We start from the raw sequence: 45,300 nt of genomic DNA, 5'->3' as shown, positions 1-45,300 counted from the left end.
CTATCTATCCAAAACTTATGACTATCACTAGAGGTCCCTCGGACCATGCGAACGGCGGCTTTGCCGCCGTGAGCAGAGACCGCAGCGAGGCCCTCGACCGGAGCCAGGGCGAGAGCGAAGCTCTCGCGGGCAATCGGACGCTTCGCGTCCGATGACAGCCGGGGCTTTCTGGCTGTTCGTGTCTAAATCCACGGAACCAACCCCGACTGCTAGTGGCGACGCAACCCTGAACTGTCCCCCTGCCCTACACAGTCGTATGTCCGAGCGGCTGGAACTTCCGAACGGCGACCTCGTGGGGCCCGACGACGTCTTCCTCTACAACGGCTATCCCTACCGGCTCGTCTGGCTGGATCACGAGAAGTACGACTTCGAACTCTCACCGCTGTACTGGGGCGACAGCGGGATGGACATCCCCTTCCAGGACCGCGAGGCGCTGGTCGACCAGTGGGGGACCGACTCGCGCGGACTGCTGACAGACGAGGAGTGGGCGGCCTGGATCGAGGACGCCAGCGAGGACGAGCGCTTCGGCGACCAGGAGATCGCGGAACTGGCACGGACACTCCCCGGCGACGCCGAGATCGACCCGTCGTCCGAAGAGAGCGACAGCGGCGGCCTGCGTGATGTCCTGGGGCTGTAGCCGCCGACCGCAACGCGCTTACAGCGTGACGACCAACCCCCGACCATGCAGCCGCCGGAAGACGGGCTCTCGCGCCGTCGCTTCTGCAAGGCAGCGGTCGCCGTCGGCGGGGCCAGCGCCCTCTCGGCGTGTCTCGACCGCGAGCGAACCGACCCGGTCCCGACCGGCGACCGCGATGCCAAACCCGCCAGCCAGCACGCCTGGCGCGAGCACATCCGTCACGACGAACACGGCAACTCCGAACTCCCGAAGCACCAGCTCCTCCTGTACGTCGACCTCGACACCGACGGGCCACCGGGGGAAGACGACCGCGAGAGCGTCTCGACCGCCCTCGCGACGCTCGACCGTGCCTACGAGTGGAGCAACGAGGGGCTGCTGTTCAGCGTCGCGTACTCGCCGGCGTACTTCGACCGGTTCGAGCAGTCCCTCCCGGCCGATCTGGACCTCCACGAACCACGGGCACTGTCCGGGTTCGAGACGCCCACCTTCGACACCCAGGACGCCGTGGTCCATCTGGCCAGCGACAGCCCGGATGTCGTCCTGGAAGCGGAGGAGGCCCTGACCGGCGAGCGGGAGTCCGCCAACGGCGAGGACGTCACCGCTCGACTGACCGACGTCATGAGCGTCGACTCCCGGCGGACCGGGTTCGTCGGTGCCGGCCTGCCCGCACAGAACCAGGATGTCGAGGGTATCCCGGACAGCAAGCCGGTCCCGGAGGCATCGCCGCTGTTCATGGGGTTCAAGGCCGGCTTCGTCGGGAACCAGGCGACCGAGGAGTACGTCACGCTCGATTCGGGCCCCTTCGCCGGCGGGACGACGAAGGCCATCTCGAACCTCCGGCAGCGACTCGGTGACTGGTACGAGGAGCAGGACTATCGCGAGCAGGTCATGGAGATGTTCAGCCCCGGCCACGCCGAGGAGGGACTCGTCGAGGGTATCGGCGCGAACCTCGGCGACAACAGTCAGGTCGACCAGTTCGTCGACGACCTGCTGGACGACGCCCGCGAGTTCGGTCGCGTCGGCCACGCACAGAAGGCAGCCCGCGCCAACCGTGACGACGACGGCAACGTCCGCCTGCTGCGCCGGCACTTCGAGTCGACCGACGACATCGGCTCCGACCAGAAAGTGGCGAGCCTCCACTTCCCGTCGCTCCAGGAAGGCGTCTCCGAATTCGAGGCGGTCCGTCAGGCGATGAACGGCAGCGACGTGCCCGCAGAGACTCCAGCGGTCCGCCAGCGGGTCAACAACGGCATCCTGGAGTACATCTTCGTCCGCCGTCGCGGCTACTTCCTCGTCCCACCGCGGCGCCACCGCTCGCTGCCGACACCGCGTCCGGAGTGATCGCCGGGTTTTCGACGCCGTGACCCGTGGTCGTGATGTGACCTTCAGCATCTGCGTCCGCGAACCGTACACGGACGACGACGGCGTCGAACAGACCCGCTACGGCGTGGCCGTCACCACCCGGTTGGCCGCCGTCGGGGCGCTCTGCCCGTTCGCCACCGCGGACGGTGCCGTCGCCACGCAAGCGCACGTCAACGTCGACCTCGGTCGAAAGGGTGTCACATATCTCGGCGACGGTCTCGCCATCGAGGACGCGCTGGGCGCGCTGCTGGCCGCCGACGAGGAGAGTGCGACCAGACAGCTCCACGGGGTCGACGGCCACGGCACCTACGCGTTCTCAGGCGACGACTGCGGCGAGTGGTTCGGCCACCGTGAGCGCGAATCGTTCACCGTCGCCGGGAACCTGCTGACCGGGCCCGAAGTCCTCGACTCCACCGCCGCGGCCTACGCCGAGAGCGACCGCTCGGCGCCGCTCTCGAAGCGTCTCGTCGACGCGCTGGCGGCCGGCCACGCCGAGGGTGGCGACAAGCGAACGGATCTGGAGGTCCAGTCGGCCGCGCTCCAGATCGCCACCACCGAGGCCCGCGACCTCGAACCCTACGACGAGGACCTCCGGGTGGACGCGACGCGAACGCCAATCGAGGACCTCCGTGAGACGCGTTCGTTGGCCGTCGAGAGCTTCGAGGCAGCCATCGAGAAGTACGAGGACGAAGACTCGACCGACGACACCTGACACTGGACCTAAGGGGCTCGCCCCCGACCGTCCAGCATGGAACTTCTCATCCTCGCAGCCGCTGCCGGCGGCGCCATCGGTCTCGGCGGGACCTACGCGGTCATGCGGTGGCGCTCGTCCGGGAAACGGGCGTCAAAGCGGGCCCACGAGGCCGCACAGGAGCGCGACCCACCGGTCGAACTCGGGTCGAGCTACGAGTTCGGCGTCACCGATTTCTCCGACCACCACTCAGGCGAGCGTGTCGCCGTCGGCAAGGTCGAGGGGTTCGTCCTCTTCGTCGAGGACATCCCGGACGATCTCTCGAACGGCGACGTCATCCGGGCGAAGGTCCTCTCGTTCAACGAGGGTCGGACATCGGCCGACGCGACGTTCGTCGAGTCAGTGTGAGTGAACTGCTGTGCTCTCGTTCGTCGGTGTGAGAGGTGGAATGGGGCGTCCTGCGCGATAGCGCAGGGTTCGGTGTCGCCCTCCCGGCAGATTCTCACCGACGGAAGACGTGCTCGCTCCGCTGCGCGCGACTTCCAGTGTTCGAACCGCCCGGGCCATTTCGATTTCACAGACGACTCGCTGCGCTCGTCGTTGCGAGAAATCAGAAATGGGTTGGGGCGGATTCGAACCGCCGACATCCTCCGTGTGAAGGAGGTATCATAACCGGACTAGATCACCAACCCGCATGCTGTGCTTCCCTACGGCTGGACTTAAGCGTTATCTTCTCCGGAACTCCGGGCGGAATCGGGCAGGTACTCTAGGCGAAGGTTCATGTACCGTGACACAATTGTGTACAGTGAACGATACCCAAGCAAGCTGGGTGGGGACCCTCGATGCCACGACAACAGGTGACAGCCGATCCGATAGCCTCGTACCTCCAGGCGGAGACCGAGCAGTATCGACTCGTCAGCGACGGTGATGCCGTAGAGCGCGACGTCGAGGGATCGGTATCGACACTCGCTCCGACGAACGGCCACGGGTCGGTCCTGGTCGTCACGAACAGCCGACTCCTCTTCGTGGTCGGGGGAGGTGAACGCGCCGGGGAAGACGCGCTCGTCTCTATCCCCTACGCGGACCTCCGAGACGCGACCGTGACCAACGGGTTCCTGCGTTCGAAGGTCGCCATCGAAACCACCGACGAGGAGACGTACACGCTCTCGCCGGACGACGGCGACATGGACGCCGTGGGCGAGTTCCTCGACCGGCTCTGCAAGAAGTGCGACCGGGTGCGGACCCTGCTCGACAAGGCGGATATGAACAGCCAGAGCGTGGACACCGCCCCCGAAACGCCGGTCGACGCGGTCGAGAGCACGACCACGGAGAGTACGCTGACCAGGGCTCACGGCGTGTTACAGGACATCGAAACCGAGCACGACGTCGACCCCGGAGTGCTACAGGAGCGACTCGAAACGGTGTGGTTACAGAACTATCGGGAGCGTGGGGACCGCCTCGAAGCCCGTGCGGACGAACTTCTCGGTTCGGATCCAGAGCGGGCACGGCGCTGTCTCGCAGCCGCTCGCGACAGTTACGACGAGGCCCTCTCGATTGCAACGGATCGGTCGTTCGACAGTGCCGCCGAGCTACAGGCTCGGTGTGACGAACTCGCCGAGCGCGTCGACGAACTCGAACTCAGTCAGTGGGAGTGGGGTGGCGGCGACTGACCGTTCCGGCGGACCCGTGCCTACGCTTCGGGCTGCTCGCTCTGTCGGTAGTCACCGATCTTCTCGCGGGCGTCCTTGATCGCCTGCTCGGCGTCACCCTCCGCTCGCTTCTGGAGGTCCTTCAGATCGGACTTGACCTTGTCGAGTCGGTTCGGTTCGGGTTCTTCCTCCTTGCCGGTGAGTTCGCGGAACCGCTCTTCGACCGGTTCGAGTTCCTCTTTGACGCCCTTCGTGGCCGTCTCGCCGGCGCGCTTGAGGTAGTACCGTGCGTCTTCGAAGTGTTTGTTCATATCTGTCCCTACGGAGACAACGAATAAATCCTTTGTGCCCGATTCGGGGTTCCCGGTTCCGGGGGACGAACCGTTATCCGCTGTCGGGCGTAACGGCGGTATATGTTCACACGCATCTCGATCCCGACCCCCTTTCAGGTCGGTGCGGTCAACGCCTACATCGCCGGCCGGACTATCGTCGACCCCGGCCCGGACAGCGAGGAGGCGTGGTCACGCCTGCTGGAGGCGCTGGAAGCGCGTGGTCTTGCTCCCGGCGACGTCGAGCAGGTCCTGGTGACTCATCCCCACCCCGACCACTTCGGGCTGGCCAAACGGCTCAGCCGGGCCGGTGCCAGCGTCCTCGCGAGCGTCGACGCCGAGCCGATCATGGCCGACTTCGCCGCGCGGCTGGACGCCGAACAGACGTACTTCGTCGACTTCTTCGAACGCTGTGGGACCTCCAGGGAGACCGCCGAGACGGTCACCCAGCTCCCGGAGGCGTTCCTGGCGTACGCACAGAGCGTCGAGACCGACCGGACGCTCGAGGCCGGCGACACCGTCACGGTCGACGACGAGCCGCTGACCGTCGATACCGTGGCAGGCCACTCCGCCGGCGAGATCATCTTCTCCTACGACCACACGGGCCGGCGGGAGGCGATCGTCGGCGACAACGTCCTGGCCGACATCACGCCAAACCCCTTTCTTCAGCCCCCCGACGAACCGGATGGGCCGCGCCCGCGGGTCCTCCCGGCGTTCAACGACTCGCTCCGCTGGCTCCGCGAACAGGGCCACGATCGGTTCCTCACCGGGCATCGGGAACCCGTCGAGTCACCACAGGAACGGATCGACGCGATCCTCGACGAACACGAACAGCGGACCGACGAAGTGGCCGACATCGTCAGCGAGGGCGTGACCACGCCGGTCGAAGTGATGACGGCGCTCTTTGGTGACCTGCCCGCCACCGAGTACTTCTCGGGGATGAGCGAGGCTGTCGGACATCTGGACGTGCTGGAAGCGCGCAATCGCGTCGAGAAACGGGAGAACGGCGGCGTGTTCGTCTACGAACGCCGTTAGATCAGTGCGACGGCCTGGGAGGCCAGGTCCGAGACGGCCGTGAAACCGGGCAGCAGGAGCACCGTCACGACGGCCGCGGCGATGATGGCAGTGTACAGCCCCGTCGGGTACGACTCGATGCTGCGCTCGCCCGTGGGTTCCTCGATCCACATCGCCTTGACGACCCGCGAGTAGTAGAACAGCGACAGCGCGCTGTTGACGATGAGCGCGAACGCCAGCGAGTAGGCGCCGACGTTGACCGTCGCCTCCAGCAGGTAGAACTTCGAGAAGAACCCGCCGCCGATCGGCAGGCCGGCCAGGCTGAACAGGAAGATCGTCATCGCCGCACAGGCGAGCGGCGCCTGCTGTCCCAGACCGTTGTAGTCCTCGAAGCGCCGACCGATGCCCCAGTACTCCGCCAGCGCGATGAACAGGAACGCGCCGGTGTTCATGAAGCCGTAGACGAGCAGGTGTGCCATCCCGGCGCTCATGCTGAACGCCAGGCCCTCACCGGACGAGGACAGCGCTGCCAGCCCGATGAGCACGTAGCCGGCGTGCCCGACGCTGGAGTAGGCCATCATCCGCTTGACCGTCTCCTGGGTCGCCGCGGCGAAGTTCCCGATGAACATCGTCGCGATGGCCAGGATCTGGAAGGCGACGACCCAGTTGATCGCCTCGACCGGCCCACCGAGCAGCGACTCGATGGGGAAGGCGACGGCGAACGCTCGGAACGCCAGCACGAAGCCGGCGGCCTTCGACGCCGAGGAGAGGAACGCCGAGACAGGGGCGGGTGCGCCTTCGTAGGCTTCGGGCGCCCAGAAGTGGAACGGTACCGCAGCGGTCTTGAACGCGACCCCGCCGATGATCATCAGGATGCCGACGCCGAGGATCGACATCGGCACCTCGGGGCTCCCGCTCTGTGCCTGGACGGTGCCCTCGACGACGGTCTGGACGACGCCACTGTCGATAGCCGCCGCGACGCCGTCGAAGCGGAACACACCGGTCGCGGCGTACACCAGCGAGATGCCGTACGCGAGGACCGCCGACGAGACCGCACCGATGAGGAAGTACTTCAGGCTGGCCTCGACGCTCCCCTTGTTCTTCTTCAGGAACGCGACGAGTGCGTACGAGGGCAGCGAGATGAGTTCGAGTGCGACGAAGGCCGTGGCCAGGCTGTTGGCCGCACTCAGCACCGACATACCGGTCGCGGCCAGCAGGACGAGCGCGTAGAACTCGGCCTGGTAGCTGTGGTCCGCGATGTAGTCGTAGCTCGCGAGCGCCACGAGCGCAGTGACGCTGGCCACGATCACCATGAAGAACAGCGCCATCTGGTCGACGACAAGCTGGCCGTTGAACAGTACCGGCGTCCCCTGGCCACCCTGGCTCTCGGGGATACCGGTGCCGCCGACGATGAACCAGACGGCCAGCGCCAGCGACGACAGCCCGCCGAGCACGGAGATCCCAGCCAGCAGTTCGCTGTTGGTCGTATCGGGGTCGACGCTGTCGACCAGGAACAGGAGCAGTGCCGCGACACCGAGCGCGAGCGCTGGTGCCATACCTGCCCACGACGGCAGCTGGTGGACCATCTATGCACCACCTCCGACGAGAGAGACGAGCGAGTTTTGGATCATCTGGTACGAGAGGTCGGGTGCGACACCCAGGACGATGACCAGCAGTAACAGCACCACGAGCGGTGCGACGTCGTGGAGCGGCGCCGGGGTCACGTCGTAGTCGGTGCCGAGTTCGAACTCACCGAACAGCGTGCGCTGCATCGCCCACAGCAGGTAGCCGGCGACGACGACGATACCGAACATGGCCGCGCTGGTCAGGATCGGTGCCGCACCGCCCAGGGTCGGCGCGTCGAAGGCACCCTGGAAGATCAGGAACTCGGCGGCGAAGCCGGCCATCAGCGGCAGGCCCATGTAGCCGAAGGCCGCCGCGACGAAGACAGCGATGGTCCGGGGCATCCGATCCGCGAGCCCGGACATATCGCCGACCATGCGCGTGTGGGTCGTGTTGTAGATGACGCCGACGGACATGAACATCAGCCCGGAGATGAGGCCGTGGGCGACCATCTGGAAGGTCGCACCGCCCATCCCGTGGGGCGTGAAGGCCACGAGTCCCAGGATGACGTAGCCCATCGACGAGATCGAGGAGTACGCGACGATGCGTTTGAGGTCCCGCTGTGCGAGCGCGAGCATCGCCCCGTAGATGACGCTGACGACACCGACGATCGCAAGCGGGATTGCCAGCGTTCTGGCGGTGTCGGCGAGCATCGTGAAGTTGAACCGCAGCAGTGCGTAGGTCCCCATCTTCAAGAGTACACCGGCCAGCATCACCGACACCGGCGTCGGCGCCTCGACGTGAGCGTCGGGGAGCCACGTGTGCAGTGGGAAGACGGGCACCTTCACCGCAAAGCCGAAGAACATCAGGAGGAACGAGATCGTCGCCAGGCTGAAGCCGGCGATCTCGGGCAGTCCCGACGCCGTCCGGAAGGCCTCGGCCATCGCCGGCAGGGCCAGCGACGTCAGGTCCGTGTTGAACACCAGCGCGAACAGGCCGGTGAACATGATCAGCGAGGCCACGTTCGTGTAGACGAAGAACTTGATCGCGGCGTACTTGCGCCGGGGGCCGCCCCAGACACCGATCAGCAGGTACATCGGGATGAGCACGCCCTCCCAGAAGACGAACCAGAGGAAGAAATCGAGCGCGGTGAACACGCCGATCAGGCTCGTCTCCATGAACAGCATCAGCCCGTAGAACTGGGACTGCCGTTCGTCGATTGGCGTCCACGCCGAGACGATCGCCAGCGTGGTCAGGATGGTCGTCAGCGCGAGCAGCGGCATACTGACGCCGTCCAGACCGACGTAGTACGCGATCTGGAAGCCGCCCAGTTCCATCCACGGAATCTGCTGACTGAAGGCGACATCACCGGGCGAGAGCAGTGCGTTGCCCGCCCCCTGGTGCTGGGTCAGGTAGACCCAGTACATGTAGACGGTCACGAGGACCGGGACAGCGCTGATACCGGCCGCGAGTTTGCCGGCGTAGCGGTCCGGCGAGAGCAGGACGAGGCCGGTTCCGAGCAGTGTCAGAGCCAGTAGTACAGCGACCAGCATTCAGAACCACCCCCCCACGACGCCGAAGAAGCCAAGCAGCAGTACGAGGCCGAGCGTCAGGAGCGCGGCGTAGTTGCTGACGACACCGGACTGGATACGCCGGATGCGGCTGCCGCCGAACAGACTGACGCTGGAGATGCCGTTGACGACACCGTCGACGACGCCCTGGTCGAACTTGTCCATCGCGCGAGCCAACGGATAGGTGAGCCCGGTCGCGAGCCACACCTGGTACTCGTCCTGGTAGTAGTTGTGCATGAGTAGCGTCTTCAGACCGCCCAACTTGTCCGTGTGCTCGACCGGGTCCGGGCCACGATAGAGCGCGGTCGCGGCGCCGGCGCCGGCGAGCGCGAGACCAAGCGAGACGCCGGCCGACGCCAGCAGCGTCGGTGTCTCACCCAGCGGGTAGCCGGCCGCAACGTGTGAAACATCGTGCAGCAGCACCTCGTAGTGGTGGAGGCCGGTGTTCAGTGCCGCCGGCCAACCGCCCTCCTCGGGGCCGAGGAGCCACTTGTGCAGATAGTCGATGTGGAGCCCGGTCAGTTCCGCGACGGGCTTCATGTTGATGAACCCGACCGTCGCGGCCAGCACGCCCAGCACCGCGAGTGGCCCCTTCACGTTCCAGTGGACCGGTTCGGGATCACGTGCGGTGTCGGTCCGTGCGTTGCCGTGGAAGGTCAGGTAGACCATCCGGAAAGTGTAGAAGCCGGTGAAGAAGACGGCCAGGAGCCCCATCGCGTACGCGAGAAGGTAGGCCGTCCCGAGACCGCCCTCGCTGCCGAAGCCGTGGATGAGTGCCTCGTACAGCACCTCGTCTTTCGACCAGAAGCCGGCGAAGGGGACGATACCGGCCAGTGCCAGCGACCCGGAGAGGAACGTCCAGTAGGTCACTGGCATCCGGTCTTTCAGACCGCCCATGTCCCACATGTTCTCGTTGTGGTGCATGGCGATGATGACCGATCCGGCGCCCAGGAACAGCAGCGCCTTGAAGACGGCGTGGGTGGTCAGGTGGAAGACCGCCGCGATGTAACCACCCGAGCCCAGCGCAAGCATCATATAACCGTACTGGGAGATGGTGGAGTACGCGAGCACCTGCTTGATCTCCTGTTTGACCAGGCCCATCGTCGCCGCGAACAGCGCCGTGAAGCCACCGATCAGCGCGATGACCGCGAGCGCGGTCGGCGAGATGGCGTAGAAGCCGTACATGCGCGCGACGAGGTAGACACCGGCCGCGACCATCGTCGCCGCGTGGATGAGCGCCGAGACCGGCGTCGGACCTTCCATCGCGTCGGGGAGCCACGTGTGCAGCGGGAACTGCGCGGACTTCCCGATGACGCCGCCGAGCACGAGCAGTCCCAACACCGTGAACCAGGCCTGCGCGCCCAGTCCGACGGTATCGAGCATCGCGATGGGGCCCGTCTCGCCGTCGACGACGGCGTGTTCGGCCAGCACCGGGAACGACTGTGCGACGACCTCGCCGTTCTGCGTGATCGGGGCGAAGAGGCCGGTCCCGAAGGTCGCGAAGATGCCCACGACGCCGATGAGGAAGAAGTAGTCACCGAAGCGGGTGACCAGGAACGCCTTCTTCGCGGCGCTGGGCGGGCCGTCCTCGCGGAACCAGAAGCCGATGAGCAGATACGAACACAGGCCCACCAGCTCGAAGAACATGAACGCCATCAGCAGATTGTTCGCGACGACGAACCCGAGCATACTCGCCGTGAACAGGCCGAGGCCGGCGTAGTAGCGCGGCAGGCCCGTCTCGCCCTCGTCGTTCATGTAGCCGAGCGAGAAGACGTGGACGAGGAACGCGATCAGACAGACGATCAACAGCATGAGCGCGGATAGCGGGTCGATGAGCAGTCCGAAGCGGAGCTGGACCGACTCGACGCCCGCGACCCACGTGTAGATGAACTCGTTGTAGGACGTACTGCTCCCGGTGAACCCGGCGACGGTCAGCGCGACCCAGATCGAGAGCAGCAGCGAGCCACCCGTCGCGGTGATGCCGGCCAGCGCGCCGCCCTTGGGCATCCGGTCGCCGGCAAACAGCGCGACGAGGAACGATACGAACGGCAACAGGACGATCGCCGGAGCGTATGTGAATGCAGCCATTGTTACCACCTCATCGTCGTCGCCTTCGTCACGTCGATATCACTGAAGTTGCGGTACAGGACCAGGATGATACCGATCCCGACGGCCACCTCGGCCGCAGCGATCGCCATCGTGAACAGCGAGAACACCTGTCCCGAGATGTTGCCGTGCTGGAGCGAGAACGCGACGAAGTTGATGTTCGCCGCGTTCAGCATCAGCTCGACGGACATCAGGAAGATGAGCGCGTTCTTCCGGGTCAGGATACCGAACAGGCCGATACAGAACACGGCCGCGGACAGCAGGAGGTACGCCTGGACCGGGATCATTCGGCGTCACCCCCCGATGGCTCGCCACCGTCGGCGGCGACGGCAGTTGGCTCGTCCGTCTGGGTACCGAGGCTCACGTTCTCGCCCTCGTCCTCACGCTTTGCGAGCATCACCGCGCCGTCCAGCGCAGCGTCGAGGAGCACACCGATGAGGAGGAACGCGACGATGAAGCCCTCACCGTTGACGGCCGCCTGGTCCTCTCCCATGATCGCACCCGGTGCGATGTCGAACATCGCCGCACCGAGACTCTTGGTGACGGCCGCACTCTCGGGGAACCCGGTCGGCGTCGGGAACGACGCCGTCAGGAACACACCACCGAGCACGAGGAACAGCGCGATCGCGGCCAGTCCGGCCGTGAGACTCCCCTCGGTGCTGAGTTCGGGTTTCGTTGTCATGGTGCCACCTCGATGACTGACTCGTCCTCGCGGGTCAACATCACCGCGAAGGTGATGAGGATGAGGACGCCACCGACGTACACCAGAATCTGCATCGTTGCGACGAATGCGGCCTGGTTCATGACGTAGAACACGGCGACGCTGAGCAGTGACACACCCAGTAACAACGCCGAGTGCCAGACGTCGCGCACTAACACGACGCCTGACGCGCTGCCCACCGTGACCACGGCGAACAACGCGAACGCGATTGACTCGTACAGTCCCATCTTGTCTTGAACCTCTTGCCGGCGCCCCTTTGAAGATTCCTCTTTCGCCTCGCCACCTTTTTCCCGCTCGGGTGGCCGCTGGCCACCACTCGCGGCAACAACGTGGTTCTCGTGAGCGAAGCGAACGAGAGCTCGAAAGACGAGCGAAAGCGAGTCTTTCGGTGGCGAAAACGGCGCCCCCTCACTCTGTTCGGGGCCGAGAACCGCGCTCGCTCCGCTCGCGCGGACAGAACAGCTAGTCAGCACATCACAGACTGTTGCTGTAGCGACAGAAAGAGAAGGAAGGTCCGTTCGAGTCCGCGCTGAACTACTGGTAGTCCACTTCGCCTTCGCCTTCCCCGATCCAGGCGCCCCGGTCGGGTTCACGCGACTCCAGCGGATCACTATCCTCCACCTTTTTCTGCGTCGGGTAGCCTCGCGTCGCTCGGCTACCGCTCCTCGAAAAACGTGGGCGAAAAAACGGGCACTCACTGCGTTCGAGCCCGCAAACAGGTGGATCGCCGCCGGATGCGGGATTACTGGTAGTCCACTTCGCCTTCGCCTTCCCCGATCCAGGCGCCCCGGTCGGGTTCACGCGACTCCAGCGGGTCGATGTCCTTGTACCACGGGACGTTCTTCAGTTGCTCCTTGTCGTAGGCGAACTCGTCTTTCGTGTCCGCCGTGAACTCGAAGTTCTGGGTCAGCAGGATGGCGTCGGTCGGGCAGACCTCCTCACAGAGCCGGCAGTAGATACACTGGCCGATGTGGAGGTTGTACTGCTCGCCGTTGCGCTGGTCGTCCATCACGATCTGGATGGTGTTGTTCGGACAGACGTTCTCACACTGTCGACACCAGATACACCGCTCCTGGCTCCACTTGTGGACGCCACGGAAGCGGGGGCTCACCTCGGGGGCGACGTCAGGGTACTCGACCGTGAACGTCTCCCCGTCGAGGGCGTGTTTCATCGTCGTCGCCATGGATTTCAGGATGCCGATCATTGTGAATCACCGCCGTTGTCGTACGCCGTCGTCGTCATACGTTGACCACCCCGACGATGGCGGCCGTCAGCACGAGATTGGCCAGCGAGAGCACGAGCATGCCCTTCCAGCCGATCTCGATGAGCTGGTCGATCCGGACACGGGGGACCGCCGACCGCGCCCACTGCGTGAACAGGAACACGGCCCACATCTTGATGATGAACCAGACGATGCCGGGCAGGACCGGCCCGGCCGGGCCACCGAGGAAGATGGTCGCGACAATCGCGCCACCGAGGAAGATGTGGATGAACTCACCGAGGTACATCAGCACGAAGTACACCGACGAGTACTCCGTCTGGTATCCGGCGACAATTTCAGTCGGCGCCTCGGGGATGTCGAACGGGTTCCGCCCGACCTCCGCCAGGTTCGCGATCATGAACAGGACGAACGCGAACGGGTTGACGAACGCGTACCAGGCCGGCAGCGGGCCGATCAGGGACTGCTGCTGGGCCATGACGATCTCGCTCATCTGGAGCGAGCCCGCGAAGATGACCACGGACGCCCCTGTGAGGATCAGCGGGATCTCGTAGGCGATGTTCTGTGCCACTGCGCGCAGTCCGCCAAGGAACGAGTACTTGTTGTTCGAGGCGTAGCCGGCCATCACCAGACCGACCGACGCGATGGAAGCCGTCGCGAAGACGTAGGCGAGTCCGACCTCGGGATCGGCGATCTGGATGTTGTACTGCATGTCCATCGGGATGACCGCGAACCCGAGGAGTGCAGACCCGGACAGTACGAGCGGCGCGAGGTCCCAGGCCGGGCGGTCGACGCCGTCGGGAACGACGAGTTCCTTCGAGAGCAGGCGGACGGCGTCGGCCACGATGATGAGTAGCCCCAGCGGCCCGACACGGTTGATCGCGATTCGGTCCGTGAACGCCGCCGTGATCTTCCGTTTCGCCCAGATGACGATCGCCGTGTTCGTCAGGACGAACGACCCGACAGCCGCCGAGGCGATCAGCGCCATCACCAGGATGACGCCAGGGTTCGTCGGGTCCAGCCCGAGCAGTTCCGCGAGCATCTCGGGCAGTGGTGCGCCACCGCTCTGCATCAGCGATCGACCTCCCCGAGGACGATGTCGAGGCTGCCCAGCGAGGCGATCATGTCCGGAATGTACTCACCCTGGGACATCTCCGGCAACGTCTGGAGGTTCGAGAAGCACGGGCTCCGGATCTTGAACCGGGCCGGCTTGTCCGTGCCGTCAGAGCGGATGTAGATGCCGAGTTCGCCCTTGGCGCCCTCGACGGCGCGGTAGACCTCCTTGTCCGGGTCCGGGCGCAGCGTCCGCGGGACGTTGGCCTGGATGGTGCGATCGTCTTCGGGCCACTGTTCGAGCAGGTCGACACACTGCTCGATGATCTTCGCTGACTCCTCGACCTCGCGCATGCGGACGAGGACGCGGCTGAAGTTGTCCCCACCTTGCTCGGTGACGACGTTCCAGTCGAGTTCGTCGTAGTAGCCGTACGGGTCGTCCCGCCGGAGGTCGTACTCGACGCCGGACCCGCGTGCGACCGGGCCGGTGGCGCCGTACTGCTTGACCTGGTCCGGCGAGAGGACGCCGGTGTCGACACACCGCATCTGGAAGATCTCGTTGCCCGTGACCAGATCGTGGTACTCTTCGAGCTTGTGTGGGAGGCCGTCGAGGAACTCCCGGACCTTCTCGAAGTACTCCTCGCGGGGCTCCGGGAGGTCCCAGGCAACCCCACCGAGTCGGAGGTAGTTGAACATCAGGCGCTGGCCGGTCAGATCCTCCAGTAGGTTCTGGACGATCTCGCGGTCGCGGATACCGTACTGGAAGACGGCCGTGAAGTCGCCGAAGACGTCCAGCGCGAACGTCGCCAGCGCGAGCATGTGCGAGGCGATCCGGCACATCTCCGCGGACATGGTGCGGATGACCTGTGCGTACTCGGGTACCTCGATGTCCGCCAGGTCCTCTGCCGCGCGGGCGTAGGCCCACTCGTTGAGGATGCCGGCCGAGATGTAGTCCCACCGGTCCGGGTAGGGCATGATCTGGTGACGGTAGGTGCCGTTCTGACACATCTGCTCCTCACAGCGGTGCAGGTAGCCGATGTCGGATTCGAGGTCGGCGATCTGCTCGCCGTCCAGCACCGTCTTGACGTGGAGGACACCGTGGGTCGCCGGGTGGTGCGGACCGATGTTGACGAACATCGTGTCCGAGTCGTTCTCACTCCGGTGGTCCTCCTGGAGCGGGTTGGCGTTCTCGCGCAGCGTGACGATCTGTGGCTGGTTCTGGTTGTAGTCCTGACTGAGCGGGTGGCCAACCCAGGTGTCCGGCAGGAGGATCCGCTTGAGATCCGGATGGTCGTCGTACTCCAGTCCGACCAGGTCGTAGGCCTCACGCTCGTGCCAGTCCGCCGTCGAGTAGACGCGCGCGGCAGACTCGTTACCAGGGTCGTCCTTGGGCGAGGGGACGACGATCGACAGCTCCTGGGTCGGATCCTCGTACTTCTTGAGGTGGTAGATCGTCTCGTAGCGGTCGTCGTACTCCTGGCCGGTGACACAGGAGAGGTGGTCGAAACCGGCCTCCGTCCGCAGCGTCGAGAGGACGTCCTGTACCTCGTCGGGACGGATGACGAAGCCCTCGGCGTTGACGTGCTGTTCGCGCTCGAGGACGTGTCCGTCGAGCAGGGCGGCCAGCGCGTCGTAGTCGAGCCCGTCGTCGGTGACCCCGACGTCGACCGTCGTGTCCGGTGTTGGTTCTTCGAGACTCATTGGTGATCAGGGGGAGTCGTCCCAGTTGTACCGCATCACGAGGTCGTCCTCGTCGATCTCGTCGGCGAGTTTCTGGACGAGTTCGTCCTGTTCGAGGTCGCCGAACTGTTCGAGCTCGTAGGGTTTGACCGTCACCGGCGAGGACTCGCCGTTGGCGATGCGTTCCTGGAGCTTCGCGACGCCGTAGATGAGTGCCTCGGGGCGGGGCGGGCAGCCGGGGACGTGGATGTCGACCGGGATGACCTCCTCGGCGCCCTTGACGACGTTGTACCCCTCCTGGAACGGACCGCCGGAGACGGTACAGGAACCCATCGAGACGACGAACTTCGGCTCGGGCATCTGGTCGTAGACCCGCTTCATCCGCGGGGCGAACTTCGAGACGATGGTCCCGGGGACGATGATGACGTCCGCCTGGCGGGGCGACGCACGCGGGACCCCGGCGCCGAAGCGGTCGAGGTCGTGTTTGATCGCATACGTGTGGATCATCTCGATGCTACAGCAGGCGATCCCGAACTGTAGCATGAACATCGAGGAGCCGCGCACCCAGTTCATGAACTGGTCGAACTTGGTGAGGATGAACGGCGTCGAACCGAACGCTTCGCGGAGTTTGGAGTTGAAGCGGTCGTCCGCGCCGTCGCCCATCCGGGCTTCTCGTGTCGATACGTCCGTCGGCGGTGTCTGGTCACTACTCATATGTATCTGCCCCCTTCGTTACCGTCGGGTTCCGCACCCAGCGCACTGCGCCGTTGCGCCACGCCCAGGCGAGTCCGACGACGAGGATGCCGAGGAACGCCGCCATCGGTAGCAGAACCCTGCTGAGGCCGACGGCCGACACCGCGTCGCTGTAGATGAGGGTCCACGGGAAGATGAGGACCGTCTCGATGTCGAAGACGACGAACAGCAGCGCGACCATGTAGTACTGGATGTTGAAACGAATGTGCCGGCTGCTTCCCGTCGGCACCTCACCGGACTCGTAGGTGGTGCTTTTGCCCTGTTCGGGAACACTCGGCCGCAGGAGACTCGACGCTGCCATCATCCCGAGCGGGATGGCGAGCCCCACGACCGCGAGTGCCCCGATGGCGATCCATGCATTACTCATTCCGGAATCTCCTATCGTTCGCCGGTTAGAAGTACTCGCATATAAGGGTTCATTGTTCGGGTTTCTGGCCCGTCACGCCCCGTCGGCCGAGGTCGTGAGACGGGTCGGTTCCGTCCGCTCTCCCGGCGATAATGGTTCGGTATCCGTCACGTCAGGGCCGAAGCGGATGCGCGCGCGTCACTCGTCCCAGTATTCGGCTTTGAATCCGGGCGTTCCGAGTTCGTGGAGGTCGCGCGAGACCTCGCCCACCTCCTCCTGGAGGCCCCGGTGGTAGTCGACGAGTCGGTCACGGAGGTCGTCGTGCTCGCGCGCGAGAATCTGGGTGGCGCTCAGCGCCGCGTTGAAGGACTTGCCCGCGTCGACGGCCGTGATGGGAGCCCCCTGTGGCATCCCGATGACCGAATCGACCGACTTCTCCTGGACCGGGACACCGATGACCGGGAGCGGGTAGGCAATGGAGGCGGTCATGTTCGGCAGGTCCGCGGACTTGCCACCCGCACCGGCGATGATGACGTCGATACCCCGGTCGGCGGCGGTCTCCGCGTACGCGTACATCAGTTCCGGCGTTCGGTGGGCCGAGACGACGAACGTCTCGAAGGTGAACCGGGCATCGGGCGCATCGGTGTAGTCGGTCTGTTCCTCGAAGCCGAGTTCGTCGGCGAGTGCGGCGGTCGCGCCGGGCCGTTTCCCCTGCCCGCCGGCCATCGTCGCCAGATCCGAGTCCGAACCCATGATGATTCCCACGTCAGGCGTCGCGGCGTCGGGCCGGTCCATCGCCGCTTCCTCGTGCAACTGGTCGATGAGCGACTGTACGCTGTCGGCTGTCATAGCGGGACCTGCGAGCCGTTGCTCCTAAGGGTATGCGGTTTCCCCGCCGACGGCCGACAGGGACGGGTGACCCAGAAAGGAAACGCTCTTGGCCCGTACCGACACACCGTCGTACATGAGCAACGGGGACGACGAGACAGAAGCCGACGCCGACGCGGCCGACACCGACACGGCCGACAACGGTGGCGGCGACGTGACCGCCGACGCACTCGAATCGCGGCTCGACGAGGCCGGCAACGCCCTCGAAGCCGCAGAGACGGAGGCCGACCTGGACGAGATCGAAGCGACGCTGGACGACATCGAGAGCGCGCTTGAGTCCGCCGCCCTCCCGGAACCGGACGAGGACGACGAAGACGCGGCGGACCCGCGCGAGGAACTGGAGTCTCAGCTCTCGGACCTCCGAGAGGACCTCGAAGAACAGCGCGGTCCGTACGCCGAGGACGTCGTCGATATCGTCGAGACGGCACAGTCCACCGTCGACGACAGCGAGTGGACCGAAGACGGTGAGGACGAGGCCCTCGAAGCGGTACAGACGTTCCTCGACGCCGCCGGCGAACACGTCACCCACGGTGCCGGGACCGACACGGACCTCGTCAGCGCCGCCGCTGCGCTGGAGACCGTCGCCGACGCCATCGCCGACGCCGGACTGGATGCCGACGAGGACGCCGAGACCATCGCCGCACTGCTCGAGGTCGCCGAAACCCTCGAGGACGACCTGGAGGCAGCCGAGGTCTGGAGCGACCTCACCGTCCAGGAACAACTGGACGCCCGCGGCTTCTACGACGTCCTGACCAACGAAAACCGCAAGGACTTCCCGCCGGAGTGGAACGCAGCCAAGATCCACGCCAAGGAAGGCAACATCGAGGACGTCCTGTTCGCGTTCGACAACCTGGGGTCGGAGTTCATGGAGGAGTACATCATCGACATCTTCTACCACCTCGGGAGCGACGCCGAGCCAGCCTTCGACGCGATGCACCAGAAGGCCCAGCGACGGGACAAGGGGCCGATCAAGGTGCTCGGCAAGATCGGTGACGACCGTGCCTGCGAGACACTCCACGACTTCATCGACGGGGACGGCGACCCGGCGCTCCAGAAGGTGACATTGCGTGCGCTAGGCGCCATCGGCAGTCCGGAGTCGGTCCAGCCGGTCGCCAACCGCCTCGACGCCGACAACGAGGACATCCGGTCGGTCGCGGCCCGAACCCTCGGCTTGCTCGGCGACACCCGTGCCGTCGAACCGCTGGCCGACGTGCTGGAGAGCGACGACAGCGACCAGGCCCGCGCGTCCGCCGCCTGGGCGCTCCGACAGATCGGAACCGAGCGCGCCCTCGACGAGGCCGCCCAGTACGTCGACGACCGCGCATACCTGGTCCAGGCCGAGGCCGAGAAGGCCGCCAGCGCTTGATACTGTCGGCTGTACGTCGTTCGGGAATTTCGCCACCCCGAATATCCCCTCTCAGTTACGGCCGACAGTATGAGCCGAACCTTCATGTAGTGGGGGGCGACCAGACCCCCCGATGCGGTCACTCGTCGCCCTCGTCATCGTCTGTCTGCTCACAGTCCCAACAGCTGCTGGCGGTGTCGCGACAGAGGCACAGACGGCACAGCCAGCGGCCACCATCCACGCCGTCTATCCGAACCCCGTCGCCGGCGGCGACACCGGCGAGTTCGTCGTGCTCGACGTCCCGAACGACAGTTCGCTTGGCCGCTATTCGCTCTCCGACGGGCAGTCGACCGTCCCGCTCCCGAACGGGACTACCGCCGGTCGCGTCGCAGTCACGACGGCGCCGGCGCAGGTCCGGAACCTGACCGAACACAGCGTGTACGCGCTCGACGGACACCTGGAACTGGCCAACGGCGGCGAGCGCGTCCGGTTGCTGGCGAACGGGACCGCGGTCGACAGCGTCCGGTACACCGACGCCGGCGAAGGCGAGATCGGTCGCGTCGAGGGGTCGACGATCACCTGGGAACCGCTTGGCCGGACCGACAGACCGGTCGTCACCGGCCAGCGCGGCACCGTCCGCGCGTTCACGCTCCCCGACGCGCCGGGTGCACCGCTGGCGCCGCTCCGGTCGGCCGACGACCGGATCCTGCTGGCGGGCTACACGCTGAGTTCGTCACGAGTCGCTGACGCACTGGTGGCGGCAAAACAACGAGGCGCGACCGTCCGCGTCCTGCTGGAGGGCGAACCGGTCGGTGAGCGGACCCGCGAAGAGGCCCGGACGCTGGATCGCCTCGTCGACGCCGGCGTCGAGGTCGGGTTGCTCGCGGGGCCGCGGGCCCGATATCGCTACCACCACGCCAAGTACGCCGTCGCCGACGACCGGGCAGTCGTCCTCACCGAGAACTGGAAGCCCGCCGGGACGGGCGGCAACAGCAGTCGCGGCTGGGGCGTCGTGACCGGTCAGCCCCGCATTGTCGAGGGGCTGGCAGCCACGTTCCGGGCGGATGCCAACTGGCGCGACGCCGTACCCTGGGGACACTACCGTGAGGGACGGACGTTCCAGCGCGGTGAGCCGACGACCGGGAGCTACCCGTCGAATTTCGAAGCCGAGACGGTCGCGGTGAACCGCACCGACCTCCTGGTCACGCCGGACAACGCACAGCGACACCTCGTGGCGACGCTGGACGGCGCCGACGAGCGCATCGCGGTGATACAGCCGACGGTCGGTAGCTGGGACGAACCACTCCTGCGGGCGCTCCGCCGGGCTGCCGCTCGCGGCGTCCAGGTTCGCCTGCTCCTGAGCGACGCCTGGTACGTCCGCGAGGAGAACCACCGAACTGTAAAGCGGTTCACGGACTGGGCCGACCGCACCGACGCCCCGCTCGCGGCACGGGTCGCCGACCCCGGCGGCCGATACGAGAAGATCCACGCCAAAGGAGCACTGATCGACGAGGACCAGGTCGTCCTCGGCAGTCTCAACTGGAACGAACAGGCCGCTACGTCGAACCGCGAGGTCGTCCTCGTGCTACACGGCGAGGCGGTCGCCGCGTACTACGATCGCGTCTTCGACGCGGACTGGCAGGGCGGCAGCCGGGACCTCCCGGAGGGGTTGCTGGGCATCGTCGCCGGGGTCGTCGTCCTGGCCGTCCTCGCCGCTCGGCGGGTCACGTTCGCGAACAAAACGGGGTGTCGGTGAGCGCACATACTACCGGCTGTACGCACGTGAAGATTTTTGCCACCCCGGGATGGCAAAATCCGTCACGAAGGTATAGCCAGCAGTATCAGACGTCGACGTCTTCGGGGAGCGCCGTCGAGCTACCCAGTTCCTCGTCGATCTCGGCTTCCGCCATCTTCTCGACCAGGGCGTCGAGCACCTCGGTCCGTCGCCCCGAGACGAACTTGATCGAGCCCACGACGAGGTGGCCACCGCCGGAGACGCCGCCGCCGTCGACCTCCTCGGTCAGTTCGTTGACCATCCGCGGGATGTCCAGGCGCACGCCGTCGCTGCGCAGGACGGCGAAATCCGGCCCGTAGCCGATGGTGATGACCGGATCGCCCGTCTCCGCGACCTTCCGGTCGTGGATCTCGCCGGTGGTCTTGCCCGGCGCGGGATAGGTGAATCGGTGGGCGTGGTTCTCGACGTCGATGCGGTAGAGGTGGGCGCCGTTGTCCAAGCGTTCGTGGTCGACGTGGTGCATGGCGGCGTCGAGTTGCTCGTCGACGTCGCGCTCCGCTCGGTCGGCCAGGAACTCGACGATCTCCGCGTGGCGCTCGCGGTCGTCACAGTCGACGTTGAGCACGTCGGTCACGAGCTGTTCGCCGGAGCTGTAGCGCAGCCAGTGGGTGGCGTAGTCCAGCGCCTCGCCGATGTCCCGCAGGTCGCTCTCGTCGTAGCCCCTCTCGCCGGCGAGTTCGAGGTAGTCCGGCATCGCCTCGCCCTCCGAGCGGTCCGAGAGGCCGGCGACAGCAGGGACGTGCTGGAGATCCTCGGTGAGGTCCGGGTCGATCATCCGGGCGAGTTCGACACAGAGCATCCCGGTGGTGATCCGGTAGTCCTCGTCGTGGAGGTAGGGGTTGACGTGGTGCTCGATAAGCGGTTCGACGGCCTCGGGGTCGGGGTGGTGGTGGTCGACGACGACCACGGGGATGTCGTAGTGCCGGAGGTTCCGGTAGGCCGGCGTGTCCTCCTCGGTCGACCCGTTGTCCAGCATCAGGAGCATCGGGAGCTTCTGCCCGTGGCGCGTGCGGTCCTCCAGCGCGAAGTTCAGGTCCCGGGTGACGTCCTCCATCTCGTAGTAGGGGGCCTTGCTCGGCAGGCGCTTGAGGAGGTGCTGGGGTGCGTCGCTGTCCTCGTACTGTGCTGCGATGAACCGTTCGAGCGCGACCTGGAGCGGGACACTGGCACAGAGGCCATCGCCGTCGGCGTGGTGGCGCATCCGGATCGGGCGGCCGTCCAGGACCGTCCGGCGGAGTTCGGTCGCGACCTCGCGCAGGTCGTCCCAGAGCTTCTCGAAGGCCGGCCACTCGACCAGTGGGTCGATGTCGGCCGGTTCGGCCAGTTCCGAGAGGGTTGCATCGAGATCCGCGCGGACGCTGTCGGCCGTCTCGCCCTCCAGGACGGTCAGCGAGTCGACCTCGATCTGGATACCATCGTCCCGTTCCTCCGCCCGGCCGGCGATGCGGACGACGTCGTCCATCTCGACCGCCGGGTGTGCGCGGACGCCGGCCTCGTCGAAGGCCGCACACGGGACGACGCCCGTGGTGTCCCGGACCTGGAAGACTGTCGGGCCGCCGGTCTGTTTGATCTGGACGACCGCACCCTCGACGACGACGGCGTCGCCGGTGACGTCGTCGAGGTCGGCGACAGTCGTCGGCGCGCCGTGAGCGACGTGTTCGACCGTGTAGTCGTCGAGTCGGACCTCGTCGAAACTCAGGTCGCCGTCGGGACGGACCTCCGCGAGTTCGACGACGAGTTCGTCGCCGACATCGTAGTCGCCCAGCAGGTTCGAGTCGTGGACGAGGCCGGAGACCGCATCCGAGAGGTCGACGAAGACGCCGTACTCGACGACACCGTTGACAGTAGCGAGGAAGCGGCCATCGTCCTCCATATCGTCCGTGGTACACTCTGCAGCGAGATCGTAGACGACGGCTCCCCCATCGGGAGCCGCGGCACCGTCGTCGGTGCCTGTTGGCGTAGACATTTGCCAGGTCTTCGGCACTCCGCGGTTTGTACTCTTCGGAATCGCTGGGTAGCGTCCGCCGGCACGAACCGCCGGCCCCGCCGGATTCAGACACACGGCTACCGCCCGACCCCGAGAGCACAACCCTTAGAACCCAGCCCCACCGACTGCAGATATGGCGTTGTTCCGCTCGGGTGGCATCCTCGGCATCGCCGAGTCCGCGCTCGACTTCGCGCGCGCGGCCTCGGAGGAGTCACACCCGAACGAGTACATGGGACTGCTTCGTGGCGACGACGCGGGGAAACTCGGCCTCGACGAGGACGGCACCGTCCTGACGGACGTACTCGTCATCCCCGGGACCGAGTCGAACCCGGTCAGTGCCACGCTCAAGACGAGCATGGTCCCGAACGACATGCGCGCGGCGGGGTCGATCCACTCACACCCCAACGGCGTCCTGCAACCCAGCGACGCAGACCTGGCGACGTTCGGCCGCGGCGACGTCCACATCATCCTGGGATATCCCTACGGTCCCGACGACTGGCAGGCGTTCGACAACGAGGGCCAGCCCGTCGAGTTACCAGTGCTGGATATCGAACCCCCGGAGGAGTCGTTTTTCGATTTCGACCAGTCGGACATCGACCGCGAACTGCGCGACGAGGAGTTCGAGCCGTGACACGGGTCGTCGCCCAGGGGACCTTCGACATCCTCCATCCCGGTCACGTTCACTATCTCCAGGACGCCGCCGATATGGGAGACGAACTCCACGTCATCGTCGCCCGGTCGGTCAACGTCACCCACAAGGCGCAGCCGGTCGTCCCCGACGAGCAGCGTCGCGAGATGGTGGCGGCACTGAAACCCGTCGACGAGGCACACCTGGGCCATCCCGAGGACATCTTCGTCCCCATCGAACGACTCGATCCCGACATCATCGCACTAGGCTACGACCAGCACCACGACGCCGAGGGGCTCCGGTCGGCGCTGGCCGAGCGCGGGCTGGACTGTACGGTCCGGCGGGCGAGCGCACTGGAACGTGACGACGAGGAACGATTGCTCTCGACCGGCCAGATCATCGAGAAGGTGCTCGACGAACGCGGCTGACGACGGGGGAGAACGAGCAGGCTGGCCTACAGCAGGTCGTGCTCGGCCAGGCGGTCGACGGCCTCTTCGAGCCGTTCCTTGCTGTTGGCGTAGGAGATCCGCGCGTAGCCGGGCGTCCCGAAGGCGCTTCCCGGGACAGTCGCGACCTGAGCCTCCGAGATGGCCTTGTCACACCATTCGGTGTCGTCGCCGTCCGGGGCAACGTGGGGCATCATGTAGAACGCACCCTGTGGCTCGGGTACCTCGACGCCGTGGTCCTCGAACAGGCCGATGAGGAACTCGCGGCGCTCGGCGAAGGCCTCGCGCATCTCCGAGACGGCCTCGTCGGTGTTCGTGATGGCCTCGACACCGGCGTGCTGGACGAAGTTCACCGCACAGGAGACCGAGTGCGAGTGGACCTTGCCGGCCTGGGAGATCAGTTCCTCGGGCGCGGCGAAGTAGCCCAGCCGCCAGCCTGTCATGGAGTAGGCCTTCGAGAAGCCGTTGACCGTGATGGTCCGGTCTGCCATGCCCTCCAGGGTCCCGAGCGAGACGGCCTCGACGCCGTCGTAGGTGATCTCCTTGTAGATCTCGTCGGAGATGACGGTGATGTCGTGCTCGACGGCCAGGTCGCGGACGCCCTCCAGCGCCTCGCGGGAATAGACCGCACCGTGGGGGTTGCCCGGCGAGTTGACGACGAGCAGTTCGGTGTCGTCCGAGACGGCGGCCGCGAGGTCGTCGAGTGCGCCCGCCAGCTGGAAGTCGTGGGCGGCGGTGTCGACGCGGGTCAGCGTCCCGCCGGCGAGTTTCGCCATCGCCTCGTAGGAGACCCACGCCGGGTCCAACAGCGCGACCTCGTCGCCGTCGTCGATGATCGTCTGGAAGATCTCGTAGAGGGCCTGCTTGCCACCCGGCGTGACGATGAGGTTCTCCGGGTCGTACTGAGTGAGGCCGTCGTCGTGGAGCTTCTCGGCGATGGCCTCCTTGAGCTCCGGGATGCCGTTCGACGACGTGTAGCCGGTGTGGCCTGCGTCGAGAGCTTCCTTGGCAGCATCCTTGATGTTCTCGGGCGTGTCGAAGTCGGGTTCGCCGACCGAGAGGTCGACGACGTCCTTGCCTTCGGCCTCCAGTTCGGCGGCCTTGTTGCTGATCGCGAGCGTCGCGCTCGGCTCTACACGTTCGACTCGGGATGCGAAGTCCATTGTCATGGTAGGTTGGTAGCGAGTTCGATGGCGCTCGTGACTGCCGAGCCGCCCTTGTCGGTGCGGGCCTCGGCTTCGGCCGTGCTCATGCCCGGCCCGATGATGCCCAGCGTGACCGGCGTATCCCGGTCGAGCGAGACGTCGGTCAGGCCCGCTGCCGCGGCGTCGGCGATGATCTTGTCGTGGTCGGTGTCACCCTCGACGATGACACCCAGCACCGCGACGGCGTCGACGTCGTCCCGGCGTGCCAGCCGGTCCGCGGCGAGTGGTGTGTCGTAGGACCCCGGGACAGACACCGTCTCGACGATGGCCGCATCATGGTCGGTCGCGGCCTCCCTGGCCGACTGTTCCATCGCGTCGATGACCTGCCCGTGTTTGTCGTACTGGGCGACGACCAGCCCGAGCTGCACCATACTCGTGTGGGAGACTGTCGTCCCTAAAGAACTACCGTTCCGGCTTCGAGCGAGAATCGGTGCGATGCTGAGCGTGAGTGCAAACAGCCAGAGATCCCCACTCCGAGAAACCAGAAGTGTTCTAACCACCGCTGTTCACACACCGGATATGGCTGCGCCGCCCCGCGAGCTCTCGCGGCTGAAACGCCTGCGGGAACGTGTCGCGACATGGGCCGACGGCGACGAGTACGCCGTCGGCAAAGTGGTCCTCGGTATCGCCCTCCTGTCGTTCCTCCTCCGCTTCGTCGGCCTCGGCTCACGGGTCGCCCACTACGACGAGGGACGCGTCGCCTATTGGGCGCTGAACCTCGCAGAGACCGGCTCGTTCACGTACCGGTACATCATCCACGGACCGTTCATCCAGCACGTCGACGCCTGGCTGTTCTCGGTGCTGGGCACCAGCGACGTGATCATGCGGCTTCCCATCGCCATCGTCGGCGGGCTGTTGCCGTTGACGGCACTCCTCTTTCGCGAACACCTCCGTCGAGAGGAGATCGTCGGCGTCGCGGCGTTCCTCGCGTTGAACCCCCTCCTGCTGTACTACTCGCGGTTCATGCGCAGCGACGTCCTCGTCGCCGCGTTCATGTTCACCGCGTTCGGACTGCTCGTTCGGTTCTACGACACCCGGAAGGCCCGGTATCTCTACGGGGTCGGCGCGTTCGCCGCGCTCGGGTTCGCCTCGAAGGAGAACGCCATCGTCTATATCGTGACGTGGCTGGGCGCGACCGGCCTCCTGCTGGCGAAGGTCCTCGTCCTCCCGAACGGCTACCGCGAGGCCGCCGGCTTCCTCGCCGGGCTCCCCTCGCCTTCGGCCATCTGGGGCCGCATGGCGGGCCGCGTTCGCGCGGACGTCGACCTGCTCGTCGAGACCGTCCGGTCGTTCCGCGGCCGCCACGAGAGCCCGTGGCAGGTGCTCGTCGCCTACGTCGGCCACATCGGCATCGCACTCCTCCTGTTCTTCCTCGTCTCGCTGTTCTTCTATGCCCCACGCGGGGCCGGACTCGCCGGCATCCAGCATCCGCCGGCGACACCCACCGCGGAGAGCGTCAACTTCTGGAACGGCGTGACCAACCCGGGAATGTTCCCCGAACTGGTCCAGGTGACCTACGACCGGGTCATCGAACAGTACAGCAACTGGTTCGACCCGGCCTCCGAACGAGCGACGACGAGCGAGGAGGGCGGACTGCGGGCCACCTTCGAGCAGTTCTACGAGGAGGTCGACGGCCACTACGGGATCCTGCTGGAGGCGCTTGCCTACACCTGTGGCCCGCTGCTCGCGTTCTCGGTGTTCGGCTACGCGCTGGATCGCCTGGGCTCGATCGAACCGCGCCACATCGTCCCGTTCATGGCCTACTGCGGCTACGTCTCGATCGTCGGCTACCCCATCGGGACCGACATCGGGAACGCCTGGATCGGCGTCCACGTCGTGGTCCCGCTGGCGGTTCCTGCGGGGGTGGGCGTCGCCACGATATTCCGCTGGGGCGTCGAATCCCTCGCTGCGGACGACCTCACCGGCGTCGCCACGTCCGCGCTCGTCCTGGTTCTCATCACCGCGCTGATCGGCAACATCGCCGTCACGAACGTCTACACCAACGCCCACGACGACTCGAACCCGCTCGTCCAGTTCGCCCAGCCCCAGGAATCACTGCGAAGTGACCTCACGGCGATGCAGACCATCGCGCGGGACAACCAGGGGACCGACGTCGTCGTCTACTACGGCGAGAGCGGCGACGAGTACGACAGCGGGAGCGCGTACGTCCAGGAGAACCGCGACGAGTGGGGCGAGGCCTTCTGGAACCTCCGACCGACCTGTTTGAGGTGGTACAACACGCTCCCGCTCCCGTGGTACTTCGCCTCGGGCGAGATGGAGACCGTCTGTGAGAACGACCGCGAACAGCTGGGCCGGATGGTCGAGGACGGGCAGCCCCCCATCGTCATCACACAGCCCTTCGACAAGACACGGCCGGGTGAACAGTTGCGTCCGGCGGGATACGAGCGACGGCCCCACCAACTCCGGACCGGCGGGTACAAGAACACGTTCGTCGTCTGGATTCACGAGTCTCACGCCGACCAGCGGCCGTCGTAGCCGGCCGACACGAGAACGCTTAACTCCGGTGCTGGGGTAGCGCCGCGTACATGACACTCTCTTCGCCAGGCCCCACCGTCGGCGTCGTCGGCGGCGGGCAACTCGGCCGCATGCTGGGGGAAGCAGCCGCACCGCTGGGAGTCGAACTCGTCGTCTCGGATCCGACACCGTCGTGTCCCGCGTCGCCGGTCGTCCGCGATCAGGTCGTCGGCGACTTCGACGACCGGGAGACGCTCGCCGAACTCGCCGAGCGAGCGGACTACCTGACCTACGAGATCGAACTCGCGGACCCGGACGTGCTCGAAGCGGTCGCCGCGGAGACCGACACGCCGGTCCATCCCGCGCCGGAGACCCTGCGGACCATCCAGGACAAACTCGTCCAGAAGCGCCGGCTGGCCGACGCCGGCGTCCCGGTGCCCGCGTTCCGCGCGGTCGACAGTGCCGACGACCTTCGGGCCGCCTGTGACGAACTGGGCTACCCGGCGATGCTCAAGGCTCGCACCGGCGGTTACGACGGGCGCGGGAACGTCCCCGTCGAAGGGCCCGACGACGTCGAGTCGGCCATCGACGACATCGCCGGCCCCGCGATGGTCGAGGAGATGATCGACTTCGAGCGGGAACTGGCGATCATGGGCTGTCGCGGCGACGGCGAGCGGGACACCTTCCCGGTCACCGAGACCATCCACGAGGCGGAGATCCTCCGCGAGATGGTCGCGCCGGCGCGAGCAAGCGAGGCCGTCCGCGAGCGCGCCCGCGAGGTCGCACTAGACGTGCTCGACGTCATGGACGGGCGCGGCGTCTTCGGCATCGAACTGTTCCAGACCAGCGACGACCGCATCCTGCTCAACGAGATCGCGCCACGGCCCCACAACTCCGGTCACTGGACCATCGAGGGCTGTCACACCTCCCAGTTCGAACAGCACGTCCGGGCGGTCACCGGGCGCCCGCTGGGGCCGACCGACCAGCGGTTCCCGACCGCCTCGACGAACATCCTCGGCGACGTCGACGAGCGCCAGGACGCGACGCTCTCGGGCGAGGAAGCGGTCTTCGAGACCGACCGCGCACACCTCCACTGGTACGGCAAACACGAGGTCTACGACCTCCGGAAGATGGGCCACGTCACCCTCACCGGCGAGGACCGTGAGGCGCTGCTGTCGGCCGCGCGGGACCTGCGATCCGGACTGACCTTCCGGAACTGACTGTATCTCACGATTCACACGGATACTCGTGTGAGAGCAGTTGTGGCACCGGCTGGTCGGGTCCTATCAGCCCCCGTGGGGTTTTCGGAGTTCACATTTAGAAGGAGCGCCTTCGACACAGCGTGGCGCCGATACGAGCGCCATAGCTCAAGCTTCACCTCCACGGACCCATCTGAGACCATCGACAAAGCCCACTATCTGTTCGACGACGATGCGCTTCAACCCCGCAAGGGTCCGTCTGAAACTCTCTTCCGAGAGGTTCCCGTAGGTCGAGCCCTGCCGGCTTCAACCCCACAAGGATCCGTCTGAAACCGCGGCCATGGTCGGCCAATCGCCCGGCAGCGTTGCTTCAACCCCACAAGGGTCCGTCTGAAACGGCCTGGAGGCTGGACTCGCCGGCCAGCTGTGTCCGGCTTCAACCCCACAAGGGTCCGTCTGAAACCCGTTGACCAAGCGCGGGCCGTCAAAGACGCAGAGGGCACTTCAACCCCACAAGGGTCCGTCTGAAACGACGACATCGGGAGTAGTAGCTTGCTGGACAAACTCACTTCAACCCCACAAGGGTCCGTCTGAAACCAGGGGTAGTCCGGCCAGTCCTCGCTCTCGTCGAGACTTCAACCCCACAAGGGTCCGTCTGAAACCGTTCAGTTCCGCGGACTGGATGGCTACGCCGACCTGACTTCAACCCCACAAGGGTCCGTCTGAAACTGCCGGTCGCCAGTTGGACCTCGCTGTCCAGGCTGGAACTTCAACCCCACAAGGGTCCGTCTGAAACGGGGGATAGCACACTTAAAGTTCGCTTCAATTCCGACTTCAACCCCACAAGGGTCCGTCTGAAACACACGGTTCTCTGACCAGGACGAACAGTTCTTGCTCACTTCAACCCCACAAGGGTCCGTCTGAAACTCACTGGTCTGTTCTGCCCCGCCCTCGATGGATCGACTTCAACCCCACAAGGGTCCGTCTGAAACGAAGAGATATTCGCCGGCTGGACAGACGCCTTCGACACTTCAACCCCACAAGGGTCCGTCTGAAACACACACGGGACCTCTCGAACCGCTCACTGGACATTGAACTTCAACCCCACAAGGGTCCGTCTGAAACCAACGGCGAGGAGTGGCTGGAGTTACGCGACCACGACTTCAACCCCACAAGGGTCCGTCTGAAACCTTCGGAGCGCTTGCCGTATGTGCTGATACTCGTCACTTCAACCCCACAAGGGTCCGTCTGAAACCCAGGTGGTGGGTGTAGCCTGTCCCGCGCCGTCGCTCACTTCAACCCCACAAGGGTCCGTCTGAAACTCTAACCGGAGCGGACTGTCCTCGCCGTAGCGAAGTCACTTCAACCCCACAAGGGTCCGTCTGAAACCGGGAGTTGACGCACATCAACCTCAACGACCCTGACACTTCAACCCCACAAGGGTCCGTCTGAAACACTCATGCCCCGGCGAGTCATCGACTTAGACGAGGTAACTTCAACCCCACAAGGGTCCGTCTGAAACGACTTTCTCGGACAGAACGGTATCGGGTGGCTGGGTACTTCAACCCCACAAGGGTCCGTCTGAAACTGTCATTCGGGTCTGTGATGGGGACATTCCGGAGTTACTTCAACCCCACAAGGGTCCGTCTGAAACTGATCGACGCGGTGTTTCCGACCAGTGGGCTCCGAACTTCAACCCCACAAGGGTCCGTCTGAAACTCCGGAACGTCAGCAGTGGGGGGCTATGAGTATGAGGACTTCAACCCCACAAGGGTCCGTCTGAAACCCGACGCCATGCTATCCAACTCGTCGACGTGAACACTTCAACCCCACAAGGGTCCGTCTGAAACGACGGTACGCCGGAGCGACATTTAGGTCACTCCGAACTTCAACCCCACAAGGGTCCGTCTGAAACGAACAAGCCGGAGCGATTCACCGACGCTTACGTCGAACTTCAACCCCACAAGGGTCCGTCTGAAACTTTTCGGGGTCGTTTCGACTGGACGGTATGGTGGCGACTTCAACCCCACAAGGGTCCGTCTGAAACATGTGAAGTGGAGGGTACTTCCTACGATCTCAACCAACTTCAACCCCACAAGGGTCCGTCTGAAACCGACGATCGGGTAAACGCCCGCCAGACCGAAGCGGCCACTTCAACCCCACAAGGGTCCGTCTGAAACCGTCGCAGCTCGCTGTGCAGGTTGGCCTCGTGGTGGACACTTCAACCCCACAAGGGTCCGTCTGAAACCGCAGACCACGAGCAACGGATTCAGGACCTGGAGGACACTTCAACCCCACAAGGGTCCGTCTGAAACTGGCCGCGCCGTAGGGTCGGCCACAGTAGACTTTTGACTTCAACCCCACAAGGGTCCGTCTGAAACACGCGGGGCTACGATCCACTGCCGCCGGACGTGGAACTTCAACCCCACAAGGGTCCGTCTGAAACCACGGTCTGGCGCTCTCGGCCCTGCTCGACACCCTCACTTCAACCCCACAAGGGTCCGTCTGAAACGACTGACGAGGGGTAGGGTTTTGGGACTGGGGCCACTTCAACCCCACAAGGGTCCGTCTGAAACGCCAGTACAACGGGCTCAGGCTGTCCGGTCGTGCAACTTCAACCCCACAAGGGTCCGTCTGAAACCGGGGGGATATAAACCCGGGGGGTATTGACTTAAAGGACTTCAACCCCACAAGGGTCCGTCTGAAACGACTTTCTGGTCATCGAGGACACGGATAACAACCGAACTTCAACCCCACAAGGGTCCGTCTGAAACAAATCGACAAGGGGCCGGACGAACTGACCGACATACTTCAACCCCACAAGGGTCCGTCTGAAACACACCGCGGGAGAAATCGTTGACTGGTTATCGCAGGACTTCAACCCCACAAGGGTCCGTCTGAAACCGGTTTGCAGGGTCTGGCGGACCTCCGTCGGATTATTACTTCAACCCCACAAGGGTCCGTCTGAAACTAGATCTTCATCCGCTTGTTCTCGGTCGACAGGCCACTTCAACCCCACAAGGGTCCGTCTGAAACCGGCGCACGAGATCACGGTCGTCATCGCGGCGGTCGACTTCAACCCCACAAGGGTCCGTCTGAAACTGGGGTGCTCAGTTCCTCGATACTCGTGGCGACCTGACTTCAACCCCACAAGGGTCCGTCTGAAACGCGTCGACAGCGCCGGGGTCGAGCCCCAGCGCGTTACTTCAACCCCACAAGGGTCCGTCTGAAACCTACGCGTGGGCCACCAGACGGTGTACGGTGCCTGACTTCAACCCCACAAGGGTCCGTCTGAAACACGTTGGTGTCGGCGGTGGGGCCGTAGTCCTCGTTACTTCAACCCCACAAGGGTCCGTCTGAAACACGCGAGGACATGGAGGCGCCGTCATAATGCAGCCCACTTCAACCCCACAAGGGTCCGTCTGAAACGTTCCCGGAAGACTACGCGTTCGCTGGCGACACGAAACTTCAACCCCACAAGGGTCCGTCTGAAACCATGGCCGAATTCAGGGCCATATACACTCTCCTATCCGGTTTCACTTCACTATTTTCGTCGACCCGCAATAGCTCCGTTACCCCCGGGGGGTCGACGACGAATCGAGCCGTCTTTGTCCGTCCAGTCCCGAGACCGGCTATGGAGCGACGGGCCTACCTCCGGGCTGTCGGTGTGACCAGCATCGCCGGTCTCGCCGGGTGTATCGGGACCAGTAGCTCGGCCACCGAGTACGACGTGGGGATGTCCGCAAAGGACTTCCGCCCCCAGACTATCGCAGTCGAACCGGGCACGGAGGTCGTCTGGCGGAACACGAGCAAGCAGGGCCACTCGGTGACGGCCTACGAGGACGGGCTGCCCGACGGGGCCGACTACTGGGCCTCCGGCGAGTTCGCCACCGAACAGGCGGCCCGCGACGCGTGGGGGGCAAGCAGTAAGGGCACGCTCTTCGAGGGCCAGACCTACAGCCACACCTTCGAGGTGCGTGGCGAGTATCCCTACTTCTGTATCCCCCACGAACGGGGCGGGATGGTCGGGACCGTCGTCGTCACGGACGATCCCGGTACGGCGACGGAGTAGACGGCATTCGCGCGGACGGCGGCGAGACGAGCGGTGTCGCCACTCGCGACTGAGGTCGAAAAAACGAGCTGTTCGCGTCGCTTAGCCTTCGACTTCGACGTCTTCCTCGTCGACGTCGACGGCGGCTTCCTCTTCTGCGGCGACTTCCTCGGGACGGGCCTCGAGGGTCGCCTTCTGGATCTCGACGCGGCGCAGGGGGTAGATGTCCTTGGCCTCGCCGTAGATGGCAGAGGAGAGGCGGCCCTCGACGACGCTGTCGATGACCTCCTCGAAGGTCCGGTCCTTGGCCGTCTCCTCGACGAGGTCGATCATCGTGCGGCGGATGGCCTTCTCCTGGGAGGCGTCGGCCTTCTTTGTCGTGACGGCGACCGGCTGGATCTGGACGCGGTAGTCGTCCGTGGTCAGCACGGTGATGAAGGCCTCGACCTTCGAGGAGCCACGGCGCACGAGCGAGCGCAGGTAGTCCCGCGTCAGCTCGTGTTTGGTGAACTCGGTGTACGCCGAGTCCGAGGCGACCTCGTTGATCTTGAAGGTCAGCTTCGTGTTGTTCTCGCTGGCGTCGTTCTGCAGTTCGCCAAGTGTCGTTTCGATGGTGCGACCGAGCACCTTGTCCGGTTCGTCTGCGGTGGTCTCACCGAGCTCCTCCCGGTCGAACTGCTCGGGAGCGTAGACGGTGTACCATCGCTTTTGCTGTTTGCGCTTGGAGACGCTTCGTTCACTCATGGGTTATGTCGTTGATCGGTTGGTCGGTAAGCTGTGCTGCAACCCGGAGGTTGACGACGTAGTCGTCGACGGTCGCCTGGAGGCCACCCACCGACTCGCGGTCGATGGTGGTGACCACGGCGTCGCCCTCGACGCGTGTGTCCATCTCGTCGGTGTTGTCGGGCCGGAGTGCGGCCGCGACACGGTCCGCGGCGGCGGGCGAGCCGTGGGTCGTGCGGATCTCGGCGCTGTTCATAGTGCCTCCCGGAACGCTTCGATGAGGTCGGCCGTCGAGACGTCGAACCGCGCGCGAGCACGGGTCGTCGTCCCGACCGACTCGCCACCGACGGCGGTCGCCGCCGCATCCATCGTCGCGGCGACGTCGCTGCCGTCCGTCGACCGAGCGGCGGCGTGGCCGTCTGTGACGACGAGCGTGACCGGTTCAGGCGAGCGGAAATCGGCGAGCAGTCGGGCGACGGTGCCGACCGGCATCGCGTCCCCGCGAGCGACGAATAGATTCTCGTAACGGCCGGTCGTGGCCGTCTCGACGGCCGAATGGGCGCGCTGTGCGTGGCGGCGCCATGCTGCCAGCGCGTCCTCGCGGACCGCATCGTGGCCGAGCGCCAGCGCGATGCCGGTGCCCGGCTGTTCGCGCCCGACCGTATCCAGGACGTCCGCGTAGCCGCCGACCGTCTCGAAAGGGCCCCCGACGTAGGGTCGGAGCCCCCGCTGGACGGTCTCGGCGGCCTGTGGCGCGGCGTCGTCGGAGTCGGTGACCGCGAGTGCGGCCAACGAGGCGACGCGCCGGTGGTCGTCCACGTCGAGGTCGGCCGGGAGTTCCAGCGACGCGAGCGCGGCCTGTGCCGCGTCGGTGTCCCCCGAGAAGGGGGCCGACAGTAGCGTCGAGTGGGCCAGGCCGTCGGCCAGGTCGGCAACCGGGACGGCGATTCCCGGTCGGCGGGTCAGGCCCGCCTGCTCGGCGGCGTCGGCGACCTGCCCGTCGACGTCCCCGGCGGCGATCGTGCCGGCCAGGGCGAGCGTCGGACTGGTCGTCGCGTCGAGTTCGCGTGCGGCCTCGAAGGCCGTCGCGGCGATCCGGTGGCGGAGCGTGTGGTCGGCGGCCGCGTACTGGCGACCGAGTGCGACGGTGACGTCGGCGTCGGTCGACCGGTCGGGATCGGCGAAGGGACCGACAGCGCTGGCCTGGAACGGCGTGTCGCTGTCGGTCAGTGTCCGCGCCAGCACACCTGTCCCAGCGAGCGCGTCGCCGGTGACGCCGCTGACGAGACGGACGAACGTCGCGTCGGCGAGCGCCCCAGCGAGGTCACTGGCGGAGGTGGCTGGCGTGTCGTCCCGGCCGGTCGTCGACATCGTGGTTACTCCAGTCCGAGGGCTTCGACGGCGTTGTCGTAGCTGTAGGTGAACTCCTCGTCGATCTCGTCACCGCGGTAGTAGTCGACGAGACGACGGATCTTCGACTGCGTGTTCTGGAGCGCACGCTTGTTCTGGTAGTCCGTCGGGTTCTCGTCCATGTGGTCACGGAGGCGGACGGCCCGCTCCAGGAGGCTCCGGAGATCCTCGGGCAGGTCCGGGTCGGCCTCGTTGTCCTCGAGGATCTCGGTGACCTTCTTGCCGGTCGCGAGTTTGACGTTCGGGACCGGTGTGCCCTGGACGCCTTCGTCGCGCAGTTTCAGGCCGATCTCGCTGGGCGAGTGGCCCTGGTCGGCGAGTTCGACGACGCGCTCTTCGACGGCGTCGGCGTCGACGTCGCTCCACTCCGGGGGTTCGTCTGCCGCGGGCTTGTCCGAGTCGGACGAGCCACGACGGCGTGTATGCATTCGTGCCATAGTTGGTCTTGGAACTGCACGAACCGCTCGTCGCTGCCGGTAGCGAGGCGTATTGGCACCTGGTGGTGCCGAACACGGCCGCAATCCCGAGCCGCGGAAGCCCACGGCGTGTCAGATTTGCGGTCGTGCTGTTCCCAGACGATGTTCGCCCACCGACGCGTAAAACCGTTACTACTCGGGCTGCCGGAACCGAGAGGGTGTGCGCGCACCAAATATCATAGCTGATAGCTGGCGGGATAGAGTTGTGAACCCGGCCGTCTTTAGGTTTGACGAATGACCTGCGAGCATCGGCCTCGCTGTGGTAGACCGGCGGTACGTGGTGGTCACTCCAGCGTTCACTGGAGAGGGATATCGTGATGGGACGAATGGAACCGCGGCAGTCGAGCGGCGACAGTCGCGCACAGAGCAGCGTCATCGGCGTCGTGCTCATCCTCGCGATTATCATCGCTGGAACGACGCTGGTCGTGGCGCTGGGTTCGGAAGCCTTCGGCTCGACGATGAACCAGCTTTCGGGCGAACGGGCCGAGAAGTCGATGACGCAACTGGACTCTCAGGCGGCCATGGTCGCACTGGGAAGCTCACGGGCACAGGAAGTGGCGCTCGCGTCCTCGACCAACAGCGGCTATCGGGTCGAGGACGACGGCAGCTGGATGCGCCTCTCGTATACGAACCTCTCGGGTGCGTCGCAGACGACGATCATGAACGAGTCGATGGGAGCACTCGTCTACGACGACGGAGAGCGCGAGATCGCCTACCAGGGCGGGGGCGTCTGGCGCTCGGCCGGTTCGAACAACACCGTGATGGTGTCACCACCGGAGTTCCACTACCGCGAGGCGACGCTGACCCTGCCGCTCGTGACCGTCTCGGGTGACGACTCCATCGACGGGAAGGCAGTCATCACGCAGAACGGCTCGCAGGCGTACTTCCCGAACAAGACGCTGAACACGAACTTCACGAACCCGTTGCGACGCAGCGAGGTCGAGGTGACCGTCCAGAGCGACTACTACCGCGCATGGGGCACCTTCTTCGAGCAGCGCACGACCGGCGCGGTGTCGTACGATCACGCGAACAACCGCGTCAACGTCGTGCTGGTGACACCACTGGAGTCGACGAAGATCAACGCGGCGGCGGCGAGTCTGGCTCCGAGTGGTAGCTTCGAGGTCAAGGGCTCCTCGAAGGTCTCCTGTTCCTCGGTCTCGAAGATATACACCGACAGCTACAACTCCAGCGACACGAGCGACGGCTACTGCGATCAGTCGCCCGGTGACGAGGGGGACGTCGTCTACGGACAGAGTATCGACATCAGCACCGGGTCGGGGAATTCGGACTTCGAGGGCGACCTCGTCTCCGGCGGCAGCGTCGCCGTCGGTAACGGTGGCGGGAAACCCGACGTCAGCGGCGACATCAACTACACGACCAGTTGCAGTCCCAGCGTCTCCGACTGCCAGTCCCGCATCAACACGGGAAGCGGGAGTGTCAACCAGATCGACGGAATCCCGGATCGTGGCGCGCTGAACTACCTGGTCCAGGAGACGGTCAACAGTACCGAATCCGCGAACGCGAACGGTGGTACGACCAGTATCACCGGCAACTCACTCGACTACGGCGGGTCCTCGGTCACGGTCGGGGCGGGGACCTACTACCTCGATCGGATCGACGCCTCGGGGAAGAAGATCATCCTCGACACGACGAGCGGGAATATCACCCTCGCCGTCCACGAGTTCGTCCACCTCCAGAACTCCAACATGACCGTCAAAGGCGACGGCGTGGTGTACATCTACGTCGAAGGTGCAGGCACACACGCTGAGGACCTGCACGTCGACCGGGACTCGAAAGTCTGGAACAAGGGCGACGACGCGCCGCAACTCCGCGTCCTCGGGCAGAGTAACTTCACCGCGGTTGTCGGGAAAGACAGCGGGACCGGTGCCAACCCGAGTCTGGCACCCGGCGGTGGTGCGCCGCTCGGACAGAGTACTGGCGGGGACACCCGCTTCTTCAGCGTCCGTCCTACGAGTTTCGCGCTGGCGCCGCCTGGCGGCAACCTCGCCCAGTTCGTTGGCGTCATCTACGCGCCGCCGGGCAACGGCGGCACCGGCAACGTGAACGTGAACTTCGGCGAGGTCTACGGCGGCATCGTCACCGGGACGACCACCATCAACAAGGGCTCGATACACTACGACGAGGCGCTCCGCGAAAAGCAGACGGTGACCCGCGGCAAGAACGTCGTCGAGGTGACGTACCTCCACGTCTCGGCCAACCGTGTCAACGTCACCAGCGGCTGATCCCGTTCCCGTCGTTTCGTCGCTCGGACGAAGGTCGATAGCCAGCCGAATCGGCCACAAGTATCATATGTGATAGACAGACAAGTGACAATTTGTGTGTCCGTCCCGAACTCCGGGGTAACCCAGGAGTCGGAGCGAGACTGAGAGGGGGAGCGACGTGAGAGGGAGCCAGCCAGCCACCATCGAGTCAGCAGCGAGTCGGTACCGAGCAGCAGCCAGCGTAGTCGGACCACGGGGTGTCGTCTCGTGACCGGTGGCGGGGGCCGAGGACCGCGTGCGACGCGTCCACTGCGCGCACAGAGCAACGTCATCGGCCTCGTACTCGTGCTCGCGGTCGTCATCGGCGGCATCACGCTGACGGTCGCACTGGGGACGGAAGCGTTCGGGTCGACCCAGAATCAGCTCTCGATGGAGCGAGCCGAGAAGTCGATGACCCAACTGGATTCCCAGGCAGCGATGGTCGCACTGGGTAACTCACAGGTCCAGGAAGTCTCGCTCACTCGCACCGCGAACAGTGGCTACCGCGTCGAAGACGACACCGGCTGGATGAACGTCTCGTACACCAACCTCACCGGCGGGTCGACGACGACGGTGATGAACGAATCGATGGGCGCGCTCGTCTACGAGAACGAGGACAGCGAGATCGCTTACCAGGGTGGCGGCGTCTGGCGGTCCAACGGAGAGGACAACTCCATCATGGTGTCGCCGCCGGAGTTTCACTACCGGCAGGCGACGCTGACGCTCCCGCTCGTGACCGTCTCGGGCGACGAATCCATCGACGGGCGGGCCGTCATCACGCAGAACAACTCCGAGGCGTACTTCCCGAACAGGACGCTGAACAAGAACTTCACGAACCCCCTGGAACGCAGCGAAGTCGAGGTGACCGTCCAGAGCGACTACTACCGCGCCTGGGGCACCTTCTTCGAACAGCGTACCACGGGGGAGGTGACCTACGACCACCCCAACAACCGCGTGACGGTCGTCCTGGTCACGCCGCTGCAGGCGACCGACATCAACTCCGCCGCGGCGAGTCTGGCCGCCAGCGGCACCTTCGAGGTCCACGGGTCCGCAAAGAGTTTCTGTCGATCAAACACTTACACGGACAGCTACAACTCCTCGCTCGGTGGCGCCAGCAACGACTACTGTAGCCAGACCCCCGGCAACGAGGGCGACATCGTCTACGGCAACGACATCGACATCAGTTCCGGCTCCGGCGGGGACAACTTCTACGGCTCGCTCGTCTCGGGCGGTAGCGTCGTGGTCGGCAACGGCGGCGGGAAACCCGACGTCGACGGCGACATCAACTACACGACGGCCTGCCAGCCCAGTGTCTCCGACTGTCAGTCCCGTATTACCGCAGCCAGCGGAACGGTCAACCAGATCGACGGCGTTCCCAAACGCGGGTCGCTGGATTACCTCGTCCAGAGCACCGTCGAGAACACGAGAAGTTCCAACGGCAACAGCGGTACCAGCAGTATCTCCGGGGATACCCTCGACTATGGAGCCAGTGCCCCCACCGACGAGGTCACGCTCGGGCCTGGGAACTACTACCTGGACCGCATCGACGCCAGCAATAAGGAGATCTACTTCGACACGACCAGCGGGAATATCACGATGTCGGTCCGGGAGTTCATCCACCTCGACGACAGCAAGATCGAAGTCCAGGGCGACGGCGTCGTGTTCATCTACGTCAAGGGTGCCGGGACACACGCCGAGGATCTCTCCCTCGACAAAGACTCGGAGATCACCAACGCCGGTGACGACGCGCCACAGTTCCGAATCTTCGGCCAGGCCAACTTCACTGGGCGCATCGGCTCCGGCGGCGGTGGGTCGGACCCGGCGAAGTACGTCGGCGTCATCTACGCGCCACCGGGCAACGGCGGCACTGGCGACGTGAACCTCGACTTCGGCGAGGTCTACGGCGGCATTGTCACCGGGACGACCACTATCAACAAAGGGTCGATCCACTACGACGAGGCCCTGCGAGAGAAACAGACCCTGACCCGCGGCGACGACGTCGTCCGGGTCACCTACCTCCACGTCTCGGCTAACCGCGTCAACGTCACCAGCGGCTGACGCACCGACCGCGTTCTCGAGATCTATCGTCTATCGCCGGTACGAGAACGACGTCTTCGACGGTTGTCGGGACGATTCGTGCCAGTGGATCTGCACGAACCGGCCACAAATATCATATATGAGAACTGGGTAGATACGAGTATCTGCTCGCGCGCAGGAGAGACTACGATGGGGTCAGGAATCAGGGTCGCTGTGGGCGGTCGTCGGGTCAGGACGGCCGGGACAGCGTCGACGGAGCGTGATGTATCGTGACAGCGGGGAGCGAGCGTGGCCAGAGCAGTCCGATCGGCGTGGTACTCGTCCTCGCGCTCGTCATCGGCGGGTCGACGCTGGTCGTCGCGCTGGGCTCGGAAGCGTTCGGGTCGACTCAGAACCAATTGGCGCTCGAACGCGGCGAGAAGTCGATGACACAGCTCGACTCCCAGGCAGCCATGGTCGCGCTGGGGGATTCACAGGTTCAGGAGGTCTCACTCGCCGCCTCGTCGGACGGTAGCTACCGCGTCGAGTCACAGACGGGCTGGATGAACGTCTCGTACGAGAACCTCACCGGTGGCACCAAGACGACGATCATGAACGAGTCCATGGGAGCGATCATCTACGAGGACGGCAACCGGGAGATCGCCTATCAGGGTGGCGGTGTCTGGCGCTCGGCCGGCGGTGGGAACGCCGTGATGGTGTCGCCACCGGAGTTCCACTATCGGGAGGCGACACTAACGCTCCCGCTGGTGACCGTCTCGGGCGACGAATCTATCGATGGCAAGGCAGTCATCGCACAGAACAACTCCGAGGCGTACTTCCCGAACGAGACGCTGAACAAGAACTTCACGAATCCGCTGGAACGCAGCGAGGTCGAGGTGACCGTCCAGAGCGACTACTACCGCGCCTGGGGTACCTTCTTCGAACAGCGCACGACCGGCAACGTGACCTACGACCACGCGAACGACCGCGTGACCGTCGATCTCGTCACGCCGCTGCAAGCGACAGACATCAACTCCGCGGCGGCGAGTCTAGCCGCCAGCGGGACCTTCGAGGTCGACGGCTCGGCACAGAGCGTCTGCCGGGCGGACACCTACACCGACAGCTACAACTCCTCGCTCGGCGGGGCGAGCAACGGCTACTGTAGCCAGACGCCGGGCAACGAGGGCGACGTCGTCTACGGGAACGACATCGATATCAGCAGCGGGTCCGGCGGTGACAACTTCTACGGCTCGCTCGTGTCCGGCGGGACTGTCAAAGTCGGTAACGGGGGCGGGAAACCCGACGTCGGCGGTGACATCAACTACAGCACCGCCTGCCAGCCCAGCATCGCTGACTGCCAGTCCCGGATCGTCGGCAGCGGGACGGTCAACCAGATCGACGGTGTCCCCAAACGTGGGGCGCTGGACTACCTCATCCAGAGCAGCGTCGAGAACGCGAAGACCTCCAACAGCAACGGCGCAACAAGTGCAATCTCCAGTGGGACCCTCGACTACGGTGCCAGTTCCCCCACCGACGAGGTAACGCTCGGCCCCGGAAACTACTATCTGGACCGCATCGACGCGAGCAACAAGGACATCTACTTCGACACGACCAGCGGCAACATCACGATGTCCGTCGACGAGTACATCCACCTCCAGGACAGCGACATCGAGGTCCTGGGCGACGGCGTCGTCTGGATCTACGTCAGGGGTGCCGGGACACACACCGAAGACCTCTACCTGGACAAGGACTCGGAGATAACCAACGACGGTGACGACGCGCCACAGTTCCGGATCTTCGGCCAGGCCAACTTCACCGGCCGCATCGGCTCTGGTGGAAGCGGTTCGGACCCAGCGAAGTACGTCGGCGTCATCTACGCGCCGCCGGGTAACGGCGGCACCGGCGACGTCAACATCGACTTCGGCGAGGTCTACGGGGGCCTCGTCACCGGGACCACGACGGTCAACAAGGGGTCGATCCACTACGACCGGGCGCTCCGGGAGAAACAGACGCTGACCCGTGGCGACGACGTCGTCCGAGTCACCTACCTCCACGTCTCGGCCAACCGCGTCAACGTCACCAGCGGGTGAGGTCACCCCTGTCGAGGCTGAATCACCTCGCTACCGCTCGATGTCGAGTCCGATCTTGTGGACCGGGACGTACAGCCGGTCGGGCGAGGAGCCGAGGTTACACGTGACGAACTCGTCACCGCTGGCGTCGGTCCCCTGGGTACAGCTTCCGAACCCTTCGGCTTCGAGTGCCGTCTGCCAGTACTCCCGGCGTGGGGACGTGATGTTGACGTAGACGTCGTCGAAGTCCGTGTCCGAGGGCGTGTTCGCGATGCGGACGGTCGTCTGCTTCCGGTCTGCGCGCACCAGTGCAGTCGACCCACCGACGCTGGACGTGTTCTTCGAAACCGTTGCGATCACCGGAAGTAACACACGGTCGGACTCGACGACGAACGGTGGGTCCTCGACCACGAGCCCACCGTCCCGCTGTGTCCGGAACACCGTCCCGGCCTCGTAGACGAGTTTCCGGTCGTTGCCCGCATCGTAGACGATCGGACGGACCGTCCGTGTGATGGTGACGTCGCCACTGGGCCCGTTCGTCGCGGTGACGTTGATCGTCACGTTGTCGTCGGTGTATAGCTGGACGCCCCGGAGACTGATCTCCGTCGCACGGCTCGGTGCGCCACGGGCGTGGATATCTGCCATGTTCTCCGAGAGGACGTCGAAGGCGCGTTCGGCGTTGTTGAGTTGCTCGGCGTCACGTGCGTCCTGGAGCGTCTGGAGCCCGGACACCGAGACCAGCGCCACGGAGGTGATGATGATACCGAAGACCAGTGCGAAGCTCAGCACCTCGCTCGCGCCCCGATCAGCCATCGGTCACCTCCAGTGCGCCGCCGTTGACTCTGATGACGACGATACCACCGTCGACAGTCGAGGACGACAGCGACGTCCGGGTGTCGACCGGAACGGTGACCTCGACATCAGGATTGTTCATCGAGAGGATCAGTTGTTGGCCCGACGGGTCCAGTTCGATGTCGTAGGTCCGCCCGGTGATCCGCTGTGGGAACGTCTGTTCGATCCGCACCGTCGTCGATCCGCTACCGGCGATCACGAGCCTGTCGGCCCGCTGGATATCCGCGTTGATCTGCTCGCCGACGACGCGCAACTCCGAGCGGACGACCTGTTCCTGCTCGCCCTCGACGAAGTTCGTCCCCGAGAAGAGCAACCCAGTGACCAGTAGCGAGGCGATGGCGATGCTCAGCACGTAGTTGAGCGTCGAGGAGACGGCGCGGTCGGTCACGTCGGCTCACCCGGAGCGACCCGGACCTCCGTCTCGTAGGTCAGCGACGACCCGTCGTATCGATAGACGACACGAGTGGCATAGACGCCGTCGAGCGTGTACGGATCGGTGCTGCTGACACCGACGAGGAGATTCGCGTTCGCATACGAGTTCGTGTCGATGACCATCGAGTAGTTGCCCTGGACCAGCTGGCTGTTGTTGTACTTGATATCGTAGGATCCACTGACACCCTCGCCGAACTCCATCGGCGCACACGGTTCCCCGCCGACCAGCCCCCGAGTGAGATCGACCTCGACTGGTCCACTGGCGGGCGAAGCGGTACAGACACCCTGGTCGCCACCGAACTCCTTGACGCCGACGGCGACGTAGCCGGACGAATTTTCGGTCACGTTGACCCGCCAGGTGTCGGAGCCGTCGGTGACGTTCAGCCGGAACTCGTCGGTCGGCGTCCCACCGAAGTTCGCACCACCCGCGGTGTTCGCATCGTGGATAGTCATCGTGTACGCCCGCGTCCGTCCCACGTTGTCGGCGACGGTCCAGTTCTGGGCGCCGAGGGTCGCACCCGTGAACGTCGACCCGCCGCTTTCGTTGTCCTTGATCTGTGTCCCGTGCGTGTAGCCCGTCGGCGCCGAGACAGTGACGACCCGGCTGCTGACCGACTGTTGCCGCGTGACCGACGTAGAGACGTTCTCGACAGCCTTGTCTACGCTGTCCTCCAATGCCGTCTCCGAGGAGGTGTTGTGGATGTTGGCGTTCGTTACCGTGCGACCAACAGTCTGTTCGACCTCGTGGCGAAGGAGCAGTGCGTCGTCGCTTCCGGCGGTCTCACCCCTGCTGGCGAGGTTCTCCGTGAAGATGGCCGCGTTGACGACGAGTGCCAGCGCGATGAAGGTCACCGCCAGTGCGAACGCCGCGATCAGGATGATCTGCCCGCGGTCCGCGTTCAGATCCGCCACGTGATCACCTCCACCCGGACAACGTTGTAGACATTGTCGCCGATATCCTGCATGTAGAAGCTCGTCGCGTTCGTGACGTTCGAGCCCGGAATCGGCTCCTCGTCCGCCGAGTACAGCGGGTCGTCGTCGGTGATCGTCACCGTCCGTCCCGCCACGACGGCGTTGTCGCTGGGCACGCCCTGGTCGACGAGCGACCGGGTCAGTCGCTCGCCGTTGGGCTTGTGGAAGATGAGGCGGACGTTGTACGAGATGCTCCGGTCGCCGAAGGCCCGCGCGAGCATGTTCCCGAACGTCGTGTTCGGCGGCCCGTTCGTGTAGTACCCGATGTCGGTGGTGCCGTGGAACCGCTCGGAGGAGTTGTTCCAGTACAGCACGGTCGATTTCAGCGCGTCCTGCTGGGCTGCCGCCGCGAGGATCCCGTTGGTGACCGACCGTTGCTGGTTCTCGATGTGTTGGCTCGACGTACTCGCCGAGAGCGGCGTCACCGCGGTCGCCTGCAGGGCGAAGATGATGCTACTGAGCAACAGCAATCCGGCGACGATGGCTTCGAGTGTGTGTGCCTGTCCACGCATGTTACCACATCTCCACTTCGACGGTGACCGCCTCGCCGTGCAGCGAGACGACTCGGGTCGCTGTCACGGAATCCGCGCTCGTACTCGGGGCGTCGTCCCCGGCGATCAGGACCACATCGCTCCCACCCGTGCACCCGCTGTCTGCCTCTGCGAGGGCCTCGGCACTCGCGTCCCAACACAGCCGATCCGACCCAGGGTCGGGGTCCGCCGAGACGTTCCCCTGGACGGTGATGTTGACGCGTTGCCGGTCGGTGATCCCCACCCGCTCGTTGACCGTCGAGCCAGCGTAGTTACAGCCAGGCGGAGACGTCCCAGCGAAGAACGCGACCGCACATTCGCGGTCCCAGACGTTCGGTTCGGTCGGTGAGCCGAGCAACCCCATCGACAGGTCGTCGGCCACACGGTTTACTGTCACCGTCTCCTCTGGACTCCCGGCGGTGAACGTCGTCAGGATACCCGGTACGAACAGGAAGATGAACAGGACGATTGCAAGGAAGATACTGATGCCGACGGCGAAATCGAGCGTTGTCTGTCCACGGCTCATAGATGACCCCTGCTATGTGTTTGCTCCCGCCGCATGTCTCACCCTTCGAGACGTGTCCGCGGCCAGTTGTGACCCAACAACTGCCGGGACAATGTGAGCGGTTGTAGCGAAAGAGTATCTCACCTGATTTAGGTATTCTGGCCGTTTTCTTACAATTGATAATCACACAGACTCGATCGTCCCACTCTGCGTGTCACTCTCCCTGACACCCCGCGCACTTCGATGGGTTTAATTGAGGTCACCGGATACTGGATGATGCGAGGGCTCGTAGATCAGGGGTAGATCACTCCCTTGGCATGGGAGAGGCCCCGGGTTCAAAT

41 protein-coding genes, 1 tRNA gene, 1 pseudogene and 1 CRISPR repeat array are annotated in these 45,300 nt (G+C 65.1%); of the genes and pseudogenes, 16 read left to right on the top strand and 27 right to left on the bottom strand.

The window, feature by feature from the left end; genetic code table 11:
* Window positions 1-256 precede the first annotated feature (256 nt).
* The 4 genes from Hhyl2_RS21985 to Hhyl2_RS21970 are packed head-to-tail and all read left to right on the top strand — an operon-like array spanning window position 257 to window position 3,098.
* Window positions 257-637, top strand: coding sequence for a hypothetical protein (locus tag Hhyl2_RS21985; RefSeq protein WP_483552927.1), 381 nt, complete (start codon window positions 257-259; stop codon window positions 635-637).
* A gap of 45 nt (window positions 638-682) precedes the next feature.
* Window positions 683-1,978: a DUF7405 family protein gene (locus Hhyl2_RS21980; protein WP_483552926.1), complete on the top strand. Its 1,296-nt coding sequence runs from the start codon at window positions 683-685 to the stop codon at window positions 1,976-1,978.
* 37 nt (window positions 1,979-2,015) lie between these two features.
* Complete coding sequence (locus Hhyl2_RS21975) at window positions 2,016-2,711, top strand: DUF1028 domain-containing protein (protein ID WP_483552925.1); 696 nt, start codon at window positions 2,016-2,018, stop codon at window positions 2,709-2,711.
* A 36-nt stretch (window positions 2,712-2,747) separates the two neighbouring features.
* Window positions 2,748-3,098, top strand: coding sequence for a TRAM domain-containing protein (locus Hhyl2_RS21970; protein WP_483552924.1), 351 nt, complete (start codon window positions 2,748-2,750; stop codon window positions 3,096-3,098).
* A 209-nt stretch (window positions 3,099-3,307) separates the two neighbouring features.
* On the opposite strand, the gene Hhyl2_RS21965 is transcribed toward Hhyl2_RS21970, so the two are convergent.
* A tRNA-Val gene (locus Hhyl2_RS21965) sits at window positions 3,308-3,382 on the bottom strand.
* Window positions 3,383-3,532: 150 nt separating this feature from the next.
* Between Hhyl2_RS21965 and Hhyl2_RS21960 the strand changes: the two genes are divergently transcribed.
* Window positions 3,533-4,360: a PH domain-containing protein gene (locus Hhyl2_RS21960; RefSeq protein ID WP_483552923.1), complete on the top strand. Its 828-nt coding sequence runs from the start codon at window positions 3,533-3,535 to the stop codon at window positions 4,358-4,360.
* 20 nt (window positions 4,361-4,380) lie between these two features.
* Here the strand turns inward: Hhyl2_RS21960 and Hhyl2_RS21955 are convergent, their stop codons facing one another.
* Window positions 4,381-4,650 carry a DUF7553 family protein gene (locus Hhyl2_RS21955; protein WP_483552922.1) on the bottom strand — a complete coding sequence of 90 codons (270 nt, stop codon included), beginning with the start codon at window positions 4,648-4,650 and terminating at the stop codon, window positions 4,381-4,383.
* Window positions 4,651-4,752: 102 nt separating this feature from the next.
* Here Hhyl2_RS21955 and Hhyl2_RS21950 point away from each other — a divergent pair, with 102 nt between their 5' ends.
* Window positions 4,753-5,703 (top strand): MBL fold metallo-hydrolase, encoded by a 951-nt coding sequence (locus Hhyl2_RS21950; RefSeq protein WP_483552921.1) that lies wholly within the window; start codon window positions 4,753-4,755, stop codon window positions 5,701-5,703.
* Here the strand turns inward: Hhyl2_RS21950 and Hhyl2_RS21945 are convergent.
* The 13 genes and pseudogenes from Hhyl2_RS21945 to purE form a co-directional block, all read right to left on the bottom strand.
* Window positions 5,700-7,268 (bottom strand): NADH-quinone oxidoreductase subunit N, encoded by a 1,569-nt coding sequence (locus Hhyl2_RS21945; protein WP_483552920.1) that lies wholly within the window; start codon window positions 7,266-7,268, stop codon window positions 5,700-5,702. The two genes, Hhyl2_RS21950 and Hhyl2_RS21945, sit on opposite strands and share 4 nt — an antisense overlap.
* Window positions 7,269-8,798: a complex I subunit 4 family protein gene (locus tag Hhyl2_RS21940; RefSeq protein ID WP_483552919.1), complete on the bottom strand. Its 1,530-nt coding sequence runs from the start codon at window positions 8,796-8,798 to the stop codon at window positions 7,269-7,271.
* The gene (gene nuoL, locus Hhyl2_RS21935; protein WP_483552918.1) at window positions 8,799-10,904 is read right to left on the bottom strand and encodes an NADH-quinone oxidoreductase subunit L; all 2,106 of its coding nucleotides are present in this window, start codon (window positions 10,902-10,904) and stop codon (window positions 8,799-8,801) included.
* A gap of 2 nt (window positions 10,905-10,906) precedes the next feature.
* Window positions 10,907-11,209, bottom strand: coding sequence for an NADH-quinone oxidoreductase subunit NuoK (gene nuoK, locus Hhyl2_RS21930; RefSeq protein WP_483552917.1), 303 nt, complete (start codon window positions 11,207-11,209; stop codon window positions 10,907-10,909).
* Entirely contained in the window at window positions 11,206-11,604 is a 399-nt protein-coding gene (locus tag Hhyl2_RS21925; protein ID WP_483552916.1) for a proton-conducting membrane transporter, read from the bottom strand. Before Hhyl2_RS21925 ends, nuoK begins: the two co-directional genes overlap by 4 nt.
* Entirely contained in the window at window positions 11,601-11,870 is a 270-nt protein-coding gene (locus tag Hhyl2_RS21920) for an NADH-quinone oxidoreductase subunit J (protein WP_483552915.1), read from the bottom strand. Before Hhyl2_RS21920 ends, Hhyl2_RS21925 begins: the two co-directional genes overlap by 4 nt.
* 307 nt (window positions 11,871-12,177) lie before the next feature.
* A pseudogene (locus Hhyl2_RS21915) lies at window positions 12,178-12,261 on the bottom strand (NuoI/complex I 23 kDa subunit family protein); the annotation flags it as partial.
* 124 nt (window positions 12,262-12,385) lie between these two features.
* Window positions 12,386-12,847 (bottom strand): NuoI/complex I 23 kDa subunit family protein, encoded by a 462-nt coding sequence (locus tag Hhyl2_RS21910; protein WP_483552914.1) that lies wholly within the window; start codon window positions 12,845-12,847, stop codon window positions 12,386-12,388.
* 34 nt (window positions 12,848-12,881) lie between these two features.
* Window positions 12,882-13,934 (bottom strand): complex I subunit 1/NuoH family protein, encoded by a 1,053-nt coding sequence (locus Hhyl2_RS21905; RefSeq protein ID WP_483552913.1) that lies wholly within the window; start codon window positions 13,932-13,934, stop codon window positions 12,882-12,884.
* Window positions 13,934-15,616, bottom strand: coding sequence for an NADH-quinone oxidoreductase subunit D (locus tag Hhyl2_RS21900; RefSeq protein ID WP_483552912.1), 1,683 nt, complete (start codon window positions 15,614-15,616; stop codon window positions 13,934-13,936). Before Hhyl2_RS21900 ends, Hhyl2_RS21905 begins: the two co-directional genes overlap by 1 nt.
* A gap of 6 nt (window positions 15,617-15,622) precedes the next feature.
* Complete coding sequence (locus Hhyl2_RS21895) at window positions 15,623-16,309, bottom strand: NADH-quinone oxidoreductase subunit B (protein WP_483552911.1); 687 nt, start codon at window positions 16,307-16,309, stop codon at window positions 15,623-15,625.
* Entirely contained in the window at window positions 16,302-16,715 is a 414-nt protein-coding gene (locus tag Hhyl2_RS21890; protein WP_483552910.1) for an NADH-quinone oxidoreductase subunit A, read from the bottom strand. The genes Hhyl2_RS21895 and Hhyl2_RS21890 overlap by 8 nt, the downstream gene beginning before the upstream one ends.
* 177 nt (window positions 16,716-16,892) lie before the next feature.
* Window positions 16,893-17,543: a 5-(carboxyamino)imidazole ribonucleotide mutase gene (gene purE, locus Hhyl2_RS21885; protein WP_483552909.1), complete on the bottom strand. Its 651-nt coding sequence runs from the start codon at window positions 17,541-17,543 to the stop codon at window positions 16,893-16,895.
* A gap of 115 nt (window positions 17,544-17,658) precedes the next feature.
* On the opposite strand from purE, the gene Hhyl2_RS21880 reads away from it, so the two are divergent.
* Both Hhyl2_RS21880 and Hhyl2_RS21875 read left to right on the top strand, forming a co-directional pair.
* Complete coding sequence (locus Hhyl2_RS21880) at window positions 17,659-18,948, top strand: HEAT repeat domain-containing protein (protein WP_483552908.1); 1,290 nt, start codon at window positions 17,659-17,661, stop codon at window positions 18,946-18,948.
* Window positions 18,949-19,060: 112 nt separating this feature from the next.
* Window positions 19,061-20,683, top strand: coding sequence for a phospholipase D-like domain-containing protein (locus Hhyl2_RS21875; RefSeq protein ID WP_483552907.1), 1,623 nt, complete (start codon window positions 19,061-19,063; stop codon window positions 20,681-20,683).
* 85 nt (window positions 20,684-20,768) lie between these two features.
* On the opposite strand, the gene han is transcribed toward Hhyl2_RS21875, so the two are convergent.
* Entirely contained in the window at window positions 20,769-22,688 is a 1,920-nt protein-coding gene (gene han / locus Hhyl2_RS21870; RefSeq protein ID WP_483552906.1) for a Hef-associated nuclease, read from the bottom strand.
* Window positions 22,689-22,842: 154 nt separating this feature from the next.
* Between han and Hhyl2_RS21865 the strand changes: the two genes are divergently transcribed.
* A complete protein-coding gene (locus Hhyl2_RS21865; protein ID WP_483552905.1) occupies window positions 22,843-23,340 on the top strand; it encodes a Mov34/MPN/PAD-1 family protein in 498 nt (165 codons plus the stop codon).
* A complete protein-coding gene (locus Hhyl2_RS21860) occupies window positions 23,337-23,765 on the top strand; it encodes an FAD synthase family protein (RefSeq protein ID WP_483552904.1) in 429 nt (142 codons plus the stop codon). The genes Hhyl2_RS21865 and Hhyl2_RS21860 overlap by 4 nt, the downstream gene beginning before the upstream one ends.
* Before the next feature lie 26 nt (window positions 23,766-23,791).
* Here Hhyl2_RS21860 and Hhyl2_RS21855 read toward each other — a convergent pair whose 3' ends face one another.
* Together Hhyl2_RS21855 and ribH are read right to left on the bottom strand one after the other, a co-directional pair.
* Window positions 23,792-24,952, bottom strand: a complete 1,161-nt coding sequence (locus Hhyl2_RS21855; RefSeq protein ID WP_483552903.1) for a pyridoxal phosphate-dependent aminotransferase — start codon at window positions 24,950-24,952, stop codon at window positions 23,792-23,794.
* A complete protein-coding gene (gene ribH, locus Hhyl2_RS21850; RefSeq protein WP_483552902.1) occupies window positions 24,949-25,359 on the bottom strand; it encodes a 6,7-dimethyl-8-ribityllumazine synthase in 411 nt (136 codons plus the stop codon). The genes Hhyl2_RS21855 and ribH overlap by 4 nt, the downstream gene beginning before the upstream one ends.
* Before the next feature lie 148 nt (window positions 25,360-25,507).
* Here ribH and Hhyl2_RS21845 point away from each other — a divergent pair, with 148 nt between their 5' ends.
* From Hhyl2_RS21845 to Hhyl2_RS21835, 3 genes are all read left to right on the top strand, one after another.
* The gene (locus tag Hhyl2_RS21845) at window positions 25,508-27,484 is read left to right on the top strand and encodes a flippase activity-associated protein Agl23 (RefSeq protein ID WP_483552901.1); all 1,977 of its coding nucleotides are present in this window, start codon (window positions 25,508-25,510) and stop codon (window positions 27,482-27,484) included.
* Window positions 27,485-27,534: 50 nt separating this feature from the next.
* Window positions 27,535-28,683, top strand: a complete 1,149-nt coding sequence (locus Hhyl2_RS21840) for a 5-(carboxyamino)imidazole ribonucleotide synthase (protein ID WP_483552900.1) — start codon at window positions 27,535-27,537, stop codon at window positions 28,681-28,683.
* A gap of 215 nt (window positions 28,684-28,898) precedes the next feature.
* Window positions 28,899-32,157: a CRISPR direct-repeat array (repeat unit 30 nt; unit sequence ACTTCAACCCCACAAGGGTCCGTCTGAAAC).
* 139 nt (window positions 32,158-32,296) lie between these two features.
* A complete protein-coding gene (locus Hhyl2_RS21835) occupies window positions 32,297-32,734 on the top strand; it encodes a plastocyanin/azurin family copper-binding protein (RefSeq protein WP_483552899.1) in 438 nt (145 codons plus the stop codon).
* Between the two features lie 81 nt (window positions 32,735-32,815).
* Here the strand turns inward: Hhyl2_RS21835 and Hhyl2_RS21830 are convergent, their stop codons facing one another.
* Genes Hhyl2_RS21830 through Hhyl2_RS21815 form a run of 4 tightly spaced genes read right to left on the bottom strand, consistent with a single transcriptional unit; the run spans window position 32,816 to window position 35,283 of the window.
* Window positions 32,816-33,457 carry a 30S ribosomal protein S3ae gene (locus Hhyl2_RS21830; protein ID WP_483552898.1) on the bottom strand — a complete coding sequence of 214 codons (642 nt, stop codon included), beginning with the start codon at window positions 33,455-33,457 and terminating at the stop codon, window positions 32,816-32,818.
* Window positions 33,450-33,692 carry a KEOPS complex subunit Pcc1 gene (locus tag Hhyl2_RS21825; protein ID WP_483552897.1) on the bottom strand — a complete coding sequence of 81 codons (243 nt, stop codon included), beginning with the start codon at window positions 33,690-33,692 and terminating at the stop codon, window positions 33,450-33,452. Before Hhyl2_RS21825 ends, Hhyl2_RS21830 begins: the two co-directional genes overlap by 8 nt.
* The gene (locus Hhyl2_RS21820) at window positions 33,689-34,807 is read right to left on the bottom strand and encodes a hypothetical protein (protein ID WP_483552896.1); all 1,119 of its coding nucleotides are present in this window, start codon (window positions 34,805-34,807) and stop codon (window positions 33,689-33,691) included. Before Hhyl2_RS21820 ends, Hhyl2_RS21825 begins: the two co-directional genes overlap by 4 nt.
* A 5-nt stretch (window positions 34,808-34,812) precedes the next feature.
* Window positions 34,813-35,283 carry a 30S ribosomal protein S15 gene (locus Hhyl2_RS21815; protein ID WP_483552895.1) on the bottom strand — a complete coding sequence of 157 codons (471 nt, stop codon included), beginning with the start codon at window positions 35,281-35,283 and terminating at the stop codon, window positions 34,813-34,815.
* Window positions 35,284-35,639: 356 nt separating this feature from the next.
* On the opposite strand from Hhyl2_RS21815, the gene Hhyl2_RS21810 reads away from it, so the two are divergent.
* The 3 genes from Hhyl2_RS21810 to Hhyl2_RS21800 all read left to right on the top strand — a co-directional run bounded on the left by Hhyl2_RS21810 (window position 35,640) and on the right by Hhyl2_RS21800 (window position 41,689).
* Complete coding sequence (locus Hhyl2_RS21810) at window positions 35,640-37,565, top strand: DUF7289 family protein (protein ID WP_483552894.1); 1,926 nt, start codon at window positions 35,640-35,642, stop codon at window positions 37,563-37,565.
* A gap of 246 nt (window positions 37,566-37,811) precedes the next feature.
* Window positions 37,812-39,641, top strand: a complete 1,830-nt coding sequence (locus tag Hhyl2_RS21805) for a DUF7289 family protein (RefSeq protein WP_483552893.1) — start codon at window positions 37,812-37,814, stop codon at window positions 39,639-39,641.
* 248 nt (window positions 39,642-39,889) lie between these two features.
* Complete coding sequence (locus tag Hhyl2_RS21800) at window positions 39,890-41,689, top strand: DUF7289 family protein (protein ID WP_483552892.1); 1,800 nt, start codon at window positions 39,890-39,892, stop codon at window positions 41,687-41,689.
* 30 nt (window positions 41,690-41,719) lie between these two features.
* Here the strand turns inward: Hhyl2_RS21800 and Hhyl2_RS21795 are convergent, their stop codons facing one another.
* Genes Hhyl2_RS21795 through Hhyl2_RS21775 form a run of 5 tightly spaced genes read right to left on the bottom strand, consistent with a single transcriptional unit; the run spans window position 41,720 to window position 44,980 of the window.
* Complete coding sequence (locus tag Hhyl2_RS21795) at window positions 41,720-42,481, bottom strand: DUF7289 family protein (RefSeq protein ID WP_483552891.1); 762 nt, start codon at window positions 42,479-42,481, stop codon at window positions 41,720-41,722.
* Window positions 42,474-42,908 carry a DUF7266 family protein gene (locus Hhyl2_RS21790; protein ID WP_483552890.1) on the bottom strand — a complete coding sequence of 145 codons (435 nt, stop codon included), beginning with the start codon at window positions 42,906-42,908 and terminating at the stop codon, window positions 42,474-42,476. Before Hhyl2_RS21790 ends, Hhyl2_RS21795 begins: the two co-directional genes overlap by 8 nt.
* Window positions 42,905-43,864 (bottom strand): DUF7261 family protein, encoded by a 960-nt coding sequence (locus tag Hhyl2_RS21785; protein ID WP_483552889.1) that lies wholly within the window; start codon window positions 43,862-43,864, stop codon window positions 42,905-42,907. The genes Hhyl2_RS21790 and Hhyl2_RS21785 overlap by 4 nt, the downstream gene beginning before the upstream one ends.
* The gene (locus tag Hhyl2_RS21780) at window positions 43,852-44,436 is read right to left on the bottom strand and encodes a DUF7288 family protein (protein ID WP_483552888.1); all 585 of its coding nucleotides are present in this window, start codon (window positions 44,434-44,436) and stop codon (window positions 43,852-43,854) included. The genes Hhyl2_RS21785 and Hhyl2_RS21780 overlap by 13 nt, the downstream gene beginning before the upstream one ends.
* Window position 44,437: 1 nt before the next feature.
* The gene (locus Hhyl2_RS21775; protein ID WP_483552887.1) at window positions 44,438-44,980 is read right to left on the bottom strand and encodes a DUF7287 family protein; all 543 of its coding nucleotides are present in this window, start codon (window positions 44,978-44,980) and stop codon (window positions 44,438-44,440) included.
* Window positions 44,981-45,300 lie beyond the last annotated feature (320 nt).

This window comes from Haloarcula sp. H-hyl2, from assembly GCF_056934385.1.
Note: the sequence above shows the minus strand (reverse complement) of the source record. Positions and strands in the feature narration are given on the sequence as shown.

Excerpts from the sequence above, each read along its gene's own strand:
- Hhyl2_RS21855 (WP_483552903.1), bottom strand. The coding sequence starts at position 24,952 with ATGACAATGGACTTCGCATCCCGAGTCGAACGTGTAGAGCCGAGCGCG.
- Hhyl2_RS21985 (WP_483552927.1), top strand. The coding sequence starts at position 257 with ATGTCCGAGCGGCTGGAACTTCCGAACGGCGACCTCGTGGGGCCCGAC.
- Hhyl2_RS21845 (WP_483552901.1), top strand. The coding sequence starts at position 25,508 with ATGGCTGCGCCGCCCCGCGAGCTCTCGCGGCTGAAACGCCTGCGGGAA.
- Hhyl2_RS21775 (WP_483552887.1), bottom strand. The coding sequence starts at position 44,980 with ATGAGCCGTGGACAGACAACGCTCGATTTCGCCGTCGGCATCAGTATC.
- Hhyl2_RS21835 (WP_483552899.1), top strand. The coding sequence starts at position 32,297 with ATGGAGCGACGGGCCTACCTCCGGGCTGTCGGTGTGACCAGCATCGCC.
- Hhyl2_RS21960 (WP_483552923.1), top strand. The coding sequence starts at position 3,533 with ATGCCACGACAACAGGTGACAGCCGATCCGATAGCCTCGTACCTCCAG.
- Hhyl2_RS21830 (WP_483552898.1), bottom strand. The coding sequence starts at position 33,457 with ATGAGTGAACGAAGCGTCTCCAAGCGCAAACAGCAAAAGCGATGGTAC.
- Hhyl2_RS21920 (WP_483552915.1), bottom strand. The coding sequence starts at position 11,870 with ATGGGACTGTACGAGTCAATCGCGTTCGCGTTGTTCGCCGTGGTCACG.
- Hhyl2_RS21890 (WP_483552910.1), bottom strand. The coding sequence starts at position 16,715 with ATGAGTAATGCATGGATCGCCATCGGGGCACTCGCGGTCGTGGGGCTC.
- nuoK (WP_483552917.1), bottom strand. The coding sequence starts at position 11,209 with ATGATCCCGGTCCAGGCGTACCTCCTGCTGTCCGCGGCCGTGTTCTGT.
- Hhyl2_RS21940 (WP_483552919.1), bottom strand. The coding sequence starts at position 8,798 with ATGCTGGTCGCTGTACTACTGGCTCTGACACTGCTCGGAACCGGCCTC.
- Hhyl2_RS21950 (WP_483552921.1), top strand. The coding sequence starts at position 4,753 with ATGTTCACACGCATCTCGATCCCGACCCCCTTTCAGGTCGGTGCGGTC.
- Hhyl2_RS21795 (WP_483552891.1), bottom strand. The coding sequence starts at position 42,481 with ATGGCTGATCGGGGCGCGAGCGAGGTGCTGAGCTTCGCACTGGTCTTC.
- Hhyl2_RS21970 (WP_483552924.1), top strand. The coding sequence starts at position 2,748 with ATGGAACTTCTCATCCTCGCAGCCGCTGCCGGCGGCGCCATCGGTCTC.
- purE (WP_483552909.1), bottom strand. The coding sequence starts at position 17,543 with ATGACAGCCGACAGCGTACAGTCGCTCATCGACCAGTTGCACGAGGAA.
- Hhyl2_RS21925 (WP_483552916.1), bottom strand. The coding sequence starts at position 11,604 with ATGACAACGAAACCCGAACTCAGCACCGAGGGGAGTCTCACGGCCGGA.
- Hhyl2_RS21810 (WP_483552894.1), top strand. The coding sequence starts at position 35,640 with ATGGGACGAATGGAACCGCGGCAGTCGAGCGGCGACAGTCGCGCACAG.
- Hhyl2_RS21880 (WP_483552908.1), top strand. The coding sequence starts at position 17,659 with ATGAGCAACGGGGACGACGAGACAGAAGCCGACGCCGACGCGGCCGAC.
- han (WP_483552906.1), bottom strand. The coding sequence starts at position 22,688 with ATGTCTACGCCAACAGGCACCGACGACGGTGCCGCGGCTCCCGATGGG.
- Hhyl2_RS21955 (WP_483552922.1), bottom strand. The coding sequence starts at position 4,650 with ATGAACAAACACTTCGAAGACGCACGGTACTACCTCAAGCGCGCCGGC.
- Hhyl2_RS21900 (WP_483552912.1), bottom strand. The coding sequence starts at position 15,616 with ATGAGTCTCGAAGAACCAACACCGGACACGACGGTCGACGTCGGGGTC.
- Hhyl2_RS21840 (WP_483552900.1), top strand. The coding sequence starts at position 27,535 with ATGACACTCTCTTCGCCAGGCCCCACCGTCGGCGTCGTCGGCGGCGGG.
- ribH (WP_483552902.1), bottom strand. The coding sequence starts at position 25,359 with ATGGTGCAGCTCGGGCTGGTCGTCGCCCAGTACGACAAACACGGGCAG.
- Hhyl2_RS21895 (WP_483552911.1), bottom strand. The coding sequence starts at position 16,309 with ATGAGTAGTGACCAGACACCGCCGACGGACGTATCGACACGAGAAGCC.
- nuoL (WP_483552918.1), bottom strand. The coding sequence starts at position 10,904 with ATGGCTGCATTCACATACGCTCCGGCGATCGTCCTGTTGCCGTTCGTA.
- Hhyl2_RS21875 (WP_483552907.1), top strand. The coding sequence starts at position 19,061 with ATGCGGTCACTCGTCGCCCTCGTCATCGTCTGTCTGCTCACAGTCCCA.
- Hhyl2_RS21825 (WP_483552897.1), bottom strand. The coding sequence starts at position 33,692 with ATGAACAGCGCCGAGATCCGCACGACCCACGGCTCGCCCGCCGCCGCG.
- Hhyl2_RS21945 (WP_483552920.1), bottom strand. The coding sequence starts at position 7,268 with ATGGTCCACCAGCTGCCGTCGTGGGCAGGTATGGCACCAGCGCTCGCG.
- Hhyl2_RS21820 (WP_483552896.1), bottom strand. The coding sequence starts at position 34,807 with ATGTCGACGACCGGCCGGGACGACACGCCAGCCACCTCCGCCAGTGAC.
- Hhyl2_RS21815 (WP_483552895.1), bottom strand. The coding sequence starts at position 35,283 with ATGGCACGAATGCATACACGCCGTCGTGGCTCGTCCGACTCGGACAAG.
- Hhyl2_RS21910 (WP_483552914.1), bottom strand. The coding sequence starts at position 12,847 with ATGATCGGCATCCTGAAATCCATGGCGACGACGATGAAACACGCCCTC.
- Hhyl2_RS21980 (WP_483552926.1), top strand. The coding sequence starts at position 683 with ATGCAGCCGCCGGAAGACGGGCTCTCGCGCCGTCGCTTCTGCAAGGCA.
- Hhyl2_RS21905 (WP_483552913.1), bottom strand. The coding sequence starts at position 13,934 with ATGCAGAGCGGTGGCGCACCACTGCCCGAGATGCTCGCGGAACTGCTC.
- Hhyl2_RS21780 (WP_483552888.1), bottom strand. The coding sequence starts at position 44,436 with ATGCGTGGACAGGCACACACACTCGAAGCCATCGTCGCCGGATTGCTG.
- Hhyl2_RS21865 (WP_483552905.1), top strand. The coding sequence starts at position 22,843 with ATGGCGTTGTTCCGCTCGGGTGGCATCCTCGGCATCGCCGAGTCCGCG.